Source organism: Cupriavidus sp. NPDC089707 (genome assembly GCF_044748965.1).
GTDB lineage: Bacteria > Pseudomonadota > Gammaproteobacteria > Burkholderiales > Burkholderiaceae > Cupriavidus.
The window spans coordinates 56,616-111,919 of record NZ_JBIVHB010000017.1 but is presented as its reverse complement, the minus strand read 5'-3'; the positions used below and the strand labels follow the sequence as shown (position 1 = coordinate 111,919).

52 protein-coding genes, 1 tRNA gene and 2 riboswitches (2 of these 55 cut by a window edge) are annotated in these 55,304 nt (G+C 67.1%); of the genes, 36 read left to right on the top strand and 17 right to left on the bottom strand.

Annotation, left to right across the window (positions count from 1 at the left end; all coding sequences use genetic code 11):
- Nucleotides 1-508, bottom strand: the 5' portion of a protein-coding gene (locus ACIP1U_RS23755) for a LysR substrate-binding domain-containing protein (RefSeq protein WP_400320170.1). Its footprint begins 407 nt before the window's first position; only the first 508 of its 915 coding nucleotides appear in the window; its start codon is at nt 506-508; its stop codon lies off the left edge, out of view.
- Between the two features lie 110 nt (nt 509-618).
- Between ACIP1U_RS23755 and ACIP1U_RS23750 the strand changes: the two genes are divergently transcribed.
- Nucleotides 619-1,509 carry a DMT family transporter gene (locus tag ACIP1U_RS23750; protein ID WP_400320167.1) on the top strand — a complete coding sequence of 297 codons (891 nt, stop codon included), beginning with the start codon at nt 619-621 and terminating at the stop codon, nt 1,507-1,509.
- Between the two features lie 101 nt (nt 1,510-1,610).
- Entirely contained in the window at nt 1,611-2,459 is an 849-nt protein-coding gene (locus tag ACIP1U_RS23745; protein WP_400320164.1) for an acyl-CoA thioesterase, read from the top strand.
- A gap of 12 nt (nt 2,460-2,471) precedes the next feature.
- On the opposite strand, the gene ACIP1U_RS23740 is transcribed toward ACIP1U_RS23745, so the two are convergent.
- Complete coding sequence (locus tag ACIP1U_RS23740; protein WP_400320161.1) at nt 2,472-3,731, bottom strand: muropeptide transporter; 1,260 nt, start codon at nt 3,729-3,731, stop codon at nt 2,472-2,474.
- Between the two features lie 152 nt (nt 3,732-3,883).
- Here ACIP1U_RS23740 and ACIP1U_RS23735 point away from each other — a divergent pair, with 152 nt between their 5' ends.
- Both ACIP1U_RS23735 and ACIP1U_RS23730 read left to right on the top strand, forming a co-directional pair.
- Entirely contained in the window at nt 3,884-4,849 is a 966-nt protein-coding gene (locus ACIP1U_RS23735; RefSeq protein WP_400320158.1) for a M48 family metallopeptidase, read from the top strand.
- A gap of 82 nt (nt 4,850-4,931) precedes the next feature.
- Nucleotides 4,932-7,010 (top strand): S8 family peptidase, encoded by a 2,079-nt coding sequence (locus tag ACIP1U_RS23730; RefSeq protein WP_400320155.1) that lies wholly within the window; start codon nt 4,932-4,934, stop codon nt 7,008-7,010.
- Nucleotides 7,011-7,080: 70 nt separating this feature from the next.
- Here ACIP1U_RS23730 and argC read toward each other — a convergent pair whose 3' ends face one another.
- Nucleotides 7,081-8,028 (bottom strand): N-acetyl-gamma-glutamyl-phosphate reductase, encoded by a 948-nt coding sequence (gene argC, locus ACIP1U_RS23725; protein WP_400320152.1) that lies wholly within the window; start codon nt 8,026-8,028, stop codon nt 7,081-7,083.
- Between the two features lie 171 nt (nt 8,029-8,199).
- Here argC and ACIP1U_RS23720 point away from each other — a divergent pair, with 171 nt between their 5' ends.
- Together ACIP1U_RS23720 and ACIP1U_RS23715 are read left to right on the top strand one after the other, a co-directional pair.
- Nucleotides 8,200-8,496 carry a type II toxin-antitoxin system MqsR family toxin gene (locus tag ACIP1U_RS23720; protein ID WP_400320149.1) on the top strand — a complete coding sequence of 99 codons (297 nt, stop codon included), beginning with the start codon at nt 8,200-8,202 and terminating at the stop codon, nt 8,494-8,496.
- Between the two features lie 32 nt (nt 8,497-8,528).
- A complete protein-coding gene (locus tag ACIP1U_RS23715; RefSeq protein ID WP_400320146.1) occupies nt 8,529-8,927 on the top strand; it encodes a type II TA system antitoxin MqsA family protein in 399 nt (132 codons plus the stop codon).
- 9 nt (nt 8,928-8,936) lie between these two features.
- On the opposite strand, the gene ACIP1U_RS23710 is transcribed toward ACIP1U_RS23715, so the two are convergent.
- Nucleotides 8,937-9,713 carry an exodeoxyribonuclease III gene (locus tag ACIP1U_RS23710; protein WP_400320143.1) on the bottom strand — a complete coding sequence of 259 codons (777 nt, stop codon included), beginning with the start codon at nt 9,711-9,713 and terminating at the stop codon, nt 8,937-8,939.
- Nucleotides 9,714-9,743: 30 nt separating this feature from the next.
- On the opposite strand from ACIP1U_RS23710, the gene pyrE reads away from it, so the two are divergent.
- Both pyrE and ACIP1U_RS23700 read left to right on the top strand, forming a co-directional pair.
- Nucleotides 9,744-10,439 (top strand): orotate phosphoribosyltransferase, encoded by a 696-nt coding sequence (gene pyrE / locus ACIP1U_RS23705; RefSeq protein ID WP_400320249.1) that lies wholly within the window; start codon nt 9,744-9,746, stop codon nt 10,437-10,439.
- An 82-nt stretch (nt 10,440-10,521) separates the two neighbouring features.
- Entirely contained in the window at nt 10,522-11,838 is a 1,317-nt protein-coding gene (locus ACIP1U_RS23700) for a patatin-like phospholipase family protein (RefSeq protein WP_400320140.1), read from the top strand.
- 28 nt (nt 11,839-11,866) lie between these two features.
- Here ACIP1U_RS23700 and ACIP1U_RS23695 read toward each other — a convergent pair whose 3' ends face one another.
- The 4 genes from ACIP1U_RS23695 to ACIP1U_RS23680 form a co-directional block, all read right to left on the bottom strand.
- Nucleotides 11,867-12,676: a polyphosphate kinase 2 family protein gene (locus tag ACIP1U_RS23695; protein WP_400320138.1), complete on the bottom strand. Its 810-nt coding sequence runs from the start codon at nt 12,674-12,676 to the stop codon at nt 11,867-11,869.
- A gap of 98 nt (nt 12,677-12,774) precedes the next feature.
- On the bottom strand, nt 12,775-13,641 hold the full coding sequence (gene dapF, locus ACIP1U_RS23690) for a diaminopimelate epimerase (RefSeq protein ID WP_400320135.1): 867 nt from the start codon (nt 13,639-13,641) through the stop codon (nt 12,775-12,777).
- 53 nt (nt 13,642-13,694) lie between these two features.
- On the bottom strand, nt 13,695-14,588 hold the full coding sequence (locus ACIP1U_RS23685; protein WP_400320132.1) for a lipid A biosynthesis lauroyl acyltransferase: 894 nt from the start codon (nt 14,586-14,588) through the stop codon (nt 13,695-13,697).
- On the bottom strand, nt 14,585-15,466 hold the full coding sequence (locus ACIP1U_RS23680; protein WP_400320129.1) for a lysophospholipid acyltransferase family protein: 882 nt from the start codon (nt 15,464-15,466) through the stop codon (nt 14,585-14,587). Before ACIP1U_RS23680 ends, ACIP1U_RS23685 begins: the two co-directional genes overlap by 4 nt.
- A 304-nt stretch (nt 15,467-15,770) precedes the next feature.
- On the opposite strand from ACIP1U_RS23680, the gene metK reads away from it, so the two are divergent.
- Both metK and ACIP1U_RS23670 read left to right on the top strand, forming a co-directional pair.
- On the top strand, nt 15,771-16,934 hold the full coding sequence (metK, locus tag ACIP1U_RS23675) for a methionine adenosyltransferase (protein WP_022533288.1): 1,164 nt from the start codon (nt 15,771-15,773) through the stop codon (nt 16,932-16,934).
- Between the two features lie 951 nt (nt 16,935-17,885).
- On the top strand, nt 17,886-18,830 hold the full coding sequence (locus ACIP1U_RS23670; protein WP_400320125.1) for a Kdo hydroxylase family protein: 945 nt from the start codon (nt 17,886-17,888) through the stop codon (nt 18,828-18,830).
- Nucleotides 18,831-18,841: 11 nt separating this feature from the next.
- Here ACIP1U_RS23670 and ACIP1U_RS23665 read toward each other — a convergent pair whose 3' ends face one another.
- On the bottom strand, nt 18,842-20,245 hold the full coding sequence (locus ACIP1U_RS23665; protein ID WP_400320122.1) for a coniferyl aldehyde dehydrogenase: 1,404 nt from the start codon (nt 20,243-20,245) through the stop codon (nt 18,842-18,844).
- A gap of 350 nt (nt 20,246-20,595) precedes the next feature.
- Between ACIP1U_RS23665 and ACIP1U_RS23660 the strand changes: the two genes are divergently transcribed.
- On the top strand, nt 20,596-22,275 hold the full coding sequence (locus ACIP1U_RS23660; RefSeq protein WP_400320121.1) for a GMC family oxidoreductase: 1,680 nt from the start codon (nt 20,596-20,598) through the stop codon (nt 22,273-22,275).
- A gap of 24 nt (nt 22,276-22,299) precedes the next feature.
- Here ACIP1U_RS23660 and ACIP1U_RS23655 read toward each other — a convergent pair whose 3' ends face one another.
- The gene (locus tag ACIP1U_RS23655) at nt 22,300-23,979 is read right to left on the bottom strand and encodes an acyl-CoA dehydrogenase family protein (protein WP_400320119.1); all 1,680 of its coding nucleotides are present in this window, start codon (nt 23,977-23,979) and stop codon (nt 22,300-22,302) included.
- A 223-nt stretch (nt 23,980-24,202) separates the two neighbouring features.
- Nucleotides 24,203-24,304, top strand: a riboswitch (TPP riboswitch).
- A gap of 103 nt (nt 24,305-24,407) precedes the next feature.
- Here ACIP1U_RS23655 and thiC point away from each other — a divergent pair.
- From thiC to ACIP1U_RS23620, 7 genes are all read left to right on the top strand, one after another.
- A complete protein-coding gene (gene thiC / locus ACIP1U_RS23650) occupies nt 24,408-26,288 on the top strand; it encodes a phosphomethylpyrimidine synthase ThiC (protein ID WP_400320116.1) in 1,881 nt (626 codons plus the stop codon).
- 142 nt (nt 26,289-26,430) lie between these two features.
- Entirely contained in the window at nt 26,431-27,621 is a 1,191-nt protein-coding gene (locus ACIP1U_RS23645) for an FAD-dependent oxidoreductase (protein ID WP_400320113.1), read from the top strand.
- Between the two features lie 12 nt (nt 27,622-27,633).
- The gene (gene thiS / locus ACIP1U_RS23640) at nt 27,634-27,831 is read left to right on the top strand and encodes a sulfur carrier protein ThiS (protein WP_029047356.1); all 198 of its coding nucleotides are present in this window, start codon (nt 27,634-27,636) and stop codon (nt 27,829-27,831) included.
- A 4-nt stretch (nt 27,832-27,835) separates the two neighbouring features.
- A complete protein-coding gene (locus ACIP1U_RS23635; RefSeq protein ID WP_400320110.1) occupies nt 27,836-28,678 on the top strand; it encodes a thiazole synthase in 843 nt (280 codons plus the stop codon).
- Complete coding sequence (locus tag ACIP1U_RS23630; protein ID WP_400320107.1) at nt 28,675-29,808, top strand: thiamine phosphate synthase; 1,134 nt, start codon at nt 28,675-28,677, stop codon at nt 29,806-29,808. The genes ACIP1U_RS23635 and ACIP1U_RS23630 overlap by 4 nt, the downstream gene beginning before the upstream one ends.
- 7 nt (nt 29,809-29,815) lie before the next feature.
- Nucleotides 29,816-30,322, top strand: a complete 507-nt coding sequence (locus tag ACIP1U_RS23625) for a GNAT family N-acetyltransferase (protein WP_400320104.1) — start codon at nt 29,816-29,818, stop codon at nt 30,320-30,322.
- A gap of 189 nt (nt 30,323-30,511) precedes the next feature.
- The gene (locus tag ACIP1U_RS23620) at nt 30,512-30,961 is read left to right on the top strand and encodes a PaaI family thioesterase (protein WP_400320101.1); all 450 of its coding nucleotides are present in this window, start codon (nt 30,512-30,514) and stop codon (nt 30,959-30,961) included.
- Between the two features lie 39 nt (nt 30,962-31,000).
- On the opposite strand, the gene thiD is transcribed toward ACIP1U_RS23620, so the two are convergent.
- Complete coding sequence (gene thiD / locus ACIP1U_RS23615; protein WP_400320099.1) at nt 31,001-31,837, bottom strand: bifunctional hydroxymethylpyrimidine kinase/phosphomethylpyrimidine kinase; 837 nt, start codon at nt 31,835-31,837, stop codon at nt 31,001-31,003.
- Nucleotides 31,838-31,895: 58 nt separating this feature from the next.
- Nucleotides 31,896-31,989: riboswitch (S-adenosyl-L-homocysteine riboswitch) on the top strand.
- Nucleotides 31,990-32,105: 116 nt separating this feature from the next.
- On the opposite strand from thiD, the gene ahcY reads away from it, so the two are divergent.
- The 5 genes from ahcY to ACIP1U_RS23590 all read left to right on the top strand — a co-directional run bounded on the left by ahcY (nt 32,106) and on the right by ACIP1U_RS23590 (nt 36,265).
- Nucleotides 32,106-33,539, top strand: a complete 1,434-nt coding sequence (gene ahcY, locus ACIP1U_RS23610) for an adenosylhomocysteinase (RefSeq protein WP_400320096.1) — start codon at nt 32,106-32,108, stop codon at nt 33,537-33,539.
- Nucleotides 33,540-33,719: 180 nt separating this feature from the next.
- On the top strand, nt 33,720-34,070 hold the full coding sequence (locus ACIP1U_RS23605; RefSeq protein WP_133098172.1) for a phage holin family protein: 351 nt from the start codon (nt 33,720-33,722) through the stop codon (nt 34,068-34,070).
- Nucleotides 34,071-34,110: 40 nt separating this feature from the next.
- On the top strand, nt 34,111-34,941 hold the full coding sequence (metF, locus tag ACIP1U_RS23600; protein WP_400320092.1) for a methylenetetrahydrofolate reductase [NAD(P)H]: 831 nt from the start codon (nt 34,111-34,113) through the stop codon (nt 34,939-34,941).
- 5 nt (nt 34,942-34,946) lie between these two features.
- Nucleotides 34,947-35,306, top strand: coding sequence for a TfoX/Sxy family protein (locus ACIP1U_RS23595; protein WP_400320090.1), 360 nt, complete (start codon nt 34,947-34,949; stop codon nt 35,304-35,306).
- A gap of 215 nt (nt 35,307-35,521) precedes the next feature.
- Nucleotides 35,522-36,265 (top strand): Mut7-C RNAse domain-containing protein, encoded by a 744-nt coding sequence (locus ACIP1U_RS23590; RefSeq protein ID WP_400320087.1) that lies wholly within the window; start codon nt 35,522-35,524, stop codon nt 36,263-36,265.
- A gap of 39 nt (nt 36,266-36,304) precedes the next feature.
- Here the strand turns inward: ACIP1U_RS23590 and ACIP1U_RS23585 are convergent, their stop codons facing one another.
- Complete coding sequence (locus tag ACIP1U_RS23585; RefSeq protein ID WP_400320085.1) at nt 36,305-36,898, bottom strand: 5-formyltetrahydrofolate cyclo-ligase; 594 nt, start codon at nt 36,896-36,898, stop codon at nt 36,305-36,307.
- Between the two features lie 109 nt (nt 36,899-37,007).
- Here ACIP1U_RS23585 and ACIP1U_RS23580 point away from each other — a divergent pair, with 109 nt between their 5' ends.
- From ACIP1U_RS23580 to ACIP1U_RS23565, 4 genes are all read left to right on the top strand, one after another.
- A complete protein-coding gene (locus tag ACIP1U_RS23580; RefSeq protein WP_400320082.1) occupies nt 37,008-38,963 on the top strand; it encodes a transglycosylase SLT domain-containing protein in 1,956 nt (651 codons plus the stop codon).
- Nucleotides 38,964-39,069: 106 nt separating this feature from the next.
- A complete protein-coding gene (locus tag ACIP1U_RS23575) occupies nt 39,070-40,092 on the top strand; it encodes a complex I NDUFA9 subunit family protein (RefSeq protein ID WP_400320079.1) in 1,023 nt (340 codons plus the stop codon).
- Nucleotides 40,093-40,247: 155 nt separating this feature from the next.
- Nucleotides 40,248-40,937: a glutathione S-transferase family protein gene (locus ACIP1U_RS23570; RefSeq protein ID WP_400320076.1), complete on the top strand. Its 690-nt coding sequence runs from the start codon at nt 40,248-40,250 to the stop codon at nt 40,935-40,937.
- Between the two features lie 57 nt (nt 40,938-40,994).
- Complete coding sequence (locus ACIP1U_RS23565) at nt 40,995-42,242, top strand: multifunctional CCA addition/repair protein (RefSeq protein ID WP_400320074.1); 1,248 nt, start codon at nt 40,995-40,997, stop codon at nt 42,240-42,242.
- Between the two features lie 32 nt (nt 42,243-42,274).
- Here the strand turns inward: ACIP1U_RS23565 and ACIP1U_RS23560 are convergent, their stop codons facing one another.
- Both ACIP1U_RS23560 and ACIP1U_RS23555 read right to left on the bottom strand, forming a co-directional pair.
- Nucleotides 42,275-42,469 carry a DUF2905 domain-containing protein gene (locus ACIP1U_RS23560; protein WP_400320071.1) on the bottom strand — a complete coding sequence of 65 codons (195 nt, stop codon included), beginning with the start codon at nt 42,467-42,469 and terminating at the stop codon, nt 42,275-42,277.
- Nucleotides 42,470-42,484: 15 nt separating this feature from the next.
- Entirely contained in the window at nt 42,485-43,687 is a 1,203-nt protein-coding gene (locus ACIP1U_RS23555; RefSeq protein WP_400320069.1) for a class I SAM-dependent methyltransferase, read from the bottom strand.
- Nucleotides 43,688-43,702: 15 nt separating this feature from the next.
- On the opposite strand from ACIP1U_RS23555, the gene ACIP1U_RS23550 reads away from it, so the two are divergent.
- From ACIP1U_RS23550 to ttcA, 3 genes are all read left to right on the top strand, one after another.
- Nucleotides 43,703-44,593, top strand: coding sequence for an SDR family oxidoreductase (locus tag ACIP1U_RS23550; protein WP_400320067.1), 891 nt, complete (start codon nt 43,703-43,705; stop codon nt 44,591-44,593).
- A gap of 140 nt (nt 44,594-44,733) precedes the next feature.
- Nucleotides 44,734-45,138, top strand: coding sequence for a dihydroneopterin aldolase (locus tag ACIP1U_RS23545; RefSeq protein ID WP_400320064.1), 405 nt, complete (start codon nt 44,734-44,736; stop codon nt 45,136-45,138).
- A 109-nt stretch (nt 45,139-45,247) separates the two neighbouring features.
- On the top strand, nt 45,248-46,189 hold the full coding sequence (gene ttcA / locus ACIP1U_RS23540; RefSeq protein ID WP_400320062.1) for a tRNA 2-thiocytidine(32) synthetase TtcA: 942 nt from the start codon (nt 45,248-45,250) through the stop codon (nt 46,187-46,189).
- A gap of 61 nt (nt 46,190-46,250) precedes the next feature.
- Here ttcA and ACIP1U_RS23535 read toward each other — a convergent pair whose 3' ends face one another.
- Nucleotides 46,251-47,078: a DUF6279 family lipoprotein gene (locus ACIP1U_RS23535; protein ID WP_400320059.1), complete on the bottom strand. Its 828-nt coding sequence runs from the start codon at nt 47,076-47,078 to the stop codon at nt 46,251-46,253.
- Between the two features lie 290 nt (nt 47,079-47,368).
- Between ACIP1U_RS23535 and glmU the strand changes: the two genes are divergently transcribed.
- A complete protein-coding gene (gene glmU, locus ACIP1U_RS23530) occupies nt 47,369-48,733 on the top strand; it encodes a bifunctional UDP-N-acetylglucosamine diphosphorylase/glucosamine-1-phosphate N-acetyltransferase GlmU (protein WP_400320056.1) in 1,365 nt (454 codons plus the stop codon).
- Between the two features lie 106 nt (nt 48,734-48,839).
- Nucleotides 48,840-50,678, top strand: coding sequence for a glutamine--fructose-6-phosphate transaminase (isomerizing) (gene glmS, locus ACIP1U_RS23525; protein WP_400320053.1), 1,839 nt, complete (start codon nt 48,840-48,842; stop codon nt 50,676-50,678).
- A 74-nt stretch (nt 50,679-50,752) separates the two neighbouring features.
- Here glmS and ACIP1U_RS23520 read toward each other — a convergent pair whose 3' ends face one another.
- Nucleotides 50,753-51,703, bottom strand: a complete 951-nt coding sequence (locus ACIP1U_RS23520) for a LysR family transcriptional regulator (RefSeq protein WP_400320050.1) — start codon at nt 51,701-51,703, stop codon at nt 50,753-50,755.
- A gap of 107 nt (nt 51,704-51,810) precedes the next feature.
- Between ACIP1U_RS23520 and ACIP1U_RS23515 the strand changes: the two genes are divergently transcribed.
- The 4 genes from ACIP1U_RS23515 to ACIP1U_RS23500 all read left to right on the top strand — a co-directional run bounded on the left by ACIP1U_RS23515 (nt 51,811) and on the right by ACIP1U_RS23500 (nt 54,496).
- Nucleotides 51,811-52,791 carry a Bug family tripartite tricarboxylate transporter substrate binding protein gene (locus ACIP1U_RS23515; protein ID WP_400320048.1) on the top strand — a complete coding sequence of 327 codons (981 nt, stop codon included), beginning with the start codon at nt 51,811-51,813 and terminating at the stop codon, nt 52,789-52,791.
- Nucleotides 52,792-53,106: 315 nt separating this feature from the next.
- Entirely contained in the window at nt 53,107-53,586 is a 480-nt protein-coding gene (bfr, locus tag ACIP1U_RS23510) for a bacterioferritin (RefSeq protein WP_400320045.1), read from the top strand.
- A 98-nt stretch (nt 53,587-53,684) separates the two neighbouring features.
- Nucleotides 53,685-53,759: transfer RNA gene (locus tag ACIP1U_RS23505), tRNA-Cys, on the top strand.
- Between the two features lie 293 nt (nt 53,760-54,052).
- Complete coding sequence (locus ACIP1U_RS23500) at nt 54,053-54,496, top strand: GNAT family N-acetyltransferase (RefSeq protein ID WP_400320042.1); 444 nt, start codon at nt 54,053-54,055, stop codon at nt 54,494-54,496.
- A gap of 76 nt (nt 54,497-54,572) precedes the next feature.
- Here the strand turns inward: ACIP1U_RS23500 and dmeF are convergent, their stop codons facing one another.
- On the bottom strand, nt 54,573-55,304 hold the 3' portion of the coding sequence (gene dmeF / locus ACIP1U_RS23495; RefSeq protein WP_400320039.1) for a CDF family Co(II)/Ni(II) efflux transporter DmeF. It continues 234 nt past the right edge of the window; the window shows 732 of its 966 coding nt (coding positions 235-966); its start codon lies off the right edge, out of view — the gene reads right to left on this strand; it ends in the stop codon at nt 54,573-54,575.

The window sequence follows — 55,304 nt, the reverse complement described above, 5'->3', positions numbered from 1 at the left end:
ATGCCACTAGCCGGTAGCGCACCTCGCGCAGCGGCCGCGCCGCCAGGCCGGGCGACAGTTCGCGTGCGATGCGCACGGCGACGTCCAGGCCTTCCTCGACCAGGTCGACCATGCGGTCGGCCAGTGTCAGCTGCAGGTCCAGCCCCGGATATTTCTGCAGAAGCGCCGGCAGGCGCGGCGCCAGCCAGGCCTGCCCGAACGAGACCGGAGCGCTGACGCGCAGCACGCCATGGGGCGTGCCGCCGTGCTCGCCGGCCAGCGCGGTGACCTCGCGCGCGGCGGCGGTCATGCGCGCGCAGGCGGCGTAGACCGACTGGCCCAGCTCGGTCAGCGCGAAGGCCCGCGTGGTCCGCTGCAGCAGGCTGGCGCCGAGCGTCGCTTCCAGCCGCGATACGTGCCGGCTGACTCCCGACGGCGTCATGCCGAGATCTTGCGCGGCGGCGGAGAAGCTGCCGCATTCGACCACGCGGGCGAAGACGGCCATCGCGTTGAGTGGCGTATCCGACATGCCGCGTCTCCAATCTTTGATCGCAGCTCAAATACTAATTGAGTCTTGACGGGATTGTTGAGCGGACAGTGGGGTGGAACAATGCCGCCATTGCATCTCCGGAGTGCCCCATGCCTTCTTCCCCCCAATCCCTGCCCGGCGGCGCCTGGCGCATGGTCGCGGCCATGGTGTTGTCAGGCACCATTGGGTGGTTTGTCGTCACCAGCGGGCAGCCGCCGCTGGACGTGGTGTTCTTCCGCTGCATCTTTGGCGGCGCCGCGCTGCTGGGCACGCTGACGTTGCAGCGCGGCTGGGTGCGCATGAGCCGCGCGCAACTGGGCTGGCTGGCACTGGGCGGTGTCACGCTGGTGCTCAACTGGCTGGCGCTGTTTTCGGCCTATGCCTACAGCGGCATCGCCATTGCCACGGTGGTCTACCATACCCAGCCGTTTTTCCTGCTGCTGCTGACATCTGCCATGCAGCGCGAGCCGTTCCCGTTTGCCCGGCTGCCGTGGCTGGTTTTGGCCTTTGCCGGCGTGATGCTGATCACCGGCCTTGAGCACGGCGCCACCGGCGTCGCGATGCTGGCCGGGATCGGCCTGGCGCTGCTGGCGGCACTGCTGTATGCCGTCACGACCATGGCCACGCGCCGGCTGCAGGCTATTCCGCCCGGGCAGATCGCGGGCCTGCAGATGGTGCTTGGCGTGGTGATGCTGGCACCGCTGGCGCATCCCGCGGCCGGCAGCTTCAACACCGGCACCTGGGCCGCGCTGCTGGCGCTGGGACTGGTCCATACCGGTGTCATGTACACCCTGCTGTATGGCGCCTTCCAGCGGCTGAGCGTGGTGTCGATCGCCACGCTGTCGTTCGTCTATCCGCTGGTGGCGATCGTCATCGACGTGATGGTGTTCGGCGTCGTGCTCGGGCCGCTGCAGGTTGCGGGCATGCTGCTGGTGCTGCTGGGCGTGGTCGCCAATCAACTCGGCTGGAGCCTGCCATGGCGGCGCCGGGCGCAAGGCTGATGCGCCGTCCGGGCCGCTTGCCTGCAGGACTGGTTGACCGAACTCCTGACTACGGTTAGTGTAGGCAGCTATCGAACGACCGTTCTATTTGTTTTCTCGCCATGACTGCTACCGCTGCTGCCCTGTCCACCTCCGCTCCCGTCGCGCTGCATGCGTTCGACGATGCCATCGCCCTGGAGGCCGCCGGCGAAAATCGTTTTCTGGGCCGCACCACGCCGGCCTACTGGAACATGATCGGCCCGTTCGGCGGCATCACCGCCGCCACGCTGCTGCAGGCGGCGCTGCTGCACCCGCAGCGCCTGGGCGACCCGATCGCGCTGTCGGTCAACTTTGCCGGCCCGATCGCCGAAGGCCCGTTCGAGATCGAGGCACTGCCGGTGCGAACCAACCGCTCGACCCAGCACTGGAACCTGACGCTGCGCCAGGGCGATGCCGTGGCCACCACCGCCACCGCCGTGTTCGCGGTGCGCCGCGAGACCTGGGCCTGCGGCGAAGCAGTGATGCCAGAGGTGCCGGGCGCCGACACGCTGCCGGCAATGGGCGGCTTTGCGCCGGTGCGCTGGCTCAAGTCCTACGACATGCGTCCGGTGCGCGGTGCCAAGCCGACTGCCGAGGCCGGCACCGAGCACCCCGACAGCCTGACGCAGTTCTGGCTGCGCGATGCGCCGGCGCGCACGCCGGACTTTGCCGCGGTGGCATCATGGGCGGACAGCTTCTACCCGCGCATCTTCCTCAAGCGCGCGGGCTTCGTGCCAGCCGGCACGGTGTCGATGACCACGTATTTCCACGCCGATGCGCCCGCGCTGGCGGCGCTGGGCGACAGCCACGTGCTGGCCAGCGCGCAGGCGCAGGTGTTCCAGCAGGGGTACTTCGACCAGCGCGCGCAGCTGTGGAGCCCGGATGGCCAGTTGCTGGCCAGCTCGCATCAGATCGTCTACTACAAGGAATAAGCTCGAGCGGGCTCAGGCGATCGCTTCGCGCGCCTGGGCTTCGTAGCGGTGCACGGTGTTGCGCATCGCCCAGAGCAACATCACCCCGGGCAGCGCCACCACCACGGTGCCGAGGTAGAACGGCGCCCAGCCCCAGGCCTCGACCATATAGCCCGAGGTTGGCCCGACATAGACCCGGCCGACCGACGCCAGCGCCGACAGCAGCGCATACTGCGTCGCCGAGAACGAGCGGTTGCACAGCGTCATCAGCAGCGCCACGAAGGCCGCGGTGCCCATGCCGCCGCACAGGTTTTCCACCGCGATGGTCGCGCCCATGGTCCACAGGTGCGGCGGCGTCACGGCGAGGATCCAGTAGCCCAGGTTCGATACCGCCTGCAGCACGCCGAACACCATCAGCGAGCGGTACAGCCCCAGCCGCACCATCAGCGCGCCGCCGAACAGCGCGCCGATGATGGTGGCGGCCAGCCCCAGCGTCTTGTTGACGATGCCAACCTCGCCGGCCGAGAATCCCACGCCGCGGATCAGGAAGGTGGTCGACAGGCTGCCGGCAAAGGCGTCGCCCAGCTTGTACAGCACGATCAGCAGCAGCAGCCACCATGCGCCGGGCCGCGCGAAGAAATCGCGCAGCGGGCCAAGCACCGCCTCTTCCAGCGAGCGCGGCGCGCGCGCGGGCATGTCTGGCTCGGGCGCCCACAGCAGGGTCAGGATGCCCACGCCCATCAGCGCCGCCATCAGCAGGTAGGTCTGCTGCCAGCCAAGCACGCGGTCGGCCAGCCACAGTGCCAGCCCGCCAGAGACCAGCATCGCCAGCCGGTAGCCCAGCACCTTGACTGCCGCGCCGGCGCCGCGCTCGGCCGGGCGCAGCACGTCGGTGCTGTAGGCGTCGAAGACAATGTCCTGCGAGGCCGACAGGAAGGCCACCAGCGTGGCCAGCGCCGCCAGCGTCCACAGCGCCTCGCGCGGCGGGCAGAACGCCATCGCGGCGATGCCCGCCACCAGCCCCAGCTGCGTCACCAGCAGCCAGCCGCGGCGCCGGCCCAGCAGCGGCGGCGTGTAGCGGTCCATCAGCGGCGCCCACAGGAACTTGAAGATATAGGCCTGGCCCACCAGCGAGAAGAAGCCGATGGTCTTGATATCCAGGCCCTCGACCGTCATCCAGGCCTGCAGCGTGCCAGAGGTGAGCGCCAGCGGCAGCCCGGAGGCAAAGCCCAGGGTCAGCATGGCGCCGATGCGGCGGTTGCGGAAGATATCGAGATAGGCCTGGAAAGTCATGGATGCGCGGGGATGGAGCGCCGCGCGGCTGCGCGGGCGCCGTGTATTATTGCATCACCCGTTCGCTGCCCCGCCACTTGCGCCGCGGCAGCGTTGCCGCGGATCGCACCGTCCGCCGCCACGATCCCTCTACTGCGCCCGAGGAACCGCAAATGCTCCGCCCCCAGCAATGTGTCCAGCGTCCGATCCGAGTCCGGCCTGTCCGCGCGCTGGCTCTGGCGGCGGCGTTGCTCGCTGCGCCGGCCATGCCTGCTCACGCTCAGGGGCAGGGCGGCGAGCCGGGCGGCATCAACATCCAGCGCGGCGGCTCGGCGGTGCGCAATATCGTGCCGGCCGAGGCGATCGAACAGCAGGCCGCGCAGGAGTACGAGCAACTAAAGCAGGAAGCCATCGCCAAGCGCGCGCTGGCGGGCGATGACAACCCGCAGCTCAGGCGGCTGCGCGCGATCGGCAAGCGGCTGCTGCCGCAGACCGTGCGCTGGAACGAGCGCGCCCGCAACTGGCCGTGGGAAATCAACCTGATCGGCTCGAAGCAGGTCAATGCGTTCTGCATGCCGGGCGGCAAGATCGCCATCTACACCGGCCTGCTCGACCAGCTCAAGCTGACCGATGACGAGATCGCGATGGTGATGGGGCACGAGATCGCGCACGCGCTGCAGGAGCATGCGCGTGAGCGCGCCGCCAAGTCGGAGATTACCAACCTGGGCGCCAATGTGATTTCGCAGCTGTTCGGCTTCGGCAACCTGGGCAACATGGCGCTCGGCACCGGGGCGCACCTGCTGACGCTGCGCTTCTCGCGGGCCGACGAGACCGAGGCCGACCTGATCGGCATGGACGTCGCCGCGCGCGCCGGCTTTGACCCGCGCGCCGCGGTGTCGCTGTGGCAGAAGATGGGCAAGGTGTCGCAATCGGGCACCGAATTCCTGTCGACGCACCCGTCCGGGCGCAGCCGGATTGCCGACCTGGAAAAGCACATGCCGGAGGTGCTGCCGCTCTACGCACGCGCGATCAATACCCCGGTCGACAGGCTGCCGCCGTACCGCGCCAATATGGCGGGACTGGGCGATGCGCCGGTCGACGCGGGCGACGACGACAGAACCAAGCCGCTGAAGCGCTAGGCGCTGCTTCCGGCGCCGGGCGCCGGTAATCGGGGCGGCCCGCCGGATCGAAGGACAATGCGACAACCGCAGGGGGAACCGCATGAGCCTGAACCGCATGAGCCCGTCGGAGCAACGGGCCGCCTATATGCTGATCTTCGCGGGCTGCGAGGCCGAGCCCGAGCGCTTCACCAGCGACCTGCCGGTCAGCTCCGAAGTCTGGCTGCTGTATGCGTCGGGTGAATCGTTCGAGGTGCCGCGCGGGCTGTTGCTGACCCCGCACCACGCGGCGGGCATTGCTGCCCTGCGCGCGGCGGTTCTGCGGCGCCTGCCGGCGCTGGCCGAGCCGGCATCGGCGGCGACCGGCCAGCGCTTCCTGGCGGCCAATGAATCGCACCTGCTCGCGCAGATCGATTTCTTCGACATGCTCAGGCTGCTGCCGCTGACGGCATGGTGGCATCGGGAGGTACGGCTGCCGATGGCCGGCGTCAGGTGGTCAACCGCCGCGCGCCACGCGCTTGAGCGCAGCCTGACAGGCAACGCCTTCGTGCGCTGGCTGGGCGAGTCGGTGCTGGCCCATGTGTCCAGCGAGATAGCCATCGCGAGGTTCAAGGACATCGGCTACACGGCTTCCCGGACGCGCTTCGGCGGAATCGCGGCACCGGCCAGCCAGGCGCTGGGTCGGCTGGTCAATGTCGCCGCGCAGTATGTTGCCCTGACATTGCTGGGGCTGGACGACGACAGCTTCCCGCCCGGCGGCCTGGCGCGGCGCGTCGAGCAGGCAAGCCGGCAGGTGCTTGAAACGCTGTGGGCCTGCCTGCAGGACGACCATGCGGCGCCGCAGGAGGCCGAGGCACGGGCAGCAGGATTGGCCGATGCCACGGATGCGGCGAAGGTGGCGGCAGTGGCGCCGCTGTGGCGCATCTCCGTCAACCGGCCTGCCGAGCACGCAGTGTTTGCCTCGCGCAAGACCGTGAAGGCGGATGCGGCCATCCGCGTGTTCGATACCGGCGGTCAGGGCGTGCGCTGGGCGGTGATCGATTCCGGTATCGATGCGCGCCATCCGGCGTTCTTCGATCCCGCCAGACTGGAGGGGGCGCTGCCGGTCCGCGATGGCCTGATCGCGCCGCGTCTGTCGCGCGTGGTCAGGACGCTGGATTTCACCCGCCTGTCGGCCATCACCAGCGGCCGCCTGCCCCCGATGCCCAAGGGCAAGCGCGGCCCCAGCGAGGGCGAGCTCAGGGAGCGTATCGCAGCAATCGCCGACGACCTTGCCAACGGCCGCATCATCGACTGGTCCGTGATCGAGCCGCTGCTGGAAATCAGCCAGGAGGACCCGGCGCAATACGTGCCGCCGGGCGGCAGCCACGGCACGCATGTGGCCGGCATCATCGGCGCCGGCTGGCCGTCGTCGGCCTACCTGGCGCGGCCGGAGCCTATGCCGCTGCCCCCCGAGCTTGCCGAAAGCGGCGACGTCAGCGGCATCTGCCCGCGTATCGAGCTGCTGGACCTGCGCATCTTCGATGCGCAGGGCAGGGGCGATGAGTTCGGCATCCTGGGCGCGCTGCAATACGTGCGCTGGCTCAACCAGAGCCGCGACCGGCAATACGTGCATGGCGTCAACCTCAGCGTGGCGCTGCACCATGACGTGCGCAATTACGCCTGCGGCAGCACGCCGGTGTGCGTCGAGTGCGACCGGCTGGTGGCCAACGGCGTGATCGTGGTGGCGGCGGCTGGCAACTATGGCTATGACGAGCAATACGCGGCCGCGCACATGGGGGCGGGCTTTCGCGGCCAGACCATCACCGATCCTGGCAACGCGCGCGCCGTGATCACGGTGGGAGCGACCCATCGTACCGATCCCTACCGGTATGGCATCTCATATTTCTCCAGCCACGGTCCCACTGGGGATGGCCGCATCAAGCCTGACCTCGTGGCACCCGGGGAGAAGATCACCTCCACCGTGCCCGGCGGCACGCTGGCGTCAATGGATGGCACCAGCATGGCCGCGCCGCATGTGTCCGGCGTGGCTGCGCTGCTGCTGTCGCGCAACAACGAGCTGATGGGACAGCCCGAGACCGTCAAGGCCATCCTGTGCGATGCGGCCACGGACCTTGGGCGCGAGCGCGCATTCCAGGGGGCGGGGCTGGTGGACGCGTTGCGGGCGCTGCAGCGCGTGTAAGCCGCGCCGGTTTCCACCAACAAAAAAAGCCGGCACCGCCGGCTTTTTTTGTGTCCAGGAAGCAGCCGTATCAGGCCTGCAGCCCGGTGGCCTCGTCGGCGCCGACATGCACGTTCATGCATTGCACCGCCGCGCCGGCCGCGCCCTTGCCCAGGTTGTCCAGGCGCGCGACCAGGTTCAGGCGCTCGGGCGTGCCGAACACGAACAGGTCGACCCGGTTGGTGTCGTTGTTGGCCTGTACGTCGAAGAAACCGTCGTCGAGGTTGTCGTCGCTGTTGTACGGCATCACGCGCACGAACTGCTCGCCTTCATAGTGCTTGCGGTAGATGTCGACGATCTGCTCGGGGCTGACCTTGCGCGCCAGGCGGTCCACGAACACCGGCACCGTCACCGCCAGGCCCTTCAGGAAGTTGCCGACGATCGGGTTGAAGATCGGGTCCGCCGACAGGCCGCCCTGCACGCGCATCTCGGGCAGGTGCTTGTGCTGCAGGCCCAGCGCGTACTTGCGCGGGCTGTGCAGCTTCGGGTTACCGCCGGCTTCGAAGTCGGCAATCATCTTCTTGCCGCCGCCGCTATAGCCGGTCAGCGAGAACGCCGACACCGGGTAGTCGCGCGGCAGCACGCCGGCATCGACCAGCGGGCGCACCGCCAGCACGAAGGCGCTGGCGTGGCATCCCGGCACGGCGATGCGCTTGCTGGCACGGATCTTCTCGCGCTGCCCGCGCACCAGTTCCGGCAGGCCATAGGCCCAATTGTCAGCGGTGCGGAACGCCGTGCTGGCGTCGATCACGCAGGTATTCGGGTTGGTCACCAGCGACACCGCCTCGCGCGAGGCCACGTCGGGCAGGCACAGGAAGGCGACGTCGGCGGCGTTCAGGAAGCGTGCCCGTTCGGCCGGATCCTTGCGCTTGTCATCGGCAATGCGCAGCAGTTCCACGTCGGAACGACCGGAAAGATAGTCAAGCAGCCGGAGACCGGTCGTGCCTTCCTGACCATCGACGAACACTTTGAAAACCATGGCGGACTCGCTCTGTGAAATGCGGGGGAATGCGAAACATCTCCTGCCGGGCGCAGGGGTACCTGCATTGTAGCGGGGATGGGGGCCGGTCGCAGGGGTTTGTACCGATTGGATTATTGCGATCTGGCACATTTCGCGGCTTGCGGGATTTAACCTAGTAGGTTAATTTACATGGAGAAGGGGACGGCGCATTACAAGCTGGGACGGATAAGGGATCTGCTGCAGGCGGGACGGCTGAGATTGACGCGATCAGCTTTCGCTGGGGCGTCCAGCATGGGATTGAACGAGGCTGCCCTACGCGAATTGTTATTGCGGCTCGACTCTCGCGATGTCTACAAGAGCATGACAACGTACGGGGATCACCGAGTATGGCAGGACGTCTACAAGCCTGTCACGCCACACGGGGCGTTGTATGTGAAGCTGATCGTCGTTGAGGACGTTCTGGTTGTGTCTTTCAAGTTCCGATAGCGATCCGGCTACTGATGCAAGGAGGTTCCAAAATGAAGTGCCCGGAATGTGGCGGCGCTGAACTGGTGGATGAACGCAGGGATGTGCCTTATACATACCGTGGTGAAACCACGGTGATACGCGGTGTGCGGGGCGACTGGTGCCCGAAGTGTGGCGAAGGCGTTATGCCAAGGGGAGACGATTCGTTGGGTGAAGCGATGCTCGCCTTCAATAAGCAGGTCAATGCCAAACTGGTTGACCCGGCTTTTATTGTGCAAGTGCGGAAGAAGCTTCGCCTTGATCAACGCGAAGCCGCCGACCTCTTTGGAGGCGGCGTCAACGCCTTTTCGCGCTACGAGACCGGGCGAATGCTGCCCCCACTGGCGCTAGTCAAACTACTGAAGCTGCTCGACCGCCACCCGGAACTGCTCGAAGAGGTCCGGGCGGCCTGACAGGTCCGCTCAGAGCGGATAGTCGTAATCAATCGACAGCGGCGCGTGGTCGCTGAACTTTTCGTCCTTGTAGATCGAGCACAACTGCGCCGTGCCGGCGATCTTCGGCGTCGCCAGGTGGTAATCGATACGCCACCCCACGTTCTTGGCATACGCCTGTCCCCGGTTGCTCCACCACGTGTACTGGTCCGGGCGCGGATCGAGCTTGCGGAACACATCCACGTAGCCGTGGACGTCGAACAGCTCGCCGATCCAGGCGCGTTCCTCTGGCAGGAAGCCGGAATTTTTCAGGTTGCCCTTCCAGTTCTTGATGTCGATTTCCTTGTGCGCGATGTTGACGTCGCCGCACATCACGATCTCGCGCCCGCTGGCTTTCAGTTGCAGCAAGTGGGGCAAGAAAGCCTCCATGAAGCGGAACTTGGCCAGCTGACGTTCCTCGCCGCTGGAACCGGACGGCACGTACACCGAGATCACTGCCAGGTGTGGATACTGCACTTCGACATAGCGGCCTTCGCCGTCGAACTCGGCGTTGCCAAATCCGGTAACGACCCGCTCAGGCTTGTGTCGCGTGTACAGGCCCACGCCGCTGTAGCCCTTCTTCTCCGCGTAGTGGAAGAAGCCATGGTAGCCATGTGGCGCCAGGAACGCTTCGGTCATGTCGGCGGCCTGTGCCTTCAGTTCCTGCACGCAGACCATGTCTGCGTCCTGCTTGCCCATCCAGTCGAAAAAGCCCTTCTTGGACGCGGAGCGGATGCCGTTGAGGTTGGCGCTGATAATCCGTAACATTCGGGGAAATTTTGAATTCAGAGAGAAATGATGACGCAGCAGAACACGCCGGCCGCAGGGCCCCAGGACACCGACCTGAGCCAGACCTTTATCCGCTTTGCGCTCGATGCCGGCGTCCTGTCGTTCGGCGAATTCGTCACCAAAGCCGGCCGCAAGTCGCCGTATTTCTTCAACGCCGGCCTGTTCAACCAGGGCGCGATGCTCGGCGAGGTGGCGCAATTCTATGCCAAAACCCTGCTGGGCTCGGGCGTGCAGTTCGACGTGCTGTTCGGGCCAGCCTACAAGGGCATCACGCTGGCGTCTGCCACCGCGGTGGCACTGGCCGGCATGGGACGTGACGTCGGCTTCGCCTACAACCGCAAGGAAGCCAAGGACCATGGCGAAGGCGGCACGCTGGTCGGCGCCAGGCTGCAGGGCAAGGTCGTCATCGTCGACGACGTCATTTCCGCCGGCACCTCGGTGCGTGAATCGGTCAACCTGATCCGTGCCGCCGGCGCCGAGCCGGCCGCCGTGCTGATCGCGCTGGACCGCATGGAAAAGAGCGGGACCGCCGACCAGGTGGGCACGCATTCGGCCGTGCAGGACGTGCAGCGCGAATTCGGCATCCCCGTGATTGCGATCGCCAGCCTGAAGGACCTGCTGGCCTACCTCGACGCGTCGCAGGACCAGTCTCTGGCGGCTTCGCGCGAGGCTGTGTCGGCGTATCGGCAGCGCTACGGCGTCTGACGGGGCCTTGCGCCCGCGCGGATGCGCAGGGCGCTGCAACGATCCAGGGCAGGCGGAATATCCAATCGGCAGGGGGCGTGGCGTGGCGGCGAAAGAGCGGCAGGAACGGGCAGGGCGGCAGCCGGCATCGACGGCAGCGGCAAAGGAAACAGATAAGACCAACGGCAACGGCGATTCGCTGGCCGAGCGTGGCGCGCAGGTGCGTCCGCGCAAGCCGGTGCGCCAGGATGCAAAGGCGCCAGACCGCCCAGCGCATGAAGCCTATGCCGTGCGCGCGCTGGTGCTGCAGGGCGGCGGCGCGCTCGGCGCCTACCAGGCCGGCGTGTACCAGGGATTGGCCGAAGGCGGGATCTACCCGAACTGGGTCGCGGGTATTTCCATCGGCGCGCTCAATGCTGCGGTGATTGCCGGCAATCCACCGGAGCGCCGCATCGAACAGCTGCGCGCGTTCTGGGAACACATCTGCGCGCAGCCGTGGCTGCCCAGCCTGTCGCCCACCTGGCTGACCGATGGCGCCGAGAGCTGGCCCGAGCCGCTGCGTGTCTGGTTCGACGGCCTGCATGCCGCGCGCGCCATGGTCGAAGGCCAGCGCGGCTTCTTCCAGCCGCGCAGCTGGCCGGCGCTGATGATGCGCTATGCCGATCCCGGGCGCGCTAGTTTCTACGACACTTCACCGTTGAAGGCGACGCTTGAGCGCTTCGCCGATTTCGACCTGATCAACCATCGCCCCGACCTGATGCGGGTGTCGGTGGGCGCGGTCAATGTGCGCACGGGCAATTTCGCCTATTTCGACAATACACGCGACAAGCTCTGTCCCGAGCATTTCATGGCCTCGGGCGCGCTGCCGCCGGGCTTTCCGGCGGTGGAGATCGACGGCGAGTACTACTGGGATGGCGGCCTGGTGTCCAACACCCCGCTGGCCGAGGTGCTGACCGCGCAGCCGCGGCGCGACGCGCTGATCTTCCAGGTTGACCTGTGGAGCGCGCGCGGCAAGCTGCCGCACGATCTGGTCGACGTCGCCGAGCGCGAGAAGGAGATCCGCTATTCCAGCCGCACCCGCGCCATTACGGACTACATGCGCGAGCAGCAGAACATGCGCCGCATGCTCAACGAGGTGATGGCGCTGGTGCCGCAGTCCAGGCGCAACAGCGAGTGGTACCGCCGCGCCGCCGAACAGGCCTGTGACGCGCGCCGTAACGTGATCCAGCTGATCTACCGCGACAAATCGTTCGAGAACATGGCCAAGGACTACCAGTTCGGCCTGCTGACCATGAACGAGCACTGGACCAGCGGCCTGGACGATATCCGCCAGACGCTGCGCCATCCGCAATGGCTGGCAATGCCCAGCCGCGAGCACCCGTTCGTCACGCACGACGTGCATCGCGGCAACGGTGGCTGAGCCGGGCGGTCAGCCGCCAGCCAGGGCGCTATTCGACCCTGACCTTCGCCAGTTCCGGCTTGGGCGGCGGGTAGGCGGGCTTCAGGTCCTGGAACACCCGCGTCAGGATCTCCGCCACCATCAGGTTGCGGTGCGTCTTGGAATCGGCCGGCACCACATACCACGGGCATTCCGGCGTGCAGGTCGCCATGATCGCGGCCTCGTACGCATCCATGTAGGCCTTCCAGTGCTTGCGCTCGGCGAGGTCGGTGGTGTCGAATTTCCAGTGTTTTTCCGGGTCCGCCAGCCGCGCCTCCAGCCGCGCCTTCTGCTCGTCGCGCGAAATATGCAGGAAGCATTTGACGATGGTGGTGCCGGTCTCCGTCAGCATTGCCTCGAAATCCCGGATCTGGCGGAAGCGCCGTTCGGCTTCGGCATTGTCGATCCAGCCATGCACGCGCGTGATCAGCACGTCTTCATAGTGGCTGCGGTTGAACACCACGATCTCGCCGGCCCTGGGCACCTGCAGGTGAATGCGCCACAGGTAGTCCCGCGCCAGTTCGTTTGCAGTAGGCGCCTTGAAGTCGACCACGCGGATGCCGAGCGGATCGAAGCTGCGGAACACGCCGCGCACCGTGCCGTCCTTGCCGCTGGTGTCCATGCCCTGCAGCACGACCAACAGCTTGCGGCGGTGTTCAGCGTAAAAGATGTCTTGCTGGGCGTCCAGGCCCTCGCCCAGTTCGGCAATGAGGGCCAGGTCCTCGGCCTTGCTGCCGCGCGACAGCGGCTTGCTGCCGGGGGGGAAATCGGCAAGCCGGAATCGCTTGCCCGTCGTGATGCGGAAATCGTCCAGCGGCATGGGCGCTCCATCGGTATGACCTGCAAGATCAGGGAATGGGCGCCCCGCCCAAGCTGGAATGGATGCGGGCTGTGTCGTGGGGCGCGCTGCCCCTATGGTCAGGCCGGCAGTGTCGCCAGGTCAATGGTGCCTTCGAACACCGTGGTCGCCGGGCCGGTCATGCGCACCGGTTCGGCCCCGCCGTCCCAGGCAATGGTCAGGTCGCCGCCGTGGGTATGCACCTTGACGGGCGAATCCAGCAGGCCGCGCCGGATGCCGGCGACCACCGCCGCGCAGGCGCCGGTGCCGCAGGCCAGCGTCTCGCCAGCGCCGCGCTCGTAGACGCGCAGGCGGATGGTGTTGCGGTCCTGCACCTGCATGAAGCCGGCATTGACGCGGTTGGGGAAGGTGCCGTGCTGCTCGATGACCGGGCCGTCCTGCAGCACCGGGAAGTTCTCGACGTCCTCGACCACCTGCACCGCGTGCGGGTTGCCCATCGACACGGCCGAGATCCATGCGGTGCGGCCGTTGACCTCCAGGCCGTAGGCCGTATCCACGCCTTCAGCCCGGATCGGCAGGCCCTCGGGACGGAACGGCACCTGGGCTGGTTCCAGTTCGGGCGCGCCCATGTCGACGGTGACTTGGCCGTCGTCCTGCAGCGTCAGCGTGATCACGCCCTTCATCACCTCCACGCGCACCGAGCGCTTGTGGGTCATGCCCTTGTCGCTGACAAAACGCACGAAGCAGCGCGCGCCATTGCCGCAATGCTCGACCTCGCTGCCGTCGGCATTGAAGATGCGGTAGCGAAAGTCGACGTCGCCACGCGACGGTTTCTCGACCACCAGCATCTGGTCGGCGCCCACGCCGAAATGCCGGCTGGCGAGCGCGCGCCATTGCGCGGGAGTCAGGTCGATCTGCTGGTGGATGCCGTCGAGCACGACAAAGTCGTTGCCGGCGCCATGCATCTTGGTGAACTGGAGTTTCATGGTGGGGATTGTAGCCGCGGCTCGCGCAAGCTGCTGCCGCCCTTGGCGGACGCTCAATAGATTTCGGGTTCGCCCGGCAGGCGGTGCTTGAAGCGCTTGTGCACCCAGTAATACTCAGGCACGCGCGGGCGGATGCAGTCCTCGAAGAAGGCGTTCATGCGGCGCGTGTCGTCGGTGACGCTTTCTCCGGGGTAATTGTCCCAGGCAGGCAGGATGCGCAGCACGTAGCCCTGGTAGTCGGGCAGCATCTCGGTGTAGATCGGCACCACCTTGGCTCCGGTCAGGCGCGCCAGCCGGGACACCGAGGTCAGGGTCATCGCCTGCACGCCGAAGAACGGCACGAATTCCGAATCGCGTTCGCCGAAGTCCATGTCGGAGATCAGCTGCAGCGCTTCGCCCTTCTTCAGGCAGCGCAAGATGTCGCGCGCGCTGTCGTTGCGCGAAATCATGTTGGCGCCGAAGCGGCCGCGCGCGTGCTTGAGGAAGCCGTCAAACAGGTCGTTCTTCTGCTTCGTGTACAGCGAGGCGCCGGAACGCCCCACGTGCTCGCGCAGGTGGATGGTCAGCCGGATCGCGCCGGCCTCGACGCCCGACAGATGCAGCGTGACCAGGATATGCGGCGTGCCATCCAGCGATGCCAGGTCGGCCTGGTCGTCGATCCGCACCCAGCGGCGCATCTGCGCTTCGCTGCCGGTCCAGAAGATGCCGCGCTCGGCAAAGCTGCGGAACACGGTGCGGAAGCTCTGGCGCGACAGTTCGTCGATCTCGGCCTCGGTCTTGTCCGGGAAGCACAGGCGCAGGTTGGCCTGCACCACGCGGCGCCGTTCGCTGGGGAGCAGGTAGAGCAGGCTGCCCAGCCCTTCGCCGAAGCGGGCAACGAACGGATAGGGAAGTTTGCCCAGCACCGTCAGCAGGCCGATGCCGAGCCAGGTGAACACGCGGCTCATGAAATCGATTGGTCAGTGGTCGGCTCTGTGCTGCGGGCGGCGGCGGCGGCGGGCCCCTTGTAGCGGCTGTACCCCCACAGGTACTGCGTGGGGCACTGTCTCACCAGGGTCTCGACAGCCTGGTTGATCACCGCGGCCGCTTCGGCCGGGTCGTTCGGCAGCATGCCGCCCTCATTGAGCACGTGCAGGTGGGCGCGATAGCCCGCGCCTTTCGGCAGCCGTTCCGCAAAGACCGCGACCACTGGCGCCCCGGTCAACTGCTGCAGCCGGTGCACCAGCGCCATCGTATAGGCCGGCTTGCCGAAGAACGGCGCCCAGTTGCCCTCGCCGCCGCTGGGTACCTGGTCGGGCAGGATGCCCACCGCCTGGCCCCGCTTGAGCGCCTTGACCAGCATGCGCACGCCGCGCGGCGTGGCGGGCGCCATGTGCATGTTGGGCCGGGTGCGCATCTTTTCGATCCAGTCGCGCAGCCAGGGCTGGTGTGGTGGCTTGAACAGCGCCGTGACGGGGCGCACCAGCGCGTGGGACTGTGGCAGCACTTCAAAGCAGCCCAGGTGGGGCGTCAGGATGATGAGGCCCTTGCCGCGCGCCTGCAGCTTTTCCAGTTCCGGCCACATGTAGTCGTCGAATCCATGGAGCCGCGCGCCGATCTTCTTGCGGCTCCAGAAATAGGGCATCTCGATCATCATGCGCCCGGCGGAGCGGGCGGCTTCATCGAGCATCGCCTGCGTGGCGTCGGGGAACGCCAGGCGGAAATTTTCACTCAGCCGCTGGCCGTAGCGGCCGGGCAGCCGTGCCGCCAGCAGTCCGAGCGCGCCGCCTGCGGCCTGCAGTACGCGCAACGGGAAACGGGAAATCAGCCAGAAAAGAAAGGTCATCGGGCGTGGATTGCAGTCCGGGCTGCAACGGGTCATAACCGGCGTTTTCCCGACGCGGCATTCAATTCCGCGCCGGCTTGCCGTAATCCGGGCAAACGGCATGCCGTGGCGGCAGCGTGTTGCGTCGGCGCCTTTGGCGCGCTGCAACGAGCCCGGCAGGCGCGTATAATAGCGTGTATCGCCGAGTTAACTGACAACTTGCGGGGCGATGCCGCTCTAACCGGGCTGCTTTAAATACCGCTAAAGCGTCGCCGCCATGAACCCGACCGGGTGGCACGCAATAGCCAACCTGGAGAATAAGTTCGTGGCAAACGACTTCCTTTTTACTTCGGAATCCGTTTCCGAAGGCCATCCCGACAAGGTCGCCGACCAGATTTCCGACGCCGTCCTGGACGCCATCCTGGCGCAGGACAAGTACGCGCGTGTGGCTGCCGAGACGCTTTGCAACACCGGCCTGGTGGTGCTGGCAGGGGAAATCACCACGACCGCCAACGTCGACTACATCCAGATCGCGCGCGACACGATCAAGCGCATCGGCTACGACAACACCGAATACGGCATCGACTACAAGGGCTGCGCCGTGCTGGTGGCCTATGACAAGCAGTCCCCGGACATCGCCCAGGGTGTGGATCGCGCCTCTGACGACTACCTGAACCAGGGTGCCGGCGACCAGGGCCTGATGTTCGGCTACGCCTGCGATGAGACGCCGGAGTTGATGCCGTTCCCGATTTATTACGCGCACCGCCTGGTTGAACGCCAGTCGCTGCTGCGCCGCGACGGCCGGCTGCCCTGGCTGCGTCCGGACGCCAAATCGCAGGTGACGGTGCGTTATGTCGACGGCAAGCCGCACAGTGTGGATACCGTGGTGCTGTCGACGCAGCATTCGCCGGATATCACCCAGGCGCAGATCCGTGAAGCGGTGATCGAAGAGATCATCAAGGCGGTGCTGCCGGCTGAGATGCTGAAGGAAACCAAGTATCTGGTGAACCCGACCGGGCGTTTCGTGATCGGCGGCCCGCAGGGCGACTGCGGTCTGACCGGGCGCAAGATCATTGTCGATACCTATGGTGGCGCTTCGCCGCATGGCGGTGGTGCGTTCTCGGGCAAGGATCCGTCCAAGGTGGATCGCTCGGCTGCCTATGCGGCGCGCTATGTGGCCAAGAACGTGGTGGCTTCCGGGCTGGCGCGGCAGTGCCAGGTGCAGGTGAGCTATGCCATCGGCGTGGCGCGTCCTATCAACGTGACGGTCTACACCGAAGGTACCGGCAAGATTCCGGACGCCAAGATTGCGGAACTGGTGCAGGAGCATTTTGACCTGCGGCCGAAGGGCATCGTGCAGATGCTCGACCTGCTGCGCCCGATCTACGAGAAGACCGCCGCCTACGGCCACTTTGGCCGCGAAGAGCCGGAATTCTCGTGGGAGGCGACTGACAAGGCGGCTGCCCTGCGCGCTGCCGCTGGACTGTAAGCGGCACTCCGGACTGCGGTACTTCGGACTCTGACTTTGGACTCCGGCAAGCCCCACCGGCCCGCAAGGGTCTGTGGGGTTTTTTGGGTTCTGTGGTGGTCGCTGTTGGTGACATGCTGTCGGCCGTTGAACCGCCTGGTTCCGCCCTCCTGGGCGGGTCACTTTTTTCCCGAGCGGCAAAAAGTAACCAAAAAACGCGTCGCCTGAGCGGCTGGCTATCAATTTCTCGGTGTCAGTGGATCGGGCGGCTTTGGTCTCCTTTCATCGTGGGTGCCCGTTCGACCCTGCTACGCTCCCGGGATGGTGCCTACGTCGACGGGCGGTTGAACGAACCCGATGCAGGGCGGTGGCCGCCTGCTAATGGCCGCATCGGTGGGACGCCTTCGGCTGCGCTGCGCGCGGGTCCTAACGTGGCAGAATTGCCGCCCCTATCCTGGCTCCCGCTTCTGGCCCGGCATCGCGCGCGATAGCGTTGTGCGAGCGCAGCGACGCACTCTGTGCCGGAGCCCTCGACCTACGATACTGAGTGCGCGCAGCGCAGCCGAAGGCGTCTCACCGATAACGCGCTTAGCAGGCTGCCAATCCCCTGCTTCGGGTTCGTTCAACCGCCCGTGGACGTAGGCACAGACAGGGTGCGTAGCAGGCCCGAACCACCAACCCGATCCGACGGAAATCACCACCGTCCGAATCACCAACGCCGATGACTTGATAGCCAGCCGCTCAGGCGACGCGCTTTTTGGTTACTTTTTGTCGCTCGGACAAAAAGTGACCCGCCCCCCAGGAGGGCGGAACCAGGCGGTTCAACGGCCGACAGCATGTCACCGACAGCGACCCGCACGGATTCGCACGTGATAAGCCTCAATCTCCACCCCAACCCCCAGGGAGTAAAATCCCAACCACCAAAGCCGGACCACAAATTCCTTCACGGGGGACCGTCCCCAGAGGACTGCCATGCCTGAAGCACCCGCACGTACCCCTGCCACCGCGCTGACCCGATCCGCCGCCACCGGCAGCCTCGACCTGATCCGCCCCCAGCCCTACACCACCTGGGCCCCACAGGTCACCCCCGAGGAACGCGCCGCGCTGCGCCGCGAGCTCGAGCAAGGCGCAGTACTCTACTTCCCCCACCTGAAGTTCCACTTCGAACCCGGCGAGGAACGCTTCCTCGACGCCCGCTATTCCGACGGCAAATCCAAGAACATCAACCTCCGCGCCAACGACACCGCAGTGCGCGGCGCGCAGGGCACCCAGCAGGACCTGTCCGACCTATACACGCTGATCCGCCGCTATGCCGACAACAGCGAGTCGCTGATCCGCACGCTGTTCCCCGAATACATCCCCCACATGACCCGCGCCGGCACCTCGCTGCGCCCCAGCGAGATCGCCGGCCGCCCGGTCAGCTGGCGCAAGGACGACACCCGCCTGCACGTCGATTCCTTCCCATCCAACCCCATGCTGGGCAAGCGCCTGCTGCGCGTGTTCCACAACATCGACCCAGCCGCGCCGCGCGTGTGGCGCGTCGGCGAGCCGTTCGGCGATTTCGCGCAGAAATTTGTCCCGAAGACCCACGGCATGTGGCCAGGCCAGGCGGCGCTGATGAAGCTGCTGCATATCACCAAGCGCAAGCGCTCGGAGTACGACCACCGCATGCTGCAGCTCCACGATCTGGCCAAAGCCGACCTGGACTATCAGCGCGACGTGCCGCAGCAGGAATTCCATTTCCCGCCCGGTTCCACCTGGATCGTGTTCAGCGACCAGCTGCTGCACGCCGCCATGCGCGGGCGCGCGATGATGGAGCAGACCATCTACCTGGAGCCACAGGCGATTTCCGACCACACCCACTCGCCTGAGGCGGTACTGGCGCGCATGCTCAAGCGGCCGATGCTGGTGTCCTGAGCGGCTGTACCTCAGCGCAACAGCAGCTTCAGCATCGACGCAAAAGTCTTGCCGTAAGGCGGCTTGAGCAGGCCGGCGCCGTTCAGGGCGGCCTGGTGGAACACCGGCTTGAGCTTGGAGAAGGTCTCGAAGCCCGCCTTGCCGTGGTAGACACCCATGCCGCTGGCGCCGACGCCCCCGAACGGCAGGTTGTCCTGCGCGATGTGGAACAGCGTGTCGTTGACGGTGACGCCCCCGGCAACGGTCTGGCGCATCACATGGTCGATGGTGTGGCGGTCGCGCTCGAACAAATACAGCGCCAGCGGCCGTGGCCGCGCGTTGATGAAGTCGACCGCCTGGTCGATTGTCTGGTACGTCACCACTGGCAGCACCGGCCCGAAGATCTCCTCGCGCATCGCTGTGGCGCTTTCCGGCACGTCCAGCAGCAGCGTTGGCGTCATGCGCCGCGCGGCCGCGTCGTGGCCGGCATCCGATAGCGGCACCACGCGCGCGCCTTGTGCCGCAGCATCGTCGACCAGCCCTTGCAATCGCGTGAAGTGGCGCGGGCTGATAATGCTCGTGTAGTCGGGATTGCGCGCCAGGTCGGGGTAGAGGCGGCCCACGCACGCGCGCATTGCCTGCACCAGCGGCTCGCGCAGGTCATCGGGCACCAGCACGTAGTCCGGCGCGATGCAGGTCTGGCCGGCGTTCATCAGCTTGCCGACCACGATGCGCTCCACGGCGCGCGCCAGGTCCGCGCCCGGCCCGACGATGGCGGGCGACTTGCCGCCCAGCTCCAGCGTGACCGGCGTGAGGTTGGCCGCGGCCGCGCGCATCACATGATGGCCGACCGCGGTGGAGCCGGTGAACAGCAGGTGGTCGAACGGCAGCGCGGTGAAGGCGCTGGCAACTTCGGCGTCGCCGTTGACGATCACGATCTCCTCCGGCGCAAACTCCGCCTGCACCAGTTCGGCGAACAGCGCGGCAAAGCGTGGCGTGTATTCCGACAGCTTGACCATGGCACGGTTGCCCGCGGTCAGCGCCCCGGCGAGCGGGCCCACGGTCAGGTACAGCGGGTAGTTCCACGGCACCACGATACCGACCACGCCCAGCGGCTGCGGCAGCAACCGCGAGCGGCCGGGGCGGAACCAGAAACCGGTGGCAACGCTGCGCTCGCGCATCCAGCGCTTGCCGTGGCGCAGACCGTCGTCGATCGCGGCCAGGCTCGGGAACATTTCCAGCAGCGCGGTTTCCTGGCGCGGCCGGTTGCCGAAGTCGTCGTGGATGGCCTGGGCGATGCGTTCGTGGTTCTGGGCCAGCAGGCGCCGCAGGCGCTCCAGCCGGTCGGCCCGCATTGTCCACGGCGGCAACTGGTCACGCCGAGAGGCGGCGTGCATGGCGCCAAACACGGACGAGATTTCGGGGACTTCACGCATCGGTGGCGCTCCTGGGCGGTTGGCGGGCAAGGTGGCTTGCCGATGGATCCGGCGCGGATGCGGGCGGTCGTCCAGCGATCGCGTCGCATTTGTTGCGCATTCCAGCGCATTCCAGCGCATTCCCGCGCAAGATAAGCCAGCATGCCGGCGGAGGCAATGGCGGGATCATCCCAGATCGGCATTTCAAACGCCCGACGCACCGATGCACGAAGGCGCGCCGCCCTTCACCTCCGTTCCGGCTAGCGCCTACACTGAATCTCACAGCTTGCCATCCGCCGGACGGACAGGGCACGCGCGGCCGGCGCGGCGCCCCGCTCACGCGCGCCGCCTGCGGACACGCGGGGAGACAGATGGAAACCACCTACGACTACGTCATCGTCGGCGCGGGATCGGCGGGCTGTGCGCTGGCCGGACGGCTGGCCGACAGCGGCGACGACACCATTGCCCTGGTCGAGGCCGGCCAGCACGACCACCATGTGCTGGTACGCACACCCGCCGCGTGTGCCGCCATGCTGCCGCGCGCCAGCGCACGCAACTACGCCTACGAAACCGTGCCACAGCCGGGACTGAACGGCCGCCGAGGCTACCAGCCGCGCGGGCGGGGCCTGGGCGGGAGTTCGTCGATCAACGCGATGATCTACACGCGCGGACGGCCCGCCGATTACGACGACTGGGCCGCCGCCGGCTGCGACGGCTGGTCATGGGACGACGTGCTGCCGTATTTCCGCCGCGCGGAATGCAATGAACGCCTCGCCGGCAGCGACGACGATCCGCTGCACGGCGGCAACGGCCCGCTCCATGTGTCGGATCTGCGCACGCCCAATCCTTTCGCCGAGCGCTTTATCGAGGCGGCGCAGCAGGCGGGCTACTTGCTCAACGGCGACTTCAACGGCGAAGAGCAGGAGGGCGTGGGCTGGTACCAGGTCACGCAGCACGCGGGCGAGCGCTGGAACGCGGCACGCGCCTACCTGCATGGCGGCAACGCGCGCGACAAGGCCTGCAATGGTGGGCGCGCGCGCCTGCAGGTGCTGACCGGCACGCAGGCACTGCGCATCGTCTTCGAGGGCCGCCATGCGGCCGGCGTGCTGGCCGCGCGCGATGGCCGCCAGCAACTTCTGCGTGCACGGCGGGACGTGATCGTTTGTGCCGGCACCTTCGGTTCGCCGCAATTGCTGCTGGTTTCCGGCGTGGGTCCGGCGGCGCAACTGCGCGAGCTTGGCATCGACGTGGTCCACGACCTGCCCGGCGTGGGCGCCAACCTGCAGGACCATCTCGACATCATCCTGCACAAGCGCGTGGCGGCGCCCGAGCTGTTCGGCGTGTCGTTCAGCGGATTCATGACCCTGCTGTCGGAAATCTTGCGCTACCGGCGCGAACGCACCGGCATGATGTCGAGCAACTTCGCCGAGGCAGGTGGCTTTATCCGCAGCCGCCCCGAACTGGCCGAGCCCGACCTGCAGTTGCATTTCGTCGTCGGCATGGCTGACAACCACATGCGCCGGCTCAACTTCGGCCACGGCTATTCGTGCCACGTATGCGTGCTGCGCCCGCGCAGCCGCGGCGAGGTCCGGCTGGCGTCGGCCGAGATCCGCGAGGCGCCGCTGATCGACCCGCGCTACCTCAGCGATGTGCGCGACCTCGACGACATGGTTGCCGGCGTGCGCATCGTGCGCCGGATCTTCGCGCAGCCGCAGCTGGCCAGTGTCGGCGGGCGCGAACTGTATTCCGGGCACCTGCGTGCCGATGGCAGCGACGATGCCGACGTGCGCGACATGATCCGCGCGCATGCCGACACCATCTATCATCCCGTGGGCACCTGCAGAATGGGCATGGATGCGATGGCGGTGGTCGACCCGCAGTTGCGCGTGCGCGGCGTGGAAGGGCTGCGCGTGGTCGATGCGTCGGTCATGCCGACGCTGGTCGGCGGCGACACCAACGCCCCCGCGATCATGATCGGCGAGCGCGCGCATGACTTGATCCGCTACGCGCCGCGGGTAATGCTGCGCGTGCTGGAGTCGATGGAGGCGTGACGCGAACGCTGAGTCCGTGCGCGGCTAGCCTTCGAAGCCGCGTGACGCCACGCGCTTCAGCAACCCGGCCTCCGCATCCAGCGTACCGAACACGCGTCCGTGCTGGCGCCCCAGCCGGCTGGCGACAAACAGCTCCGCATTCTCCGCGTCGGCATGCGCCAGCATCAGGGCCGCCTGCGTGGTCAGCACCAGTCCCTGCGCAAAGCGGCGCGCGTTGGCTTCCAGATGCTCCGGCGCCTCGCGCAAGAGCGCCTGCAGCGACGCCAGCTCCGCCCGCACCGCGGGATGGCCGCCGGCGCGGCGCTGCAAGTCTTGCAGCAGGCGCGCGGCATCGTCGGGGTTGCGCTGGATCGCGCGCAGCACGTCCAGGCACATGATGTTGCCCGAGCCTTCCCAGATCGAGTTGACCGGCGCCTCGCGGTACAGCCGCGCCATCGGGCTTTCTTCCACGTAGCCGTTGCCGCCCCAGACTTCCATCGCTTCTCCGGTGGCCTCGATGGCGCGCTTGCAGATCCAGAATTTGGCCGCTGGCGTGACCACGCGCTTCCACGCGGCGGCGAGCGGGTCGGGGTTGTCGCCCTCGGCGTGCTCGAAGACGTGGCCCAGTTCCATCATCAGCAGCGAGGCCGCTTCGGATTCCAGTGCCAGGTCCGCCAGCACATTGCGCATCAGCGGCTGGTCGGCCAGCAGGCGGCCGAAAGCGCTGCGGTGGCGTGTGTGGTGCAGCGCCTGAACGAAGGCCGCGCGCAGGATGGCCGAGCTGCCGATCACGCAGTCGAGCCGCGTGTTGGTCGCCATCTCGATGATGGTGGGGATGCCGCGTCCTTCCTCGCCGATCAGGATGCCGGTGGCGTCGCGGAACTCGACCTCGCTGCTGGCGTTGGAGCGGTTGCCCAGCTTGTCCTTCAGGCGCTGGATCTGGATCGGGTTCTTGCTGCCGTCGTCGCGGAAGCGCGGCACGAAGAAGCACGACAGCGGGCCGTCTTCGGCGCCCATGCGCGCCACCACCAGGTGCGCATCGCACATCGGCGCCGAGAAGAACCACTTGTGCCCGGTCAGCGCGTACTCCGCGCCGCGGCCTTCGCCGCTTCCGCTGTGTAAGGCGCGCGCCACCGTGGTGTTGGCGCGCACGTCGGAGCCGCCCTGTTTCTCCGTCATGCCCATGCCGATCATGATTGCCGTCTTGTCCCGCCAGGGCAGGTCGCGCGCGTCATGCTCGCTCGCGTACAGACGTGGCTCGAGTTCGGCGAACAGCGCGGTTTCCTTGCGCAACACCGGGATGCTGGCGAGGGTCATCGTGGTTGGGCACAGCGAGCCGGATTCCACCTGCGCCTGCAGGAAGTAGCCCGCCGTGCGCGCACTCCACGCGCCCGCGCGCGGCTGCGCGAAGGGCAGGGCCTGCAGTTGTTGGCTGCGCAGCAGCGACAGCAGTGCGTGCCAGCTCGGGTGGAATTCCACGGCATCGATGCGCTCGCCGGTGCGGCTGTGCGTGTGCAGTTCGGGCGTATGGCGGTTGGCGTCGGCCGCCCATTGCTGCACTTCCGGCTCGCCCAGCCGCGCACCGAACTGCCCCAGCGTTTCGGCATGCCAGCCGCCGCCAAGCCGTTCCAGCGCGGCGCGGACGATGGGATCGCAGCCGAAGAGGTTGTAGTGCGCAAGATCCGGCACCTGGTTGAAGACGCGGTGCGTGGCGGCGTCGGTCATGATGGGATGTCTCCTGGATCGGTTCGATGCTTGCCGTTTGCTTGCATGGTAGAGCACGTGATAGAGCGCGTGACAGGCGTTTGAGTGCATGGTCGTCCGCTTGTCATCGATTTTTGCGCTGCACCATGCGCGATTCGATACCTTTGCGCACAGGTGTGGCACCACAAACCACCGGGAACTGGCACTGGCGCCCACCGATGCTCTGTGCTTAAATTCACCCCGTTGGATGAAACAGGGGTGCCGTACGGATGGGCCGTGCGGCTGAGAGAGTCCCTTCGAACCCGATCCGGTTAGTACCGGCGTGGGAAGTTTCAGCAAGACCAAGCCTCTTGTCCCTCCGGGACTCGCCGCCCAGGCCACCACGCCGCCGGCAGCGCTCACAGGGCTCCTGGTTTCGTCCACCCCGCAAGAGAGAGAGGACGACACCCATGGCCCGTACTGCCCCCGCTGCTTCCTTCGAATCGCTCGAGAGCGACCTCGACCAGAAATTTGCCTACCCGGCTTCCAGCAAGACCTACCTGACCGGCAGCCGCCCGGATATCCGCGTGCCGCTGCGCACGATCCTGCAAACGTCCACGCGCACGGAGAAGGGCGACATGCCCAACCCGCCGATTCCGGTCTATGACACCTCGGGCCCGTACAGCGACCCGGACGTGCATATCGACCTGAAGGCCGGCCTGCCGGCGGTGCGCGCCAAGTGGATCGATGAGCGCGGCGACACCGAAGTACTGCCCGGCCTGTCGTCGGAATACGGCCGCGACCGCGCCAACGACCCCGCCACCGCGCACCTGCGCTTTGCCCAGCTGACCAACCCGCGCCGCGCCAAGGCCGGTGCCAACGTGTCACAGATGCACTATGCGCGCCGCGGCATCATCACGCCGGAAATGGAGTACGTGGCGCTGCGCGAATCGCTGAACCTGCAAGCGCTGTACGACAAGCCCGAATACAAGGCGCTCCTGCGCCAGCACCCCGGCAACGCGCTGGGCGCCGGCCTGCCGCTGCGTCCGGAAGACATGACGCCGGAATTCGTGCGCCAGGAAATCGCCTCGGGCCGCGCCATCATTCCCGCCAACATCAACCACACCGAGCTGGAGCCGATGGCGATCGGGCGCAATTTCCGCGTCAAGATCAACGGCAACCTGGGCAACTCGGCGGTGACTTCGTCGCTGGCCGAGGAAGTGGAAAAGATGGTGTGGTCGATCCGCTGGGGCGCCGACACCATCATGGACCTGTCCACGGGCAAGCACATCCACGAAACGCGTGAGTGGATCCTGCGCAACTCGCCGGTGCCCATCGGCACGGTGCCGATCTACCAGGCGCTGGACAAGACCGGCGGCATTGCCGAGGACCTGACCTGGGAGATGTTCCGCGACACGCTGATCGAGCAGGCCGAGCAGGGCGTCGACTACTTCACCATCCACGCCGGCGTGCTGCTGCGCTACGTGCCGCTGACCGCCGACCGCGTCACCGGCATCGTCTCGCGCGGCGGTTCGATCATGGCCAAGTGGTGCCTGGCGCACCACAAGGAAAACTTCCTGTACACGCACTTCGACGAGATCTGCGAGATCATGAAGGCGTACGACGTGTCGTTCAGCCTCGGCGACGGCCTGCGTCCGGGTTGCATCGCCGACTCCAACGACGATGCCCAGTTCGGCGAGCTGCGCACGCTGGGCGAGCTGACCGCCAAGGCGTGGAAGCACGACGTCCAGGTGATGATCGAAGGCCCGGGCCACGTGCCGCTGCAGCGCATCCAGGCCAACATGGACGAAGAACTCAAGCATTGCTACGAGGCGCCGTTCTATACCCTGGGACCGCTGGTGACCGACATCGCCCCCGGCTACGACCACATCACCAGCGGCATTGGCGCGGCCAATATCGGCTGGATGGGCACGGCCATGCTGTGCTACGTCACGCCCAAGGAGCACCTGGGCCTGCCGGACAAGGAAGACGTGCGCGAAGGCATCATCACCTACAAGATCGCTGCACATGCCGCGGATCTTGCCAAGGGCTGGCCGGGCGCGCAGCTGCGCGACAACGCGCTGTCCAAGGCACGCTTCGAGTTCCGCTGGGAAGACCAGTTCAACCTTGGCCTGGATCCGGAACGCGCGCGTTCGTACCACGACGCCACGCTGCCGGCCGAAGGCGCCAAGATCGCCCACTTCTGCTCGATGTGCGGGCCGAAGTTCTGCTCGATGAAGATCACGCAGGAAGTGCGCGACTACGCGGCATCGCTGCCCAAGGACGCGCAGCAGGGCATGGAAGAAAAGTCGATCGAGTTCCTGAAGAAGGGCAGCAAGATCTACTCGTAAGGCAACGGCAGTACGGGCATGGCGTCGCAACCGTGCCCGCGTATGTTCCGCCGCCGCGCAGCGCCCCGCGCGGCGGCCCTGACAACAAGGAGGCCGGCGCGGCGGCATGCCCGCATGCTTATGCCCCGGCACAACATCCCTCATGACAGCAGTACAGTCGTTTGACGTCGCCATCCTCGGGGCCGGTCTCGCCGGCCGCCTGGCTGCCTGGCAACTGGTGCGCAGCGGCGCCCGCGTGGCGCTGGTGGAGCGCGCCGGGCCGGACGGCGCGGGTTCGGCCGCCTACGTGGCCGCGGCCATGCTGGCACCGCTGGCGGAATCGGCCATCGCCGAACGCCGCATCGTCGACCTCGGCATCGCCAGCGTCGACCTGTGGCGCGCGTGGCTGGCCGAGTTGCCGGAGCCGGTTTTCTTCCAGGAGGACGGCACGCTGGTGGTCTGGCATGCGCGCGACCGCAGCGAGATGTCGCTGTTCACCAGCCGCATGCGCGCGGTGGCGCCGCCCGAGCTGGTGTCGCAGCGGCTGCGGGCGCTGGACGGCAAGGGCGTGGGCGAAGTCGAGCCGGCGCTGGCGGGCCGCTTCCCGCAGGGGCTGCTGCTGGCCGGAGAGGGCCAGCTCGACAACCGCGGCGCGCTGCGCGCGCTGCTGTCGTGCGCGGTCAGCGAGGGCGTGCATTGCGTCTGGGAAGCCGGTGAGGTAGAAGCCGACACGCTGCCCACGCTGGGCATTCGCGCGGACGTGGTGCTGGATTGCCGCGGCCTGGGCGCGCGCGCGGCGTGGCCGGCGCAGCCCGGCGGCACCACGCCCGGCCTGCGGGGCCTGCGTGGCGAAGTGGTGCGCGTGCATGCGCCTGACGTGAAGCTGCACCGGCCGGTGCGGCTGCTGCACCCGCGCTACCCGATCTATATTGCTCCCAAGCCCAACGACCTGTACGTGATCGGTGCGACCGAACTGGAAAGCGAGGACGATTCGCCGATGAGCGTGCGTTCCGCGCTGGAACTGCTGTCGGCGGCGCATTCGCTGCATCCCGCCTTCGGCGAGGCGCGCGTGCTGGAACTGAACGTGCAGCGCCGCCCGACGCGACCCGACCACCTGCCGGCGATCCGCGTCGACCAGCAGGCGCGCGTGGTGCGCGTCAACGGCTTGTACCGCCACGGCTTCCTGATCGCCCCGGCGGTGACCGAGGCCGCGTGCGCGGTGGTGGGCGCGTTGCTCAAGGGCGACCCTGCCGCCCACGCGGTGCCTGCCGCGCTGCGCTGGCCCGGCATGATCGAGGCAGTGACGGAAGCGCCGGCTGCGGCGCTGCGCGCGCGCACCGGGCTGCTGCACTAACGCAAGACTGACATGGAAATCCTGCTCAACGGCCGACCCCTTGCCCTTGCCGAATCCGCCACGCTGGCGGACGCGGTAGTCGTGGCGAAGATCGCGCCTCCTTTTGCCGCGGCGGTCAACGGCCAGTTCGTGCCGCGCGCTGCGCATGCCAACACCCCCCTTGCGGCCGGCGACCGCATCGACCTCGTGCAACCCGTGACGGGAGGCTGACCCCATGACATTCGAACCTTCCGAAACCCTGCGCGACCCGTTCGTGCTGTATGGCGAGTCGTTCAGCTCGCGCCTGCTGCTGGGCACCGCGCGCTATCCGTCGCCAGCCACGCTTGAAGCTGCCGTGCAGGCATCCACGCCGGCCATGATCACCGTTGCGCTGCGCCGCCAGGGCGCGGTGGGCGACGGCGAGGGCGGCCAGGCGTTCTGGCAGATGCTCAAGGCGCTGAACGTGCCGGTGCTGCCGAACACCGCGGGCTGTTTCACCGCGCAGGAGGTCATCACCACCGCGATGATGGCGCGCGAGGTGTTCGAGACGCCGTGGATCAAGCTGGAGCTGATCGGCGACGACTACACGCTGCAGCCCGACACGCTCAACCTGCCCGCAGTCGCCGAGACCCTGATCAAGGAAGGCTTCAAGGTGCTGCCCTATTGCACCGAGGACCTGGTGCTGTGCCGCCGGCTGCTCGACGTCGGCTGCCAGGCGCTGATGCCGTGGGCCGCGCCGATCGGCACCGGCCGTGGTGCGGTGAATCCGCATGCGATGCGCGTGCTGCGCGAGCGCCTGCCGGATACGCCGCTGATCGTCGATGCCGGCCTGGGCCTGCCGTCGCACGCGGCGCAGGTGCTGGAATGGGGCTACGACGGCGTGCTGCTCAACACCGCGGTGGCGCAGGCCGCCTACCCGGTCAACATGGCGCGCGCGTTCGCGCAGGCGGTGGAAGCGGGCCGGACCGCGTACCTGGCCGGCCCGATGCCCGAGCGCGAAGTGGCGCAGGCCAGCACACCGGTGGTCGGCATGCCGTTCTGGCATGCGCAGGCGGAGCAGCGGGAGCAGCGCGCATGACCCGCCGCCCCGTCCACGTTCCCAGCGACGGCCCGCTGCGCGCGGCAGTGCTTGAGCACTATGGCGAGACCTTCGGCGTCGACGACAAGCCGTGGCAGGCCTGGCGCCTTGAAGATGCGCCCGCGCAGCCCGGTGCGCATGATGTGCTGCTGTCCGACGGCGAAGCCACCGCGGAAGTCATCGCGCGCGTTGCCGCCAGCGGTGCCACGCTGATCGAGACCGACCGTGAAGGCGGCCAGTGGATCGACACGGTGCGCTCGCCCATGGGCACCTGGGTGTTCTCGGTAGCCGCGGACAGCGACCAGCCGCATTCAGCCGCATTCGTCGCAGTGCTGCTGGCGAGCCTGTCGCTGCATTTCCCCGCGCATGACGCGCTGGCGCTGGCGCGCGCCTGGGCGCCGGGCTCGGCCGATTGGCCATCGGATTTCGCGCGTTTCCCGCACGTGCGCCATGCCGCGCTGGTGGCGCCGGAGCAGGCCGTCGAGCCGTTCGCGCCGTGCCCCCCGCTGGGCCTGTACGTGGTGGTGCCGAGCGCCGAATGGATCGAGCGCCTGGCGCCGCTGAACGTGCCGACGGTGCAACTGCGCTTCAAGTCCGACGATCCCGCCGCGGTGCGCGCCGAGATCGCGCGCGCGGCGAGAGCCATGCAGGGCTCGTCGTCGCGCCTGTTCATCAACGACCACTGGCGGGCGGCGCTCGACTACCACGCTGCCAATGACGCGCAGAGCGGCATCTACGGCATCCACCTCGGCCAGGAAGACCTCGATGACGCCGACCTCGACGCGATCCGTGCGTCCGGGCTGCGGCTGGGCGTATCCACGCACGGTTACGCCGAGATGCTGCGCGTCGCGGCGATCCGCCCGAGCTACCTGGCCCTGGGCGCGATCTTCCCGACCACGACCAAGGTGATGCCGACCCAGCCGCAAGGCATGGGCCGCTTCCGCGCGTATGCGAAGCTGATGCAGCCGGTGATCCCGTCGCTGGTCGGCATCGGTGGCGTCAATGCCACGAATATGCGCGAAGTGCTCGCCGTGGGCGTGGGCAGCGCCGCCGTGGTGCGCGCCGTCACCGAGGCCGAAGACGTGCCGGCTGCGGTGGCACACCTCGTCAGCCTGTTCCCGGCCGGCTGAGCGCGCCGTGGCCGCCCCGCGCATTCGCCTGGCAGCGGCGGATGACCTGCCGAGCCTGCCCGGGATCGAGCTGGCCGCGGCGGCGCTGTTCCCGGAGGGCGACCTGCCAGCGCTGCTGCGCCTGGTGAGCACGCCGGAATCTGCGCTGGTGGCCGCGCAGCGCGAAGGGCGGCTGTGGGTGGCCGAGCATGGCGGAGAAGTCGCCGGCTTCGCACTGGCCAGCCGCAATGGCGAATGCGGCTATCTCGATGAAATGGACGTGCATCCGGACCATGGCCGGCGCGGTATCGGGCGCGCGCTGGTCGGGACCGTACAGGGCTGGGCGCGGGCGAGCGGCCTGCGAACGCTGAACCTGACCACGTTCGCGCATTTGCGCTGGAATGCGCCGTTTTATGCCTCGATGGGGTTTCGGCAACTGGACGACAGCGAACTCTGCCCGTTGCTGTCCGAGGCGCTGGCGGCACAGCGCGCCGCCGGATTGCGGCAGCGCGTGGCCATGCGGCAGGCTCTCTGAGCCAGCGGTTTTGCTCCCCTCTCCCCCAGCCCCTCTCCCGCTCGCGGGAGAGGGGAGCGGACCGCACCTGGTGATGCGCACTGAGTCGCCAAGATTTGTGCGACATTCGCCCAGCCGCGGGAGCCGAACCGGACCCCGCCGCTATGATGTTGGGCAGCATTCCCCGCCAACCATCCAGCATCGCCCACCATGTCGACCCAGCTCCCCGAAATCATCCCCGCCGCTCCCGGCACGCCTGAGAAGCCCTATTTCGGCATCGACGTGCCGCTGATGCGCTATTTCGGCCTGCAGCCGGAGCATATGGAAGAGGGCTACTGCCGCACGCGGCTGCCGGCGCACCCGCAACTGGTGAACAGCCGCGGAGACGTGCACGGCGGCACGCTGATGGCAACGCTGGACTTCACGCTGAGCGGCGCGGCACGCTCGCACGCGCCCACGGAAACGGGCGTGATCACCATCGACATGTCGACCCATTTCCTGGCCGCCGCGCGCGGCGAGCTGACGCTGGAGGCGCGCTGCCTGCGCCGCGGCGCGCGCATCGCCTTCTGCGAGGGCGAAGTAAAGGATGCGGCCGGCACCGTGGTGTGCGTGGCGCGCGCCGCGTTCAAGCTGGTGCCGCTGTCCAGCGGCGGCAACTGATTCCTGCCTGAAAACCAGGCCGTTCAGTCCATCTGCCGCTCAACCCAGCGCACGCGGCGCGAAGGCGTGGTTCAGCGGCCCGTTGCCGCTGCCCAGCCGCAATCCCGCGCCGGCCGCAATGGCTTGCGCCACAAAATCCAGCGCCTTGCCCGCCGCATCTTCCAGCGCATCGCCGCGCGCCAGCTGCGAGGCGATCGCTGCAGCCAGCGTGCAGCCGGTGCCGTGCAGGTTGCGGGTTTCGACGCGCGGGTGCGTGAACACGCGCACGGTGCCGTCCTTCAGCATCAGCAAATCGTCCAGCCCGCCGGCGATGCCTGCCGCACCATCGTCTTCCAGGTGGCCGCCCTTGAGCAGCACGGCCGGGCAGCCCATCGCGATCAGGTCGGCGGCGGCCTGCTCCATGTCGGCGCGGCGCGCGATCTTGCGGCCCAGCAGGTAGGAGGCTTCCGGCAGGTTGGGCGTGACCAGCAGCGCGCGCGGGAACAGCAGCCGCACCATGGCCTGCGTGGTGGCGTCGTCGGACAGCGTCGCGCCGGAAGTCGAGATCATCACTGGGTCCACCACCAGCTTGCGGATGCCATGCCGGTCCGCCGCGGCGGCCACGGCCTCGACGATGGCGGCGGTGCCCAGCATGCCGGTCTTGGCCGCGTCCACGCCGATATCGCTGGCTACCGCGTCGATCTGCGCGGCGACCATGTCGGCCGGGATCGCATGCACGCCGGTCACGCCGAGCGTGTTCTGCGCGGTGATCGCGGTGATGGCGCTCATGCCGAAGCAGCCCAGCGCGGAAAAGGTCTTCAGGTCGGCCTGGATGCCGGCGCCGCCGCCGGAATCGGAACCGGCGATGGTCAGGGTGCGGGGTGGCGTTGGGGTCATCTGTGGGGAAATCAAGGAGGGCCGGTGCGCAAGGCGGCCGGGCACGCTACAATACCGCCACTCCGAGGAGCGTTGCAACGGATGCGGTAGGCAAAAAATGCTACCCCATGCATCCGCCAGGCTCGGACTGTCTTCAACGGCGCTCGCTGATCCGTGGTTTCGCACGGAGGCGAGTCGACCTATCCGCCCGCTGCGCATGTGCCGTTGCCATGCCGCCGCCCGATTTCCCGATCTCGTCACCTGCGTGCCACTCTTCACCGGAGTGAATATGAACGCCGTGACCGACCTGAAGCAAGACTATCTCGTCGCCGACATCAACCTGGCCGGCTGGGGCCGCAAGGAAATCGCCATCGCCGAGACCGAGATGCCCGGCCTGATGGCGATCCGCGACGAATTCGCCGCCGCGCAGCCGCTCAAGGGCGCCCGCATTGCCGGCTCGCTGCACATGACGATCCAGACCGCCGTGCTGATCGAGACGCTCGAGGCATTGGGCGCCGACGTGCGTTGGGCTTCGTGCAATATCTACTCGACGCAGGACCACGCCGCCGCCGCCATCGCCGCGGGCGGCACGCCCGTGTTCGCCTTCAAGGGCGAATCGCTGAAGGAATACTGGGACTTCACCCACCGCATCTTCGACTGGGCCCGAAGTGACGATAACCCCAGCGGCACGCCGAACATGATCCTCGACGACGGCGGTGACGCCACGCTGCTGCTGCACCTGGGCGCGCGCGCCGAGAAGGACCAGTCGCTCATCGCCAACCCGGGCAGCGAGGAAGAAACCTACCTGTTCGCCGCGATCAAGGAAAAGCTGGCCCGCGACCCGAGCTGGTACAGCCGCAACCTGGAAGCCATCCGCGGCGTGACCGAGGAAACCACCACCGGCGTGCACCGCCTGTACCAGATGGCTCAAAAGGGTGAGCTCCGTTTTCCGGCGATCAACGTCAACGACTCCGTCACCAAGAGCAAGTTCGACAACCTGTACGGCTGCCGCGAGTCGCTGGTGGACGGCATCAAGCGCGCCACTGACGTGATGATCGCCGGCAAGATCGCCATCGTGGCCGGCTACGGCGACGTGGGCAAGGGCAGCGCTCAGGCGCTGCGCGCCCTCTCGGCGCAGGTGTGGGTCACCGAGATCGACCCGATCTGCGCGCTGCAGGCCGCGATGGAAGGCTATCGCGTGGTGACCATGGACTACGCCGCCGAGCATGGCGATATCTTCGTCACCTGCACCGGCAACTACCATGTCATCACGCATGACCACATGGCCCGGATGAAGGACCAGGCCATCGTCTGCAATATCGGCCACTTCGACAACGAGATCGACATTGCCTCGATCGAGAAGTACGAGTGGGACGAGATCAAGCCGCAGGTCGACCACGTCAAGTTCCCCGACGGCAAGAAGCTGATCATCCTGGCCAAGGGCCGCCTGGTGAACCTGGGCTGTGCTACCGGCCACCCGTCGTACGTGATGAGCAGCTCGTTCGCCAACCAGACCATCGCGCAGATCGAACTCTGGCAAGAGCGCGACAGCGGCAAGTACCCGGTCGGCGTCTACACGCTGCCCAAGCACCTGGACGAGAAGGTCGCGCGCCTGCAGCTGCGCAAGCTGAACGCGCAGCTGACCGAGCTGACCGAGCAGCAGGCCGCGTATATCGGCGTGAAGAAGGAAGGCCCGTACAAGGCGGATCACTACCGCTATTGATTTCGCTGGCCGGCAGGACTCCCCTCTCCCGCGTGCGGGAGAGGGGCAGGGGGAGAGGGCGGGAGCCTCAACGAAGTCCGGCGCCTCGCATCGAGATGCGCCGGCCCTCTCCCCCCGACCCCTCTCCCATAAATGGGAGAGGGGAGCAACCACGCCATCGAAGCCAACCAAGGAACCGTCATGAGACTGCTGGTCGTCTGGATCATCAACGCTGTCGCGCTGTTCGTGCTGCCATACATCATCCCGTCGATCCACATCAAGAGCTTCGGCTCGGCGATGCTGGCGGCGCTGGTGCTGGGCCTGGTCAACACGCTGATCCGGCCGATCCTGGTGATCCTGACCCTGCCGGTCACCCTGCTGACGCTGGGGCTGTTTATCTTCGTCATCAACGCGCTGCTGTTCCTGTTTGTCGGCAACCTGCTGTCGGGCTTCACGGTCGGCGGTTTCTGGGCGGCCTTGCTGGGCTCCATCCTGTACAGCGTGATCTCGTGGCTGCTGTCCAGCCTGCTGCTGGGCAACCGCGACGACTGACCTTATTTCGCGCGCCGCGGCAACGCGGCGCGCCACCATCATGCAAGACCGTTACTTCAGCTTTGAATTCTTCCCGCCCAAGACGGCGGAGGGCCTGGAGAAGCTGCGCAATACGCGCGCGCAGCTGGCTACGCTCAAGCCCAAGTACATCTCGGTGACCTTCGGTGCCGGCGGCACCACGCAGCAGGGCACGCTCGACACCGTGCTGGAGATCCAGCGCGAAGGCATCGAAGCCGCGCCGCACCTGTCGTGCGTGGGCTCGTCGCGCGAGAGCATCCGCGACATCCTGAAGAAATACCGCGAGGGCGGCATCCGCCATATCGTGGCGTTGCGCGGCGACCTGCCGTCCGGCATGGGCGAGATCGGCGAATTCCGCTTTGCCAATGAACTGGTCGAGTTCATCCGGGCCGAGACCGGCGACTGGTTCAATATCGAGGTGGCGGCGTACCCGGAATACCACCCCCAGGCGAAATCGCCGCGCCACGACCTGGAGAACTTCGTGCGCAAGGTCAGGGCCGGCGCCAACTCCGCGATCACCCAGTACTTCTTCAATGCGGACGCCTACTTCCGCTTTGTCGACGATGTACGCGCCATGGGGGTGGATGTGCCCATCGTGCCGGGCATCATGCCGATCACCAACTGCTCGCAGCTGATGCGTTTCTCCGAGACCTGCGGCGCCGAAGTGCCGCGCTGGGTGGCCAAGCGGCTGGAGAGCTTCGGCGACGACCGCGAATCGATCCGCGCCTTCGGTCTCGACGTGGTCACCGCGCTGTGCGAGCGGCTGCTGGCCGCGGGCGTGCCGGGGCTGCATTTCTACACCCTCAACGCTGCCGGCGCGACCAAGGCGATCTGGCAGCGGCTGAAGCTGTAAGCGCCATGGCCGCGCGCCGCCCCGATCCCTTCGTCGAACACCTGCTCGAGCTGATGGGGCCGCTGGCGGCGCGCATCGGGCCGATGACGGCCAGGCGCATGTTTGGCGGGCATGGGCTGTTCTATGACGGGCTGATGTTCGCGCTGGTGTCTGGCGGCACGTGCTACCTGAAGGCGGATGACGCCACGCGCGGCAAGTTCGACGCCGAGGGCAGCGAGCCCTTCCGCTACCAGTCCGCGAAGCGCGAGGTCACCATGCGCCACTACCTCAGCCTGCCGCCCGCCGCACTGGAATCGCCGGCGGCGATGACGCCGTGGGCGAAGCTGGCGGTGGAAGCGGCGCTGCGGCTGGGGAATGCGGGCTGACTGTTTGCTCCCCTCTCCCGCGCGCGGGAGAGGGGGCCGGGGGAGAGGGCAGGAGCTTCTACGATGTGAATCGATGCTGGCTGCGTCGAGCGTCGGCCCTCTCCATCTCTCCCGCAAGCGGGCGAGGGGAGCTTGCTGAGGGCGTAGGCATCCAGCTTCATCCTTTGACCGACAGGACAGCCACGCCTTCCACAATCGGTGCCATACTCGCCTTCATGGTCACCGCCACCTTCCGCTTCTACGAGGAACTGAACGATTTCCTCGCGCCGGACCAGCGCCGGCGTGACCTGCTTTGCGCGTGCGCGCGCGCCGCGACCGTCAAGCACATGATCGAGGCGCTCGGCGTCCCCCACACCGAGGTCGAGCTGATCCTGGTCAACGGCGAATCCTCCGGTTTCGAGCGCCAGTTGCAGGACGGCGACCGGGTCTCGGTCTACCCCAAGTTCGAATGCCTCGACGTCACGCCGCTGCTGCGCGTGCGCGAATACCCGCTGCGCGTGATGCATTTCGTTGCCGACGCGCATTTGGGCGGGCTGGCGCACCTGCTGCGCATGACCGGCTTCGACACCCTCTACGACAACCACTTCGAAGACAGCGAGATCGAACGCATTGCGGTCGACGAAGGCCGCATCGTGCTGACGCGCGACCGCGAACTGCTCAAGCGCCGCGGCATCACGCATGGCTGCTATGTGCGCGCGCTCAAGCCGCGCCAGCAAGTGCGCGAGATCTTCGCGCGGCTGGACCTGGCGCGCAGCGCGCGGCCGTTCTCGCTGTGCCTGGACTGCAATGTGCCGCTGCACGCGCTGGATGTGGCTGAGGCGGTGGGGCGGGTGCCAGACGGCGTGCTCGAGCGCCACCGCAGCTTCGTCACCTGCGACCAGTGCCGGCGGGTGTTCTGGGAGGGCTCGCACTGGCGCTGCATGCGCGCACTGGTGGACGAGCTGGTGCAGGCCGGCTGAGCTCAAGCTTTGCACGCCCCCTGCCGTCCCTCTTTCTGGCTAGAACGCCCCGACCTCGGTCACGATCCAGTCCATCGCCACATCATGCGGCTGCGCGGGCAGTGCGATGCGGCATGCTTCATAGCCGATGCCGATCGCCACGGGCCGCTGCGCCATCGCCGCCAGCGTGCGGTCGTAGAAGCCGCCGCCGTAGCCCAGGCGGAACTTGTCCGGGCTGAAGCCGACACAGGGAATGACCAGCGCGTCGGGCGTCACGGCCTCAGTGCCGTCGGGCACCGGGATGCCATAGTGGCCCTTGGCCATCGGCGTGTCCGGCGCCCACAGGTGGAAGTCCAGCGGTGCGCCGGGCCGGCTTACCGCCGGCAGCGCGGCCTGGCGCCCCGGCACCGCCGCGAGCCATTGCGCAACCGCATCGCGCGCGTCGAACTCCTGCTGGATCGGCCAGTAGAAGCCAAGGCAGCGCACGGCCAGCCCGGCCAACAGCTCGGACAGCGCGGCGGCGATGCGTGCATCGGCATCGTTGCGCGCGGGCAGGGCGGCACGCAAGGACAGCAGGCGCGCGCGCTGCGCGCGGCGGTCTTCGCCGGGGTCGGGAAGCGAGGTGGCGGCCGAGGTGGCGGAACTTGAAGACATGGCGTGGGATAATGCCCGCGTCCGAACCAACACGGACGGCGGAAGCTGCTGCGGCCCTGGCGATGCAAGGCGGGCTCCGGCGCCGCCGTCATCGACAAGGAAGCAAAGAATGCTGAAGGGAGTATATCTGCAGCGTGCAGGGCGGGCCGCCTGGATCGCCATGGCATGTGCACTGCTTGTCACGCCGGTCCATGCGCAGAAGCGCCCGCAGGCGCCTGTGCGCCAGCAGCAGCCGGCGGTGATCCCGAGCGATCCGGACGAGGCCTTCGCCGCGTTGCGCGAAGCGGCGCGCAAGAACGATGTCGAGCGCGCCTACGCGATCTCGGCCACCCTGGTCGACTACCCGATCCCGTCGTACGTCGAGTACTTCCGCATCAAGCCGCAGATGTTCGACACCAGCGGCCTGGCGCGCATCGATGCGCCCGACGACCAGGCGCGCGCCTTCCTGCAGCGCTACAAGGGCCAGGCCATCGCCGACCGCATGCGCAACGACTGGCTGCTGGTGCTGGGCAAGAAGCGCGACTGGGCCAACTTCGATGCCGAGTACCCGCAGTTCGCGCTCAAGGACGACACCCAGGTCGAATGCTATGCGCTGCTGTCGCGCGCGCTCAAGGGGCAGAACGTCGCCGCCGAGTCGCGCCAGGCGCTGAGCGATCCGCGCTACTACGGCGAAGGCTGCGTCGACCTGATCGGCTACCTGGTGCAAAGCCAGCAGATCCAGCGCAGCGATGCCGCCTTCCAGGCGCGGCTGGCGCTGGAGCAGAACTACCTCACGCTGGCCGGCAAGATCGCCGCGCTGCTGCCCGATGCGCGCATCGACGGCGACACGCTCGCCACCATCGTCAAGATGGCGCGCACCGATCCCACCCAGGCGGCCGCCTACCTGGGCACCGCGCAGGGTTCGCTGTCGCGCGACGAGCAGGGCGCGGCCTGGGGCGTGATCGGCCAGTTCGCGGCCAAGAAGCTGCTGCCGGAAGCGGCCAACTACTACCGCCGCCAGATGGACCTGGGCGGCAACCAGTGGCTGTCCGACGACACTCAGGAATGGCGCGTGCGTGCCGCGCTGCGCCAGGGCGACTGGAAGCAGGTGCGCCAGGCGGTCGAGCTGATGCGTCCCGAGCTGCGCGCCAAGGACCCGGCGTGGCTCTACTGGTACGGCCGTGCGCTCAAGGCCGAGGGCCGCGATACCGAGGCGCAGCAGAACTTCCAGCAGATCGCTGGCCAGTTCAACTTCTATGGCCAGCTCGCCAGCGAAGAACTGGGCAACCGCATCACGCTGCCCGCGCGCACCACCGTCAGCGATGCCGAAGCCAATGCCATGCGGTCACGCGCCGGCTTCCAGCGCGCGCAGAAGTTCTATGCGATGAACATGCGCTTCGAGGGCACCCGCGAATGGAACTGGGAGCTGCGCGGCATGAACGACCGCGAGCTGCTCGCCGCGGCGGAGTACGCGCGCCGTCTCGAATTGCTCGACCGCACCGTCAACACCGCCGACCGTACCCGCAACGAGCATGACTTCACGCTGCGCTTCCTGATGCCGTACCGCGACATCATGCAGCGCGCGACCGACGATGTCGGGCTCGACATGGCGTGGGTCTACGGCCTGATCCGGCAGGAATCGCGCTTCATCATGAACGCGCGCTCGTCCGCCGGCGCGCATGGCCTGATGCAGGTGATGCCGGCGACGGCCAAGTACGTGGCGCGCAAGATCGGCATGAACGATTACTCGCCGCAGATGATGGGCGATCCCAACATCAACATCCTGCTTGGCACCAATTACCTGAACATGGTGCTGACCGACCTGGACAGTTCCTGGACGCTGGCGTCGGCCGCGTACAACGCCGGTCCGGGCCGGCCGAAGGCCTGGCGCAGCACGCTGGCGCAGCCGGTGGAAGGCGCGATCTTTGCAGAGACCATCCCGTTCACGGAAACGCGCGGCTATGTGAAGAATGTGCTTTCCAACGCCACGTACTATGCTGCATTGATGAGTGGCCGTCCGCAGTCGCTGAAATCGCGCCTGGGCACGGTCGCGCCGTCGCCGGTGACCACCACCAGCCTGCCCTGACGGGTACCCGACGGGACGGGCCGCTGGTGTGCAGTGCCGGGCGCGTTGCGGCGGCCCGGCTGGCGCAATGCGCCGCGACGTGCAGTTCACTTTGCACGGAGGCATCATGCAGACCAGCAACGTCCTCGTCATCGGTGGCGCCGGCTTTATCGGCAGCCACCTTGTCTCGCGCCTGGCCGGCGCCGCCTCGGCCTCGGGTGCGCCGCTGGAACCGGGCAGCAATCCCGATTCGCCCATCGCCCCCGACCGCATCGTGGTCGGCACCCGCAACGTCGAGCACGCGCAGCACCTGCTGCTTCTGCCGCGCGTCGAGGTAGTGGAACTGGGGCTGGCCGACAATGCCGCGCTCGATGACGCCATCGGCTCGCTCGGGGTCGACGGTATCGTCGTCAACCTGGTTGGCGTGCTGCACGGCGAGCGTGCCGATCCCTACGGCGAGGCCTTTGCCAGCGCCCACGTGGAAATGGTGCGCCAGATCGTGGCTTCGTGCCTGTCCACCGGCGTGCGCCGGCTGTTGCATATGAGTGCGCTCGGCGCCGACAGCCAGGGGCCGTCGATGTACCTGCGCAGCAAGGGCGACGGCGAGCGCATCGTGCGCGCCAGCGGGCTGGACTGGACCATTTTCCGGCCGTCGGTGGTGTTCGGCCCCGACGATCATTTCCTCAACCTGTTCGCGCAGATGCAGCAGATGGCGCCCATCGTGCCGCTGGCCTGCGCGCAGGCGCGTTTCCAGCCGGTGTTCGTGCAGGATGTAGTGCAGGCCTTCCTCAATGCCATGGTCAACCCGGCCACCATCGGCCGTGGCTATGAACTGGGCGGCCCGCAGGTCTATACGCTGGAAGAGCTGGTGCGCTTCGCAGGCCGCGCGTCCGGCCATCCGCGCCCGGTGATCGCGCTGCCGGACGCGCTGGCGCGGGTGCAGGCGACGATCATGGAACACCTGCCGGGCGATCCGCTGCTGTCGCGCGACAACCTCGACTCGATGCAGCTGGACAATGTTCTCGAGCATCCAGTCGCGCCGGAGCTGGACCTGCACCCCGCCAGCCTGGAATCAGTGATGACCGACGCACTGGCCGGGCGTAACCGCGATGCCGCGCTGACGTCGATGCGCGCCAGCGTGCACCGCTGAAGGGCGGCGAGTCTGGGCCGCGGGGTGGCCTATGTGACCCATTTTCGGATCGTTTGCGAGAGCAATTCACTTTGAGGCAGGCTGGCGCGCTGGCAAAATGACCGGTCCGGCGCACCGGCGCCGTCTCCCTTCGCCTCCTCCCCCAAGGACCTACGATGAAGCTCGTCATCGGCAACAAGAATTATTCCTCCTGGTCGCTGCGCCCCTGGCTGCTGATGCGCCAGGCCGGCATCGAATTCGAAGAGGTACAGGTGCGCCTGTTCACCGGCAGCTTCGCCGCCGAGATCGCGCGCTATTCGCCGGCCGGCAAGGTACCGGCGCTGGTCGATGGCGACGTCACCGTGTGGGACTCGCTGGCGATCGCCGAATACGTGGCCGAGCGCTTCCCGGAAAAGACGCTGTGGCCGGCGGATCGCGCCGAGCGTGCGGTGGCGCGCGCCATCTGCGCCGAGATGCATTCGGGCTTTGGCAACCTGCGCAGCCAGTTGCCGATGAACGTGACCGCGGTGCTGCCCGGACGCGGCTGGAACGTGGCCGTACAGCGCGACGTCGACCGCATCGCCGCGATCTGGGGCGGGCTGCGCCAGCAGCATGGCGCGCGCGGGCCGTTCCTGTTTGGCGAATTCACCGTGGCCGACGCCTTTTTCGCGCCGGTGGTGAGCCGCTTTGCCACCTACGGCATCCACCTGCCGGAAGACGCCAAGGCCTATGCCGACTTCATGCTGGCGCTGCCGTCGATGCAGGAATGGATCGCCGCCGCGCGCGAGGAGCGCGATTTCCTGGCCGACGACGAGCCCTACCGCGTATCTCCCGACCGGCCCGACGCGATCATCGTCAATCACTGAGCAATCCTGCCGGCGCCGGGCATTTGCCCGGCGCCGGCCTCAGAAGAGGCCACAACGATGCAGGTGTATGCCGTCGGCGGCGCGATCCGCGACGAACTGCTGGGCAAGCCCAGCCAGGACCGCGACTACGTAGTCGTCGGCGCGACCCCGCACGAGATGGAAGCCGCGGGCTATCGTCCCGTCGGCAAGGATTTCCCGGTCTTCCTGCACCCGCGCACCCATGAGGAATACGCGCTGGCGCGCACCGAACGCAAGACCGCGATGGGCTACAAGGGCTTCGCCTTCTACTGCGAGCCCGATGTCACGCTGGAAGACGACCTGGTCCGGCGCGACCTGACCATCAATGCGATGGCGCGCGAGGTCGATGCCGACGGCAACCTGGTCGGCCCTGTGATCGACCCGCACGGCGGCCAGCGGGACCTGCGGGCCCGCCTGTTCCGCCACGTTTCCGATGCCTTCGCCGAAGACCCGGTGCGAATCCTGCGGCTGGCGCGCTTCGCCGCGCGCTTCCACGGATTCACCGTCGCCGCCGAGACCCAGCGCCTGATGCGCGAGATGGTGACTGCCGGCGAGGTCGATGCGCTGGTGCCCGAGCGCGTCTGGCAGGAGCTGGCGCGCGGCCTGATGGAGGCGCACCCGTCACGGATGTTCGAGGTGCTGCGCGAATGCGGCGCGCTGGCGCGGCTGCTGCCCGAGCTTGACCGCCTGTGGGGCGTGCCGCAGCGTGCCGACTTCCATCCCGAGGTCGATACCGGGGTGCACGTGATGATGGTGATCGACACCGCCGCCGCGATGGGCGCGCCATTGCCGGTGCGCTTTGCCGCGCTGGCGCACGACCTGGGCAAGGGCACCACGCCCGAAGACGTGCTGCCGCGCCATACCGGCCATGAGATGCGCAGCGTCAAGCTGCTGGAAGAGGTTTGCGCGCGGCTGCGCGTGCCCAACGACTGCCGCGACCTGGCGCTGGTGGTGGCGCGCGAGCACGGCAATATCCATCGTTCGCTGGAATTCAGCGCTGCCGCGGTGGTGCGGCTGCTCGAACGCTGCGACGCGCTGCGCAAGCCCGACCGCTTCGCGCTGGCGCTGCAGGCGTGCGAGGCCGACAAGCGCGGCCGCAAGGGCTTCGAGCACAGCGACTATCCGCAGGCCGCGCGGATGCTGGCGGCGCGCGAAGCCGCGGCCGGTGTCGATGCCGGCGCAATCGCGCGTGCCTGCGCGGACGACGTGGGACAGATCAAGGACCGCGTCCATGCGGCCCGCGTCGCGGCCGTGGCGCAGCGGCTGGGCGAGCACGCGTCGGAGTGAGACGCTGGACTGAGACGTTGTTGCGGCCGTTCCTACAAGAGCTTGCCGATCACCAGCGCCACCAGCGACAGCAAGATCGTCGACGCAAACGGCAGCACGAATTCGCGCCCGAACACGCGGAAGCGCACGTCCCCCGGCAGCCGTCCCAGCCCGATCTTCTGCAGCCATGGCAGCGCCGCGGACAGGATGATCACGCTCAGAAAGATGGTGAGGGTCCAGCGCAGCATGGGCGTTCCCGTGGCTTACAGGGTATGGCAGCGGTCGCCGCGGGCGAACCCGGCCAGCGGCTCGCTCTGGTCCGTGCCGTCGTCGAGGCCCCGCGTCAGCGCGATGACCTTGAACAGCTCGCCCATTTCCGCTTCGGACAACAGCTTCTGCACGGCGTTGGCCTGCGGCAGGAAGGCGCGCGCGTCGGACGGGTCCAGCCCCATCAGCAGCTCGGTGATGCCGGCGTTCATCAGGAAGCGCGCTTGCGAAGCAAAGCCCGAGATCGTCAGCCCCGCTTCCACCGCGGCGGCGGCGATGCCGCTGAAATTGACGTGCGCGGTGATGTCCTGCAGGCCCGGATAGAGGAACGGGTCCGGGTGCGCATGATGCCGGTAGTGGCACATCAGCGTGCCGCCGGCGCGCTGCGGATGGTAGTACTCGGCGGCGGGGAAGCCGTAGTCGATGAAGAAGGCGGTGCCGCGCGCCAGCATCGCGCCGACGGCACGCGTGAAGCCCTCGGCTTCGGCGTGAGTCTCGGTGACGAGGTCATGCTCGCCGGGGATGTTGCGCAGCATCGTCGGCACGTCGGCATTGGCGAGCACGCGGTCCTCGAAGCGGAACGCGGCGGCCGCGCCGGGTTCGGTTCGCGCCACGCCGCGCTCGTGCCAGCGGCCGTCAACGCGTGCGTAGAGCTGCACCGGCATCGCATCGAGCACCTCGTTGCCGACGATGATGCCCTCGAAGCTGTCGGGCAGCGCATCCAGCCAGCGCACGCGCGCAGCCAGGTGCGGGGCGCGCTGCGCCAGCGTTTCCTGCTGGCGCGCGCGCAGTTCCCCGGACAGTTCGACGATCGCGTATTCCTGCGGCAACTTGCCTTCCTGTTCCAGGCCCAGCAGCAAGTCCGCCGCCAGGCGGCCGGTGCCCGCGCCGAACTCCATCAATCGTGGCAGGCCTTGCGCAACCAGCGGCGCGAACTGGCGCGCCAGCGTGCGTGCGAAGAACGGACTCAGTTCCGGCGCGGTGATGAAGTCGCTGCCATCGCGGGCATCGCGCCCGAACTTGGCCGAGCCGCCGCTGTAGTAGCCCAGGCCGGGCGCATACAGCGCCAGCGCCATATAGCGGTCGAAGCCGATCCAGCCGCCGGCCGCATCGATCGATTCGCCAATACGGGCCGTAAGGGTATCGGAAGCGGCCTGCGCGTCGGCGGGGGGAAGGGGTAAACTAGCGGCTTTCTGCATCCCGCGATTGTAGCAATGCCCGCATCCGATACTTCGGCACCCGCTGCCGCCAATCCTGCCGCCGGTGCCGCCGCAGCCGCCGGCACTGCCGCCGCCCAGACCGCTGCCCAGACCGCTGCCCGCGGCGTCGCCCTCGTCACCGGCGGCGCGCGCCGCCTGGGCCGCGCCATTGCGCTGGAGCTGGCCACGCAGGGCTGGGACGTGGCCGTGCACTGTCACCGCTCGGTGGACGAGGCCGAGGCGCTGGCGGTCAGGATCCGCGCGCTCGGCCGCCGTGCCGCGGTGCTGCGCGCCGACCTCGCCGACGAAGCCGCCACCGGCCGCCTGATCGCTGACTGCATCGCCGCGCTGGGCTTGCCGACCTGCCTGGTCAACAACGCCTCGCTGTTCCAGTACGACGTGGCGACCAGTTTCTCGTATGCGTCGCTCGATACGCATATGCGCACCAATGTGGCGGCGCCGCTGCTGCTGGCGCGCGAGATGCACAAGGCGCTGGCCGCCGCAGACCCGGGCGGCGACAAAGACAAGGCCGCCGAACCGCGCGGCGTGGTGATCAACCTGCTCGACCAGAAGCTGGACAACCTGAATCCCGATTTCCTGTCGTACACGCTGTCCAAGGCCGCGCTGCAGACCGCCACGGTGCAGCTGGCGCAGGCGCTGGCACCGCGCATCCGCGTGGTCGGCGTCGCGCCGGGCATCACGCTGGTGTCGGGCGAGCAGTCGGAGCAGAGCTTCCGCCGTGCGCATCGCGTGACGCCGTTGGGCCAGTCGTCGACACCCGAGGATATCGCCCAGGCGGTGGCTTACCTGGCGCAGGCACGCGCCGTCACCGGCACCACGCTGTACGTGGACGGTGGCCAGCACCTGATGCCGCTGTCGCGCGACGTGATGTTCCTGACCGAGTAAGCTGGCGCTGAGAACCCATTTCACAATGGGTTCTTATATACCAGTCAGCCGGCAAACCGTATGATGTGCCGCGCCCGCCGGGCGCGGCTGCCCGTTTTTCGCGGCCTTTTTACCCCGCTTTTTTGCCCTTCTCTCCAGCCATGACCATGCTCGCCGCTCTTTCCCACCCCAGCCTGCAGGACTGCCGACGCATGTTCCTGCGCAACTATGAAGTGCAGATCAATATCGGCGTGCATGAGTTCGAGAAGAAGGGCGAGCAGCGCGTGCTGATCAATATCGACCTGTTCGTGCCGCTGGAAGAATGCACGCCGCAGGCCGACAAGCTCGACGAAGTGGTCGACTACGACTTCATGCGCAATACCGTGGCCGAGCGCATGGCGCAGGGCCACGTCCACCTGCAGGAAACGCTGTGCGACGACGTCGCGCGCGCCATGCTCAAGCATCCCAAGGTGCGCGCCGTGCGCGTGTCGACCGAGAAGCCCGACGTGTACCCGGATTGCGATTCCGTTGGCGTCGAGGTGTTCCACATCAAGCAGAGCGCCTGACTTGGCATTTGCCCCGCGCCTGCAGCGTGCGGGCGCCTAAAGTAAAATGTTGCCCCTTCGCGCGCTGCCGGCCATTCCATCCGGCAGGCGCCATGCAACAGGATGCTCCATGAGCCACTCGAACAATTTCTACCGCCTCGAGACGAGGCTGCAATCGCAAACCGGCAAGGCCATCGGCGACTTCGGCATGATCGAGGACGGCGACACCGTGCTCGTCTGCATGAGTGGCGGCAAGGACTCGTACACCATGCTGTCGGTCCTGATGGCGCTGCAGAAGCGCGCGCCCATCAAGTTCAGGCTGATCGCGATGAACCTGGATCAGAAGCAGCCGGGTTTTCCGGAGCACGTGCTGCCCGAATACCTGAAGTCCGTAGGCGTGGAATACCTGATTGTCGAGGCGGACACCTACTCGATCGTCAAGGAGAAGGTGCCTGAGGGCAAGACCACCTGCTCGCTATGCTCGCGCCTGCGCCGCGGCGTGATCTACCGCACCGCCAAGGAGCTGGGCGCCAACAAGATCGCGCTGGGCCACCACCGCGACGATATCGTCAACACCTTCTTCCTGAACATGTTCTTCGGCGGCAAGATGAAGGCCATGCCGCCCAAGCTGGCCACCGACGATGGCGCGCATATCGTGATCCGCCCGCTGGCGTACTGCTCGGAGAAGGACATTGCGTCGTACGCACGCGCGATGGAGTTCCCGATCATCCCGTGCAACCTGTGCGGCTCGCAGGAGAACCTGCAGCGCAAGAAGGTCAGCGAGATGCTGCAGGAGTGGGAGCGGCAGAACCCGGGCCGCATCGACAATATCTTCTCGGCATTGCGCAACGTGGTGCCGTCGCACCTGGCCGATACCGAGCTGTTCCCGTTCACGGGGCTGGCTACCGGGCTGGCCAAGGTGGACGAGGCTTCGCTGTTCGGTGAGACCACCTTCCAGCAGCAGCCGCTGGTGTTCGCGGGCAGCATGGAAGAGAACCGGATGGAGTTCGTGCGCTTCGAGCGCCCGCCGGCGTCCGCGCCCGGGGCGGAGCAGGCCGGCGCGCCGCAGTAACTGCCGCCACAATGCAACATGCCCGCGCGAGCGGGCATGTTGCATTGTGGGTGGTCGAAGCTCAGTTCGCTGCCGCCGACTGCACTGGGGCGTGCGCCTTCTCTCGCATCAGCGCGTTGGTATCGTCGATCCACTTCCGGAACCGATCCTGCGCATGCGCCTTCTGCTGCGGCGTGGTCATGTTGGCGATCGCCACGGTCAGCGCAATGCCGGCATTGTTGCTGGCATCGTGGCTCACGGCATGCTTGCCCGGCGGGTTCTGCCAGTATTCGCGGAAGCGCCGCAGCACGTCCATCACCTGCGGCTTGGACGGCTGCGTGGCTTGCACGTAGCGCACCATCTTGAGCCATTCCTGCTGCCGCGCCACCCGCTCGGCGTAACGCGACTCGGCGTTCTGGGCCACGGGCGCCACCGCCGCACGGATCTGCTTTTCCTGCTCGCCGGAGAAATCGCCATAGACCAGCCGGGCGTAGTCCATCACCTTGTCAAAGCGGGCGTCGATCCGCTCGGCCGGGTTAGGGTTCAGGAATTTCTTGCGGTACTTGGCGTTGCCCTCGGCGAATTTCTTCTCCATGCGGGCGATCTGGTCGGGCGTCAGCGTCAGCAGCAGGTCGGCCATGTCGGGCATGGCCTGCTCGTAGGAGCGGCGCGCCAGTTGCTGCGAGGCGTCCTGGAAGTGCTCGACCATGGCCGGCGTCACCGGCTGGCGGACCTCGGCCTTGGCCTGCTGAAGCAGGCCCGAGATCTCAGGCAGCTGCGACTTGCGGTGCCAGGCGAAGAAGCGCGCGATTGCTTCGCGCGTGACCGGTTCCTGGTCCGAGGTGACATCGACATAATTGTCGATCCACCAGTAGGCCAGCCGATCACCCTGCTGGTACCCGAGTTTCATCGCGTTGCATGCGCACAGCGCCGCAGCGCTGAAAATCACCAAAATCCGCCGTGCCCAACGATTGTGAAATTCGGAAACAGCGCGGCGTTGCGCAGAAATCGCCATGTTAAAATCGGCGCGCATTGCAGCCGGGCCGCTTTGATCGTCGCCAGCCCAAGACTGGCAAGGGTTTGCGGGATTCCGCACCGACCGGGACCGGGCCTGCAGCCAAGCTGGGTAGTGAAGTCCGCGAATCACCCGGTTGGCGCTTTCCAGAATATTTTCGGACACACTCACTTAGGGGTCTCCTTGTGAATATCGTCATTCTCGCCGCGGGCATGGGCAAGCGAATGGTTTCCGATTTGCCCAAGGTACTGCACCCGGTTGCCGGGCGGCCCATGCTGGCGCACGTCCTGGATACGGCTCGCGCACTGTCGCCGTCGCGGCTGGTGGTCGTTGTCGGGCACGGCGCCGAGCATGTGCGCGAGGCAGTCGCTGCCGACGATGTCGCCTTCGCCGAACAGGCACAACAGCTTGGCACGGGCCATGCGGTGATGCAGGCACTTCCATTGTTGGACGACAGCCAGCCCACATTGGTTCTGTACGGTGACGTGCCGCTCACGACCGCTGCCACGCTGAAGGCACTGGTGGCCGAGGCAGGCACCGAGCGCTTTGGCGTGCTGACGGTCGAAATGCCAGATCCCGCCGGCTATGGCCGTATCGTACGCGACGCGGCGGGCAGCATCGTCCGCATCGTCGAGCAAAAGGATGCCAGCGAGGCCGTCAAGGCCATCCGCGAGATCAATACCGGCATTATCGTGTGCCCAACAGGCCACCTTCGGCGCTGGCTTTCGACGCTCGGCAACGACAATGCCCAGGGCGAGTACTACCTGACCGACACGGTCGAGCGCGCCGCGACGGAAGGGGTCGAGATCGTCTCGGCGCAGCCGGCGGCGATCTGGGAGACGCTCGGGGTCAACAGCAAGCTGCAGCTCGCTGAAGTCGAACGCATCCACCAGGGCAACCAGGCCCGCCGCCTGCTCGAAGCCGGCGTGACGCTGCTGGATCCGGCGCGCATCGATGTGCGTGGCGAGCTGACCTGCGGGCGCGATGTCACCATTGATGTCGGCTGCGTGTTTGAAGGCCGCGTGCACCTGGAAGACGGCGCCAGCATCGGCGCCCATTGCGTGATCCGCAACAGCACCGTGGGTGCCGGCGCGCAGTTGCACCCGTTCTGCCATGTCGACAGTGCCAGAATCGGCCCTGCCGGCCGCATTGGGCCGTACGCGCGGCTGCGCCCGGGCACCGAATTGGGCGAAGATGTGCATATCGGCAACTTCGTCGAGGTCAAGAATGCCCAGGTGGCCGCGCACAGCAAAGCCAATCACCTTGCATATGTTGGAGACGCCACAGTGGGTTCGCGCGTCAATATTGGCGCCGGCACGATCACCTGCAACTATGACGGTGTGAACAAGCACCGTACGGTGATCGAGGACGACGTCTTTATCGGCTCCGATACGCAACTGGTGGCGCCGGTGACGGTACGCCGCGGCGCCACGCTGGGGGCGGGCACCACGCTGACCAAGGAAGCGCCTGCGGACAAGCTGACGCTGTCTCGCGCCAAGCAGATGACCATCGACGCCTGGCAGCGTCCGGTCAAGCAGCCGAAAAGGTAATCGTCAGGGCCGCCGCGTGAGCGGCCATGGAAAGCGCAGGCCCGGCCCGGGCGGCGCGATGGATTGGATTGGGCGCCGCAGTGGGCGCCAGCAACGGGGGTTCAGCATGTGTGGCATTGTCGGCGCGGTCTCGACGCGCAATATCGTTCCGGTCCTGATCGAGGGGCTACGCCGCCTGGAATACCGCGGCTATGACTCGTGCGGCGTCGCGGTCGTGCGCGACGATGCGGTCGAGCGCGCCCGCACCGTATCGCGCGTGGCCGACCTGGATGCGCAGACGCAGGCCTCGGGCCTGTCCGGCTTCACCGGCGTGGCGCATACGCGCTGGGCCACTCATGGCAAGCCCGATACCGTCAACGCCCACCCTCACCTGTCGGGCGAGACCATCGCGCTGGTGCATAACGGCATCATCGAGAACTACGAGCCGCTGCGCGAGGAACTGCGCGCGGTCGGCTACGGCTTCGAGTCGCAGACCGACACCGAAGTCGTCGCGCACCTGATCCACCAGGCCTATACCTATCCCAGCAGCGCCACCCGCGGCGACCTGTTCGACTCGGTGCGCGCCGTCACCAAGCGCCTGCACGGCGCCTACGCCATCGCCGTGTTCGCCAAGGACCAGCCCGGCGTGGTGGTCGGCGCCCGCGCCGGCTCGCCGCTGGTGGTGGCGCTGGGCGAGAACGAGGCCTTCCTCGCGTCCGACGCGCTTGCCGTGGCCGGCACCGCGAACCGCATCATCTACCTTGAAGAGGGCGATGTGGTCGAGATCTCGCTCGACGGCGTCGTCATCCATGACGCGCAAGACCATCCGGTCGAGCGTGAAGCACGCCTGGTCGAGGCCCACGCCGCATCCGTCGAGCTGGGCCCGTACCGCCACTTCATGCAGAAGGAAATCTTCGAGCAGCCGCGCGCCCTGGGCGACACGCTGGAAGGCGTGGAAAGCATCACGCCGGCGCTGTTCGGCGACAACGCCGCCGAGGTCTTCGCCGGCATCGACAACGTGCTGATCCTGGCCTGCGGCACCAGCTACTATTCCGGCTGCACCGCCAAGTACTGGCTCGAAAGCATCGCCAAGATCCCGACCCAGGTCGAGGTCGCCAGCGAATACCGCTACCGCGACACCGTGCCCAACCCGCGCGCGCTGGTGGTGGTGATCTCGCAGTCGGGCGAAACCGCCGACACCATGGCTGCGCTGCGCCACGCGCGCGCGCTGGGCCATGTGCACACGCTGGCGGTCTGCAACGTCGCCACCAGCGCCATGGTGCGCGAGACCGAGCTGCGCTTCCTGACCCGCGCCGGCACCGAGATCGGCGTGGCCTCGACCAAGGCCTTCACCACGCAGCTGGCCGCGCTGTACATGCTGACGCTGGCGCTGGCCAAGGTGCGCGGCCTGCTGACCCAAGAAGCCGAGGCCAGGGACCTGGCCAACCTGCGCCACCTGCCGGCCGCGCTGCACGGCGTGCTGGCGCTGGAGCCGCAGATCATCGCCTGGTCCGAAGACTTCGCACGCCGCGAGAACGCGCTGTTCCTGGGCCGCGGCCTGCACTACCCGATCGCACTCGAAGGCGCGCTCAAGCTCAAGGAAATCTCGTACATCCACGCCGAGGCGTATCCGGCCGGAGAACTGAAGCACGGCCCGCTGGCGCTGGTGACTGAAGCCATGCCGGTGGTCACGGTCGCGCCCAACGACGCGCTGCTGGAAAAGCTCAAGTCCAACATCCAGGAAGTGCGCGCGCGCGGCGGCCGCCTCTATGTGTTTGCCGACAGCGATACGCAAATCCAGTCGTCGGACGGCATCCAGGTAATCCGCATGCCCGAGCACTATGGCGACCTGTCGCCGATCCTGCACGTGGTCCCGCTGCAACTGCTGGCGTATCACACGGCATGCGCGCGCGGTACCGACGTGGACAAGCCGCGGAATCTGGCGAAGTCGGTGACGGTGGAGTAAGTCATCAGGGGCGGCCCGCCCATCATGATGATGATGACGATCTTAAGAAGTTTCCCGAGCCACCCTGAAATCTTCTAGCGCTCCGGGACAGCGCCTGGCTCCGCCGTCGGGTAGTCAGCCAGCGCTGCGTGCACCTGTGCCACGAACGCGCGGGTCGCCGGCGACGGCGTATGCCCGGCCAGCGACACGATGCCGTACTGCGCGCGGAGGTCATGGCGCGGGCGCATCTGCAGCGGCACCGCCGCGCCTTGCGCGCACGCGTCGGCCATCATCGCCACCGGCACCAGTGCGACGGCGTCGCCGGACAGCATCAATGCGCGCAGCGCATGCATGTCATTGCAGGTGACGGTGAGCAGGCCGGTGCTGTCGTCGTCAGCGGCTCCGCTGCCGGCGGCCTGCATCGCCTCGCGGAAGAACTGCCGGATATGGGCCGGCAGCCGCGGACCGGCCACGGGATAGTCGCGCAGCGTGGCAAGGCTGATATCGCCTTGATGCGCCAGAGGGTGCGCGGCACGCACGAAGAAGCCGGTCTCCAGCGCCGGCAGGCGCTCGATCCGCAGGTGGCCGAGCTGCGCCAGGCTGCGGCTTTCGCCGACAAAGACATCGAGCCGTTCGGCTTCCAGCGCGCGCAGCATGGTGGTGGTGTCGGCGGTCTCCACGTCGATGCGCAGGCGCGGGTAGCGCCGCACCAGCGCTTCCAGCACCGGGTCGAGCAGGAACGATGCCGCGAACGGCCCGAAGCCGGCGCGGATCTCGCCAATCTCCACTTCGTCCAGCAACTGCAGGTCGCGGCGCAGTTCGCGGCTTTCGCGCAGCATGCGGCGCGCGCGTTCGAGCACCAGCGTGCCGGCGGCGGTGGGGCGTACCTTGCCGTAACTGCGGTCGACCAGGGGGCCGAGGTCGGCCTCCAGGGCCTGGATGCTGCGCGTCAGTGCCGGTTGCGACAGGTGCAGCGCCGCGGCGGCGCGCGCGAAACTGCCCTGTTCGACCAGGGTGACGAAGTGATGCAGCTGGCGCAGGCCCATTGATTTAACTATTTATGCATGAAAACTTGAAAAATATTGCATTGGACGTACTTTCTCAAGCCCGCTACCGTTGTTCTCCAAAACCATAAAGACGATCTGGAGACGACATGAAACGACGCGCATGGCTCGCGCTCGCAGTCAGCGGGCTTTCGCTCAGCCTTGGCCTGCCGGCCGCTGCACAGACCTACCCGGCCAAGCCGATCCGCCTGGTGGTGCCCTACGTGGCCGGTGGCGGCACCGACACCATCGCCCGCACCATGGGCGAGAAACTCAGCAAGCGCCTGGGCCAGCCGGTGGTCGTGGAAAACAAGGCCGGCGCCTCCGGCATCATCGGCACCGATGCCGTGGCCAAGGCGGCGCCGGACGGCTACACGCTGCTGATGACGCTGACGCAGTCGGTGCTGACCAACCAGTTCCTGTTCGAGAAGCTGCCGTACGACCCGCGCAAGGACCTGACAATGATCAGCGTGCTGGCCGATGCGCAACTGGTGCTGGTGGCGCACCCGTCGGTGCCGGCGCGCACGCCGCGCGAGCTGGGGGATTACGCGCGCGCCCAGTCGGGCAAGGCTACCTATGCCTCGTGGGGCGTGGGATCGCTGTCGCACCTGAGCGGCGCCTACCTCAGCAAGCTGACGCGCGGGAACGCCACGCACGTGCCCTACAAGGGCGAGGCGCCGATGCTGCAGGACCTGCTTGGCGGCCAGGTGCAGTTCGGCTTTGCCAGCATCCTGACGGCCAGGCCGTATATCGAGAGCGGCAAGCTCAAGGCGCTGGCCGTTACCGGCACGCAGCGCAGCAGCGCGCTGCCCGCGATGCCGACTTTTGCCGAACTGGGCATGCAGGACAGCGCGTTCAAGACGGTGGGCTGGATCGGGCTGGTGGCGCCGGTCGGCGTGCCGGCGCCGATACTGGCCAAGCTTGAAAGCGAGGTGAAGGCGATCCTGCAGACTCCTGACATGCAGGCACGCATGGTCGGGCTGGGGCTGCGCCCGGTGGGCAGTTCGCCGGCCGAGGCGCAGGCGCTCTATGCGCGCGACTGGCCGGTGCTGAAGACGCTGGTGGCGGACTCGGGCGCACGCCTAGACTGATCTACTTCCGATTCCTCCCATGGCGGGCGGCACGGCAATATGCCGTCTGCCCGTTTTTTTATGCGCCAGTCCGTCCGGAAAGCTCGAGTATTAATGCCGGATGCGGCTTTTCATGCGCTAGCGAAAACCGAATGGAAACCATTGCCATTCTCATGTGCAATAACGCTGGATAATCGGTCAATATCCGCCGAATTTGCTTGATGTCCCCTTTTGCCGGCCTACCATGAAAGGCACGGCGCGATATTGGATGTGGCAGTGCGCTGGCTATGATAATGAGAATTGATCCACCCATATCGAGGGGTCGTTGGTGCTGTCATGAAAAGCGACAAGAAAGCGATTCAATTCCTCAATGGCCAGCTCCGGCATGAGCTGACCGCCATCAACCAGTATTTCCTGCATGCGCGCATGTACCGGCATTGGGGGCTCAATGCCCTGGGCAAGCACGAGTACGAGGAATCGATCGAGGAAATGAAGCACGCTGACAAGCTGATCGAGCGCATCCTGCTGCTCGATGGCTTGCCCAACCTGCAGGACCTCGACAAATTGCTGATCGGCGAGAACACCGAGGAAATGCTCGGCTGCGACCTGAAGCTGGAACAGGTTTCGCAGGCCAGCTGCAAGGATGCAATCAAGTATCTGGAGTCGGTCGGCGATTATGTTTCGCGCGAGGTGGTGGTCGATATCCTGGAAGCGACCGAATCGCATATCGACTGGCTCGAGTCGCAAATCGAACTCATCGGCAAGGTCGGCGTGCAGAACTACGTCCAGTCGGCCATGGGTGAGATCGGCGACTGACCGCCGTCGCGGGCGCTCGCGCAGCGCCCTGCAGACTTTTCCATTTCCCGCTACACTGCGGCCCGCAGCACAACGCGCCGGCATGGCGCGTCATCCACGGCGGGGTGGCAGAGTGGTGATGCAACGGCCTGCAAAGCCGTATACGACGGTTCGATTCCGGATCCCCGCCTCCAGTTTTTCTTCCTGGCAGCAACATTCCCCTTCTTCGCACCCTGCGTCGCGTGATGCGCGCGATGGGTGCGCCTGTGCCGAATAGCCGCGCTCACTGTGTGGAATGCGGCGGGCAATTTCCGACACCGGTTTGCCCTGTTCTTCCCGGATAGTACAAAGCGACCGAATCAGGTAGTGTTTCGCGATCAGGCCGGACCGGCCTGCGTGCACAGCGCGCCGCCAGGATGGCGGCGCAACCATGCCGGGCTTCCATGGTGTTCCCGTCGCCAAGTGATGTGAAGAAGAGAGGCTCCTGATGATGAAAGACCTGCGGATCCGGGCGGCGATGCCCTCGGACGCGCCAGCGGTGGGGGCGGTGCTAGAGCGCTGCGGCTTGCCGACCGACGATGTGTTCCGCGTGCTGGAGCACTTCCATGTCGCCATCCTCGAATCGCGGATCATCGGCTGCGCCGCCGGCGAGCCGTTCGGCCAGACTGTTGTGATCCGCTCGGTGGCGGTGCTGCCCGAGCACCGCGACCAGGGCGTTGCCACGCACGTGGTGCGCGCCGCGCTGATGCGCGCGCGTTCGAACGGCCAGCAGCGCGCGGTGCTGCTGGCATCGAGTTGTCCGAGCTATTTCGCGCGCTACGGCTTTACGCTGGTGCCGGCATCGAAACTGCCGCAAGAGGTACTGTCGTCCAGCGAATTCCAGCGGCATACCGATACGCCGCCGCTGTGCATGTGGTGCGAGCTGAGCTGATCTGAGCTGACCTGAGTAGAGCAGCCGCGCGCCAGGCGCGGCGCGCGCATTCCGCGTTCTTCGTTCCGCGGGTGTTTCAGTGCGTACCCTCGCAGCGGCTGATCTCGACGGTCACGTGCACCAGTTCCTCGTGCACGGACAGCGCCTGGCGCACGCGCTGCGGCGACAGCGTGACATCATGCGTGACCAGGCAGACGATGCAGGCAAAGTGCTGGCGGCCGACGCGCCAGACATGCAGGTCGGTCACGCGGGTATCTTCATCGCCAGGGCGGCCGTCGCGGTCGAGCCCGGCCAGCACCTCGCGCACTTCGTCGACCACCGGGTGGTCCATCTCGCGGTCCAGTAGCACGGTGCCGCTCTGGCGCAGCAGGCCGATCGCCCACTTGCCGACCAGCGCCGCGCCCACCAACCCCATCACCGGGTCGAGCCAGGCCCAACCCAGCCACCAGCCGCCGGCCAGCGCCACAATAGCCAGCACCGAGGTGGCGGCATCGGCCAGCACATGCACGTAGGCCGCGCGCAGGTTGATGTCGTGGTGGTGGCCATGGCCATGATGGTGATGACCATGGTCGTGCCCGTGCCCATGCGCATGTCCGCCCAGGATCAGCGCGCAGCCGAGGTTGACCAGCAGCCCCAGCGCGGTCACGGCCATCGCCTCCCGGTAGTGAATTTCCTGCGGGTTGAACAGTCGCTCGACCGAACCCGCAGCCATCAGCGCCGCAATGCCGAGCAGGAACACAGCACTGGCAAAGGCGGCCAGCACCTCGATCTTCCAGGCACCAAAGGCAAAGCGCCAGTCGCTGGCGTA

Coding starts and splice junctions, on each gene's coding strand:
- ACIP1U_RS23590 (WP_400320087.1), top strand. CDS start 35,522: ATGGTCACCGCCACCTTCCGCTTCTACGAGGAACTGAACGATTTCCTC.
- ACIP1U_RS23730 (WP_400320155.1), top strand. CDS start 4,932: ATGAGCCTGAACCGCATGAGCCCGTCGGAGCAACGGGCCGCCTATATG.
- metF (WP_400320092.1), top strand. CDS start 34,111: ATGCAAGACCGTTACTTCAGCTTTGAATTCTTCCCGCCCAAGACGGCG.
- ACIP1U_RS23745 (WP_400320164.1), top strand. CDS start 1,611: ATGACTGCTACCGCTGCTGCCCTGTCCACCTCCGCTCCCGTCGCGCTG.
- ACIP1U_RS23570 (WP_400320076.1), top strand. CDS start 40,248: ATGAAGCTCGTCATCGGCAACAAGAATTATTCCTCCTGGTCGCTGCGC.
- thiS (WP_029047356.1), top strand. CDS start 27,634: ATGGAAATCCTGCTCAACGGCCGACCCCTTGCCCTTGCCGAATCCGCC.
- ACIP1U_RS23520 (WP_400320050.1), bottom strand. CDS start 51,703: ATGGGCCTGCGCCAGCTGCATCACTTCGTCACCCTGGTCGAACAGGGC.
- ACIP1U_RS23685 (WP_400320132.1), bottom strand. CDS start 14,588: ATGAGCCGCGTGTTCACCTGGCTCGGCATCGGCCTGCTGACGGTGCTG.
- ACIP1U_RS23740 (WP_400320161.1), bottom strand. CDS start 3,731: ATGACTTTCCAGGCCTATCTCGATATCTTCCGCAACCGCCGCATCGGC.
- ACIP1U_RS23595 (WP_400320090.1), top strand. CDS start 34,947: ATGGCCGCGCGCCGCCCCGATCCCTTCGTCGAACACCTGCTCGAGCTG.
- ACIP1U_RS23710 (WP_400320143.1), bottom strand. CDS start 9,713: ATGTTACGGATTATCAGCGCCAACCTCAACGGCATCCGCTCCGCGTCC.
- dapF (WP_400320135.1), bottom strand. CDS start 13,641: ATGAAACTCCAGTTCACCAAGATGCATGGCGCCGGCAACGACTTTGTC.
- ACIP1U_RS23720 (WP_400320149.1), top strand. CDS start 8,200: ATGGAGAAGGGGACGGCGCATTACAAGCTGGGACGGATAAGGGATCTG.
- ahcY (WP_400320096.1), top strand. CDS start 32,106: ATGAACGCCGTGACCGACCTGAAGCAAGACTATCTCGTCGCCGACATC.
- ACIP1U_RS23580 (WP_400320082.1), top strand. CDS start 37,008: ATGCTGAAGGGAGTATATCTGCAGCGTGCAGGGCGGGCCGCCTGGATC.
- ACIP1U_RS23695 (WP_400320138.1), bottom strand. CDS start 12,676: ATGCCGCTGGACGATTTCCGCATCACGACGGGCAAGCGATTCCGGCTT.
- ACIP1U_RS23680 (WP_400320129.1), bottom strand. CDS start 15,466: ATGACCTTTCTTTTCTGGCTGATTTCCCGTTTCCCGTTGCGCGTACTG.
- ACIP1U_RS23585 (WP_400320085.1), bottom strand. CDS start 36,898: ATGTCTTCAAGTTCCGCCACCTCGGCCGCCACCTCGCTTCCCGACCCC.
- ACIP1U_RS23715 (WP_400320146.1), top strand. CDS start 8,529: ATGAAGTGCCCGGAATGTGGCGGCGCTGAACTGGTGGATGAACGCAGG.
- ACIP1U_RS23750 (WP_400320167.1), top strand. CDS start 619: ATGCCTTCTTCCCCCCAATCCCTGCCCGGCGGCGCCTGGCGCATGGTC.
- ACIP1U_RS23550 (WP_400320067.1), top strand. CDS start 43,703: ATGCCCGCATCCGATACTTCGGCACCCGCTGCCGCCAATCCTGCCGCC.
- glmS (WP_400320053.1), top strand. CDS start 48,840: ATGTGTGGCATTGTCGGCGCGGTCTCGACGCGCAATATCGTTCCGGTC.
- argC (WP_400320152.1), bottom strand. CDS start 8,028: ATGGTTTTCAAAGTGTTCGTCGATGGTCAGGAAGGCACGACCGGTCTC.
- ACIP1U_RS23735 (WP_400320158.1), top strand. CDS start 3,884: ATGCTCCGCCCCCAGCAATGTGTCCAGCGTCCGATCCGAGTCCGGCCT.
- ACIP1U_RS23545 (WP_400320064.1), top strand. CDS start 44,734: ATGACCATGCTCGCCGCTCTTTCCCACCCCAGCCTGCAGGACTGCCGA.
- ACIP1U_RS23515 (WP_400320048.1), top strand. CDS start 51,811: ATGAAACGACGCGCATGGCTCGCGCTCGCAGTCAGCGGGCTTTCGCTC.
- pyrE (WP_400320249.1), top strand. CDS start 9,744: ATGACGCAGCAGAACACGCCGGCCGCAGGGCCCCAGGACACCGACCTG.
- ACIP1U_RS23555 (WP_400320069.1), bottom strand. CDS start 43,687: ATGCAGAAAGCCGCTAGTTTACCCCTTCCCCCCGCCGACGCGCAGGCC.
- ACIP1U_RS23635 (WP_400320110.1), top strand. CDS start 27,836: ATGACATTCGAACCTTCCGAAACCCTGCGCGACCCGTTCGTGCTGTAT.
- ACIP1U_RS23630 (WP_400320107.1), top strand. CDS start 28,675: ATGACCCGCCGCCCCGTCCACGTTCCCAGCGACGGCCCGCTGCGCGCG.
- bfr (WP_400320045.1), top strand. CDS start 53,107: ATGAAAAGCGACAAGAAAGCGATTCAATTCCTCAATGGCCAGCTCCGG.
- ttcA (WP_400320062.1), top strand. CDS start 45,248: ATGAGCCACTCGAACAATTTCTACCGCCTCGAGACGAGGCTGCAATCG.
- ACIP1U_RS23665 (WP_400320122.1), bottom strand. CDS start 20,245: ATGCGTGAAGTCCCCGAAATCTCGTCCGTGTTTGGCGCCATGCACGCC.
- ACIP1U_RS23565 (WP_400320074.1), top strand. CDS start 40,995: ATGCAGGTGTATGCCGTCGGCGGCGCGATCCGCGACGAACTGCTGGGC.
- thiC (WP_400320116.1), top strand. CDS start 24,408: ATGGCCCGTACTGCCCCCGCTGCTTCCTTCGAATCGCTCGAGAGCGAC.
- ACIP1U_RS23535 (WP_400320059.1), bottom strand. CDS start 47,078: ATGAAACTCGGGTACCAGCAGGGTGATCGGCTGGCCTACTGGTGGATC.
- thiD (WP_400320099.1), bottom strand. CDS start 31,837: ATGACCCCAACGCCACCCCGCACCCTGACCATCGCCGGTTCCGATTCC.
- ACIP1U_RS23660 (WP_400320121.1), top strand. CDS start 20,596: ATGGAAACCACCTACGACTACGTCATCGTCGGCGCGGGATCGGCGGGC.
- ACIP1U_RS23605 (WP_133098172.1), top strand. CDS start 33,720: ATGAGACTGCTGGTCGTCTGGATCATCAACGCTGTCGCGCTGTTCGTG.
- ACIP1U_RS23500 (WP_400320042.1), top strand. CDS start 54,053: ATGATGAAAGACCTGCGGATCCGGGCGGCGATGCCCTCGGACGCGCCA.
- ACIP1U_RS23620 (WP_400320101.1), top strand. CDS start 30,512: ATGTCGACCCAGCTCCCCGAAATCATCCCCGCCGCTCCCGGCACGCCT.
- ACIP1U_RS23575 (WP_400320079.1), top strand. CDS start 39,070: ATGCAGACCAGCAACGTCCTCGTCATCGGTGGCGCCGGCTTTATCGGC.
- ACIP1U_RS23645 (WP_400320113.1), top strand. CDS start 26,431: ATGACAGCAGTACAGTCGTTTGACGTCGCCATCCTCGGGGCCGGTCTC.
- ACIP1U_RS23655 (WP_400320119.1), bottom strand. CDS start 23,979: ATGACCGACGCCGCCACGCACCGCGTCTTCAACCAGGTGCCGGATCTT.
- ACIP1U_RS23560 (WP_400320071.1), bottom strand. CDS start 42,469: ATGCTGCGCTGGACCCTCACCATCTTTCTGAGCGTGATCATCCTGTCC.
- ACIP1U_RS23670 (WP_400320125.1), top strand. CDS start 17,886: ATGCCTGAAGCACCCGCACGTACCCCTGCCACCGCGCTGACCCGATCC.